The organism is Bradyrhizobium genosp. P, from assembly GCF_049949265.1.
Lineage (GTDB): Bacteria > Pseudomonadota > Alphaproteobacteria > Rhizobiales > Xanthobacteraceae > Bradyrhizobium.
Map to the genome: position 1 here is coordinate 1,520,906 of NZ_CP188195.1, position 57,242 is coordinate 1,578,147.

Annotated in this window: 51 protein-coding genes and 4 pseudogenes (2 of these 55 running past the window's edge); 44 read left to right on the forward strand and 11 right to left on the reverse strand. The window is 60.3% G+C overall.

Annotated elements, in window-relative coordinates; genetic code table 11:
- On the reverse strand, window positions 1–141 hold the start of the coding sequence (locus ACP2YO_RS07335; protein ID WP_426440266.1) for a transposase. The gene continues 1,212 nt to the left of window position 1, outside the view; 141 of the gene's 1,353 nt are visible here — the first part of the coding sequence; the start codon lies at window positions 139–141; its stop codon lies beyond the left edge, outside the window.
- Between the two features lie 182 nt (window positions 142–323).
- On the opposite strand from ACP2YO_RS07335, the gene ACP2YO_RS07340 reads away from it, so the two are divergent.
- The 4 genes and pseudogenes from ACP2YO_RS07340 to ACP2YO_RS07355 form a co-directional block, all read left to right on the forward strand.
- Window positions 324–839: a MarR family winged helix-turn-helix transcriptional regulator gene (locus ACP2YO_RS07340; RefSeq protein WP_426440267.1), complete on the forward strand. Its 516-nt coding sequence runs from the start codon at window positions 324–326 to the stop codon at window positions 837–839.
- 92 nt (window positions 840–931) lie between these two features.
- Window positions 932–2,584: a DHA2 family efflux MFS transporter permease subunit gene (locus tag ACP2YO_RS07345; RefSeq protein ID WP_426440268.1), complete on the forward strand. Its 1,653-nt coding sequence runs from the start codon at window positions 932–934 to the stop codon at window positions 2,582–2,584.
- 50 nt (window positions 2,585–2,634) lie between these two features.
- Window positions 2,635–2,841: a hypothetical protein gene (locus ACP2YO_RS07350; protein WP_426440269.1), complete on the forward strand. Its 207-nt coding sequence runs from the start codon at window positions 2,635–2,637 to the stop codon at window positions 2,839–2,841.
- 678 nt (window positions 2,842–3,519) lie between these two features.
- A pseudogene (locus ACP2YO_RS07355) lies at window positions 3,520–3,937 on the forward strand (transposase); the annotation flags it as partial.
- Window positions 3,938–3,960: 23 nt separating this feature from the next.
- Here the strand turns inward: ACP2YO_RS07355 and ACP2YO_RS07360 are convergent.
- Together ACP2YO_RS07360 and ACP2YO_RS07365 are read right to left on the reverse strand one after the other, a co-directional pair.
- Window positions 3,961–4,749, reverse strand: a complete 789-nt coding sequence (locus tag ACP2YO_RS07360; protein WP_426440270.1) for an alpha/beta fold hydrolase — start codon at window positions 4,747–4,749, stop codon at window positions 3,961–3,963.
- Window positions 4,750–4,940: 191 nt separating this feature from the next.
- Entirely contained in the window at window positions 4,941–5,588 is a 648-nt protein-coding gene (locus ACP2YO_RS07365) for a carbonic anhydrase (protein ID WP_426440271.1), read from the reverse strand.
- A 495-nt stretch (window positions 5,589–6,083) separates the two neighbouring features.
- Between ACP2YO_RS07365 and ACP2YO_RS07370 the strand changes: the two genes are divergently transcribed.
- From ACP2YO_RS07370 to fahA, 4 genes and pseudogenes are all read left to right on the forward strand, one after another.
- The gene (locus ACP2YO_RS07370) at window positions 6,084–6,683 is read left to right on the forward strand and encodes a winged helix-turn-helix transcriptional regulator (protein ID WP_426440272.1); all 600 of its coding nucleotides are present in this window, start codon (window positions 6,084–6,086) and stop codon (window positions 6,681–6,683) included.
- 351 nt (window positions 6,684–7,034) lie between these two features.
- Window positions 7,035–7,352 (forward strand): DUF485 domain-containing protein, encoded by a 318-nt coding sequence (locus ACP2YO_RS07375; protein ID WP_426440273.1) that lies wholly within the window; start codon window positions 7,035–7,037, stop codon window positions 7,350–7,352.
- Window positions 7,349–9,044: pseudogene (actP, locus tag ACP2YO_RS07380) on the forward strand (cation/acetate symporter ActP). Before ACP2YO_RS07375 ends, actP begins: the two are co-directional and overlap by 4 nt.
- Before the next feature lie 91 nt (window positions 9,045–9,135).
- The gene (gene fahA / locus ACP2YO_RS07385; RefSeq protein WP_426440274.1) at window positions 9,136–10,485 is read left to right on the forward strand and encodes a fumarylacetoacetase; all 1,350 of its coding nucleotides are present in this window, start codon (window positions 9,136–9,138) and stop codon (window positions 10,483–10,485) included.
- 172 nt (window positions 10,486–10,657) lie between these two features.
- Here fahA and ACP2YO_RS07390 read toward each other — a convergent pair whose 3' ends face one another.
- Window positions 10,658–11,710: an AraC family transcriptional regulator gene (locus tag ACP2YO_RS07390; RefSeq protein WP_426440275.1), complete on the reverse strand. Its 1,053-nt coding sequence runs from the start codon at window positions 11,708–11,710 to the stop codon at window positions 10,658–10,660.
- 225 nt (window positions 11,711–11,935) lie between these two features.
- On the opposite strand from ACP2YO_RS07390, the gene ACP2YO_RS07395 reads away from it, so the two are divergent.
- The 6 genes from ACP2YO_RS07395 (at window position 11,936) to ACP2YO_RS07420 (ending at window position 17,584) form a co-directional block, all read left to right on the forward strand.
- Complete coding sequence (locus ACP2YO_RS07395; protein ID WP_426440276.1) at window positions 11,936–12,703, forward strand: enoyl-CoA hydratase/isomerase family protein; 768 nt, start codon at window positions 11,936–11,938, stop codon at window positions 12,701–12,703.
- A 32-nt stretch (window positions 12,704–12,735) separates the two neighbouring features.
- On the forward strand, window positions 12,736–13,917 hold the full coding sequence (locus ACP2YO_RS07400; RefSeq protein ID WP_426440277.1) for a CaiB/BaiF CoA transferase family protein: 1,182 nt from the start codon (window positions 12,736–12,738) through the stop codon (window positions 13,915–13,917).
- Window positions 13,918–14,094: 177 nt separating this feature from the next.
- Window positions 14,095–14,886: an enoyl-CoA hydratase/isomerase family protein gene (locus tag ACP2YO_RS07405; protein ID WP_426440278.1), complete on the forward strand. Its 792-nt coding sequence runs from the start codon at window positions 14,095–14,097 to the stop codon at window positions 14,884–14,886.
- Window positions 14,887–14,982: 96 nt separating this feature from the next.
- The gene (locus ACP2YO_RS07410; protein ID WP_426440279.1) at window positions 14,983–15,843 is read left to right on the forward strand and encodes a haloalkane dehalogenase; all 861 of its coding nucleotides are present in this window, start codon (window positions 14,983–14,985) and stop codon (window positions 15,841–15,843) included.
- A gap of 107 nt (window positions 15,844–15,950) precedes the next feature.
- Window positions 15,951–16,871 (forward strand): NAD(P)H-binding protein, encoded by a 921-nt coding sequence (locus ACP2YO_RS07415; protein WP_426443096.1) that lies wholly within the window; start codon window positions 15,951–15,953, stop codon window positions 16,869–16,871.
- Window positions 16,872–17,392: 521 nt separating this feature from the next.
- Window positions 17,393–17,584: a hypothetical protein gene (locus ACP2YO_RS07420; RefSeq protein WP_426440280.1), complete on the forward strand. Its 192-nt coding sequence runs from the start codon at window positions 17,393–17,395 to the stop codon at window positions 17,582–17,584.
- Between the two features lie 181 nt (window positions 17,585–17,765).
- On the opposite strand, the gene ACP2YO_RS07425 is transcribed toward ACP2YO_RS07420, so the two are convergent.
- The 6 genes and pseudogenes from ACP2YO_RS07425 to ACP2YO_RS07450 all read right to left on the reverse strand — a co-directional run bounded on the left by ACP2YO_RS07425 (window position 17,766) and on the right by ACP2YO_RS07450 (window position 23,060).
- Complete coding sequence (locus ACP2YO_RS07425) at window positions 17,766–18,701, reverse strand: cupin domain-containing protein (RefSeq protein WP_426440281.1); 936 nt, start codon at window positions 18,699–18,701, stop codon at window positions 17,766–17,768.
- A 601-nt stretch (window positions 18,702–19,302) separates the two neighbouring features.
- Window positions 19,303–19,785 (reverse strand): tautomerase family protein, encoded by a 483-nt coding sequence (locus tag ACP2YO_RS07430; protein WP_426440282.1) that lies wholly within the window; start codon window positions 19,783–19,785, stop codon window positions 19,303–19,305.
- Between the two features lie 50 nt (window positions 19,786–19,835).
- Window positions 19,836–21,282 (reverse strand): annotated as a pseudogene (locus ACP2YO_RS07435) (NAD-dependent succinate-semialdehyde dehydrogenase).
- Between the two features lie 324 nt (window positions 21,283–21,606).
- Window positions 21,607–21,864: an aldehyde dehydrogenase family protein gene (locus ACP2YO_RS07440; RefSeq protein ID WP_426440283.1), complete on the reverse strand. Its 258-nt coding sequence runs from the start codon at window positions 21,862–21,864 to the stop codon at window positions 21,607–21,609.
- Complete coding sequence (locus ACP2YO_RS07445; RefSeq protein WP_426440284.1) at window positions 21,861–22,061, reverse strand: aldehyde dehydrogenase family protein; 201 nt, start codon at window positions 22,059–22,061, stop codon at window positions 21,861–21,863. The genes ACP2YO_RS07440 and ACP2YO_RS07445 overlap by 4 nt, the downstream gene beginning before the upstream one ends.
- Window positions 22,062–22,277: 216 nt before the next feature.
- The gene (locus tag ACP2YO_RS07450) at window positions 22,278–23,060 is read right to left on the reverse strand and encodes an MEDS domain-containing protein (RefSeq protein ID WP_426440285.1); all 783 of its coding nucleotides are present in this window, start codon (window positions 23,058–23,060) and stop codon (window positions 22,278–22,280) included.
- A gap of 225 nt (window positions 23,061–23,285) precedes the next feature.
- Between ACP2YO_RS07450 and ACP2YO_RS07455 the strand changes: the two genes are divergently transcribed.
- From ACP2YO_RS07455 to ACP2YO_RS07545, 19 genes are all read left to right on the forward strand, one after another.
- Window positions 23,286–24,416 carry a cobalamin-independent methionine synthase II family protein gene (locus tag ACP2YO_RS07455; protein ID WP_426440286.1) on the forward strand — a complete coding sequence of 377 codons (1,131 nt, stop codon included), beginning with the start codon at window positions 23,286–23,288 and terminating at the stop codon, window positions 24,414–24,416.
- Between the two features lie 389 nt (window positions 24,417–24,805).
- Window positions 24,806–26,377: an FAD-dependent oxidoreductase gene (locus ACP2YO_RS07460; protein ID WP_426440287.1), complete on the forward strand. Its 1,572-nt coding sequence runs from the start codon at window positions 24,806–24,808 to the stop codon at window positions 26,375–26,377.
- Window positions 26,374–27,129 carry an SDR family NAD(P)-dependent oxidoreductase gene (locus ACP2YO_RS07465; RefSeq protein ID WP_426440288.1) on the forward strand — a complete coding sequence of 252 codons (756 nt, stop codon included), beginning with the start codon at window positions 26,374–26,376 and terminating at the stop codon, window positions 27,127–27,129. The genes ACP2YO_RS07460 and ACP2YO_RS07465 overlap by 4 nt, the downstream gene beginning before the upstream one ends.
- Before the next feature lie 50 nt (window positions 27,130–27,179).
- Complete coding sequence (locus ACP2YO_RS07470) at window positions 27,180–27,947, forward strand: SDR family NAD(P)-dependent oxidoreductase (RefSeq protein WP_426440289.1); 768 nt, start codon at window positions 27,180–27,182, stop codon at window positions 27,945–27,947.
- Window positions 27,944–28,933 carry a CoA transferase subunit A gene (locus ACP2YO_RS07475; protein WP_426440290.1) on the forward strand — a complete coding sequence of 330 codons (990 nt, stop codon included), beginning with the start codon at window positions 27,944–27,946 and terminating at the stop codon, window positions 28,931–28,933. Before ACP2YO_RS07470 ends, ACP2YO_RS07475 begins: the two co-directional genes overlap by 4 nt.
- Before the next feature lie 26 nt (window positions 28,934–28,959).
- Window positions 28,960–29,766, forward strand: a complete 807-nt coding sequence (locus ACP2YO_RS07480) for a CoA-transferase subunit beta (RefSeq protein WP_426443097.1) — start codon at window positions 28,960–28,962, stop codon at window positions 29,764–29,766.
- A gap of 65 nt (window positions 29,767–29,831) precedes the next feature.
- Window positions 29,832–30,689, forward strand: a complete 858-nt coding sequence (locus ACP2YO_RS07485; RefSeq protein WP_426440291.1) for a DUF7714 family protein — start codon at window positions 29,832–29,834, stop codon at window positions 30,687–30,689.
- Between the two features lie 22 nt (window positions 30,690–30,711).
- Entirely contained in the window at window positions 30,712–31,587 is an 876-nt protein-coding gene (locus ACP2YO_RS07490) for a phosphosulfolactate synthase (protein WP_426440292.1), read from the forward strand.
- A gap of 25 nt (window positions 31,588–31,612) precedes the next feature.
- Window positions 31,613–33,097, forward strand: coding sequence for an argininosuccinate lyase (locus ACP2YO_RS07495; protein ID WP_426440293.1), 1,485 nt, complete (start codon window positions 31,613–31,615; stop codon window positions 33,095–33,097).
- The gene (locus ACP2YO_RS07500; RefSeq protein WP_426440294.1) at window positions 33,094–34,449 is read left to right on the forward strand and encodes a class-II fumarase/aspartase family protein; all 1,356 of its coding nucleotides are present in this window, start codon (window positions 33,094–33,096) and stop codon (window positions 34,447–34,449) included. Before ACP2YO_RS07495 ends, ACP2YO_RS07500 begins: the two co-directional genes overlap by 4 nt.
- Before the next feature lie 148 nt (window positions 34,450–34,597).
- Complete coding sequence (locus ACP2YO_RS07505) at window positions 34,598–36,628, forward strand: acetate--CoA ligase family protein (protein WP_426440295.1); 2,031 nt, start codon at window positions 34,598–34,600, stop codon at window positions 36,626–36,628.
- Between the two features lie 73 nt (window positions 36,629–36,701).
- Complete coding sequence (locus ACP2YO_RS07510; protein ID WP_426440296.1) at window positions 36,702–38,087, forward strand: FAD-dependent oxidoreductase; 1,386 nt, start codon at window positions 36,702–36,704, stop codon at window positions 38,085–38,087.
- A 70-nt stretch (window positions 38,088–38,157) separates the two neighbouring features.
- Complete coding sequence (locus ACP2YO_RS07515; protein WP_426440297.1) at window positions 38,158–39,153, forward strand: ABC transporter substrate-binding protein; 996 nt, start codon at window positions 38,158–38,160, stop codon at window positions 39,151–39,153.
- 52 nt (window positions 39,154–39,205) lie between these two features.
- The gene (locus ACP2YO_RS07520) at window positions 39,206–40,189 is read left to right on the forward strand and encodes an ABC transporter permease (RefSeq protein ID WP_426440298.1); all 984 of its coding nucleotides are present in this window, start codon (window positions 39,206–39,208) and stop codon (window positions 40,187–40,189) included.
- Window positions 40,190–40,204: 15 nt separating this feature from the next.
- Entirely contained in the window at window positions 40,205–40,945 is a 741-nt protein-coding gene (locus tag ACP2YO_RS07525; protein WP_426440299.1) for an ABC transporter ATP-binding protein, read from the forward strand.
- 210 nt (window positions 40,946–41,155) lie between these two features.
- Window positions 41,156–42,409 carry a cytochrome P450 gene (locus tag ACP2YO_RS07530; protein WP_426440300.1) on the forward strand — a complete coding sequence of 418 codons (1,254 nt, stop codon included), beginning with the start codon at window positions 41,156–41,158 and terminating at the stop codon, window positions 42,407–42,409.
- Between the two features lie 832 nt (window positions 42,410–43,241).
- Entirely contained in the window at window positions 43,242–44,318 is a 1,077-nt protein-coding gene (locus tag ACP2YO_RS07535; protein WP_426440301.1) for an NAD(P)-dependent alcohol dehydrogenase, read from the forward strand.
- Window positions 44,319–44,503: 185 nt separating this feature from the next.
- On the forward strand, window positions 44,504–44,698 hold the full coding sequence (locus tag ACP2YO_RS07540; RefSeq protein ID WP_426440302.1) for a helix-turn-helix domain-containing protein: 195 nt from the start codon (window positions 44,504–44,506) through the stop codon (window positions 44,696–44,698).
- An 849-nt stretch (window positions 44,699–45,547) separates the two neighbouring features.
- Window positions 45,548–45,847, forward strand: a complete 300-nt coding sequence (locus ACP2YO_RS07545; RefSeq protein ID WP_426440303.1) for a hypothetical protein — start codon at window positions 45,548–45,550, stop codon at window positions 45,845–45,847.
- Between the two features lie 227 nt (window positions 45,848–46,074).
- Here ACP2YO_RS07545 and ACP2YO_RS07550 read toward each other — a convergent pair.
- Window positions 46,075–46,259, reverse strand: a pseudogene (locus ACP2YO_RS07550) (FAD-binding protein); the annotation flags it as partial.
- Window positions 46,260–46,413: 154 nt separating this feature from the next.
- Here ACP2YO_RS07550 and ACP2YO_RS07555 point away from each other — a divergent pair.
- From ACP2YO_RS07555 to ACP2YO_RS07605, 11 genes are all read left to right on the forward strand, one after another.
- Window positions 46,414–46,734, forward strand: coding sequence for a helix-turn-helix domain-containing protein (locus ACP2YO_RS07555; RefSeq protein WP_426440304.1), 321 nt, complete (start codon window positions 46,414–46,416; stop codon window positions 46,732–46,734).
- On the forward strand, window positions 46,734–48,749 hold the full coding sequence (gene hyfB, locus ACP2YO_RS07560) for a hydrogenase 4 subunit B (RefSeq protein ID WP_426440305.1): 2,016 nt from the start codon (window positions 46,734–46,736) through the stop codon (window positions 48,747–48,749). Before ACP2YO_RS07555 ends, hyfB begins: the two co-directional genes overlap by 1 nt.
- Complete coding sequence (locus ACP2YO_RS07565; RefSeq protein ID WP_426440306.1) at window positions 48,740–49,696, forward strand: respiratory chain complex I subunit 1 family protein; 957 nt, start codon at window positions 48,740–48,742, stop codon at window positions 49,694–49,696. The genes hyfB and ACP2YO_RS07565 overlap by 10 nt, the downstream gene beginning before the upstream one ends.
- 5 nt (window positions 49,697–49,701) lie before the next feature.
- Complete coding sequence (locus ACP2YO_RS07570) at window positions 49,702–50,364, forward strand: hydrogenase-4 component E (protein ID WP_426443098.1); 663 nt, start codon at window positions 49,702–49,704, stop codon at window positions 50,362–50,364.
- On the forward strand, window positions 50,361–51,812 hold the full coding sequence (locus ACP2YO_RS07575) for a hydrogenase 4 subunit F (protein ID WP_426440307.1): 1,452 nt from the start codon (window positions 50,361–50,363) through the stop codon (window positions 51,810–51,812). Before ACP2YO_RS07570 ends, ACP2YO_RS07575 begins: the two co-directional genes overlap by 4 nt.
- A gap of 18 nt (window positions 51,813–51,830) precedes the next feature.
- The gene (locus ACP2YO_RS07580) at window positions 51,831–53,342 is read left to right on the forward strand and encodes an NADH-quinone oxidoreductase subunit C (RefSeq protein ID WP_426440308.1); all 1,512 of its coding nucleotides are present in this window, start codon (window positions 51,831–51,833) and stop codon (window positions 53,340–53,342) included.
- 12 nt (window positions 53,343–53,354) lie between these two features.
- A complete protein-coding gene (locus ACP2YO_RS07585; RefSeq protein WP_426440309.1) occupies window positions 53,355–53,888 on the forward strand; it encodes an NADH-quinone oxidoreductase subunit B family protein in 534 nt (177 codons plus the stop codon).
- An 86-nt stretch (window positions 53,889–53,974) separates the two neighbouring features.
- Complete coding sequence (locus ACP2YO_RS07590; protein WP_426440310.1) at window positions 53,975–54,391, forward strand: hypothetical protein; 417 nt, start codon at window positions 53,975–53,977, stop codon at window positions 54,389–54,391.
- A gap of 253 nt (window positions 54,392–54,644) precedes the next feature.
- Entirely contained in the window at window positions 54,645–55,400 is a 756-nt protein-coding gene (locus ACP2YO_RS07595) for a class I SAM-dependent methyltransferase (RefSeq protein ID WP_426440311.1), read from the forward strand.
- 21 nt (window positions 55,401–55,421) lie between these two features.
- Window positions 55,422–57,020 carry a phosphoenolpyruvate carboxykinase gene (locus tag ACP2YO_RS07600; protein ID WP_426440312.1) on the forward strand — a complete coding sequence of 533 codons (1,599 nt, stop codon included), beginning with the start codon at window positions 55,422–55,424 and terminating at the stop codon, window positions 57,018–57,020.
- Window positions 57,021–57,101: 81 nt separating this feature from the next.
- Window positions 57,102–57,242, forward strand: the 5' portion of a protein-coding gene (locus ACP2YO_RS07605) for a DUF983 domain-containing protein (protein WP_426440313.1). 129 nt of this gene lie beyond the right edge of the window; 141 of the gene's 270 nt are visible here — the first part of the coding sequence; its start codon is at window positions 57,102–57,104; its stop codon lies beyond the right edge, outside the window.

A 57,242-nucleotide genomic window follows, 5' to 3' on the forward strand; every position in this document is an offset into this window, starting at 1 on the left:
GAAAGGCGCCAGGTCCTGCCTGACCTGATCAAGGTCGACAAATCTATCGATCGACCGGAGCAAGTGGTCGCTGGGGATATGCCTTTCGAGCGAGAACTCATAGAACAACGCAGCCTGTTCGACTTGCCGATGCCCCATCATGATCTTCAGTCCTGCCAATTAGACAGACTGAATCACTTGTAAAGCGACGCCAGCGGTTGTGTGGCATGTCTCGCCCCTGGTTGGGGCGCACCGAAAGCAGACGACATTTTAGTGGCATATGCACCTATTAGGCTATATAGGTGTCCTAGGACTAGCCAAATCGTTTTGAGAGGAGAACCAAGGTGAAGCGGCGAAAATTCAAGCTTGTCGGACGCGGGAGGGCTTCGGAAGGCCCAAGCGCGATGAAGACCGCGCCCGGACAATGCAACGTGACGGCCCTTCGCAAGGCGTCGCGCCGGATATCGCAGCTCTACGATACCATCATGGCTCCCAGCGGCCTTCGTTCGACTCAACGCACGATCCTGGCTCAAATCCAGCGGCACGGCGCATCAACAATGGGCGACTTGGCCGAGGCGTTGGTGCTCGATAGATCGGCGTTGGCCCACAACCTAAAGCCGCTCGAGAGAGATGGACTCATTGAAATCGTAGTCGATAACGAGGATAGGCGGAGCAGGCGAGTCAAGATTACCAAGCGTGGTTTGGCAAAACTGAACGTATCGGTCGAAGGCTGGCAAACTGCTCAGCGGTGCTTCGAAACAGCAGTCGGTTCGAAGGAAGCGACCGCGCTGCGGTCGGTACTTGCCACGATTTCGTCGGCTGAGTTCGCGGAGAAGTTCGATCACGCATTGAGGAGTTGAGCGAGAAATCGCTTCAGCGGCGCTGGATTCGCGAAGCGTCCGATCAAATCGGGCCGACGTTGCAGACAGGACCAAGGGACAGGAAGACCACCATGGATGATCAAGCGCGAAACGCATCTAGTTCGGCCGCATCGAAGATCAACGTTAGCGATCCACCGGATCGCAAGGCCGCCCGATGGGTTAGCGGACGCAGGGCGCGGGTGCTTCTGTGCGCGTCAGGCGTGTCCTTCATGATCATGCTCGATTCCAACATCGTCGCAGTCTCCCTTTCGGCCATCGCGCGCGATTTGAACGCCGCCTTCGCGGATATCGAATGGGTCGTCAGCGCCTACGTGCTCACCTTCGCGGCATTGCTGATGTCAGCAGGGTCCCTGGCTGACCGATTTGGCCGACGCCGGCTCCTGATTGTTGGACTTTCCATCTTCACCTTGGCGTCGATGCTCTGTGGGGTCGCGCCAACGGCGCTCATCCTTAACGCGGCCCGCGCTCTTCAAGGAGTGGGAGCGGCGATGCAACTCAGTGCGGCGTTGGCCGTTCTCGGTCATGAATTCCGTGGCCCCGATAGGGCGAAAGCCTTCGGGTTCTGGGGTACCGTGATCGGAGTGGCGGTGGCAGTCGGCCCTGTCGTTGGCGGCTTGATCACGTCCGCTTTCGGCTGGCGCTGGGCGTTCCTGATCAACATTCCGGTGAGCATTGTTATGATCTGGCTCGCTGTGGCCGCCGTAGAGGAGTCTAACGATCCGGATGCCCGGAAACTAGACCTAGCCGGTATGGTGCTTTTCGGAGCCGGTCTTTTTCTGCTGGTTTGGGCTTTGATCGGGGCCAATGTAGATGGCTGGTTGAGCCGGACCACAATGACAAAGTTTGCAACCGCGGCGCTGCTCCTCGTGCTCTATGTCATGGCGGAACTCGTCCAGAAGCGTCCAATGGTCGATTTCGGGCTGTTCCGTAACCGTACATTCTTGGGGAGCAGCGTTGCGATGCTTGGCTTTGCGTCAGCTGCGCAGGTCATGATGACTTATTTGCCGCTCTATCTCCAGAACATTTTCGGCTTGAGCCCGGCGGCCGCAGGCCTTGCCATGTTGCCCTTTGCCCTTCCCTTGTTCCTCTTCCCCCGTGTCGCTGCCGCACTCGCGACCCGGATTTCTGGACGGGCGCTTCTGACAATCGGCCTTGCCATCGTGGCAATCGGCAACCTTGCGACTGCAATTGCCGTGGCGGCCGATCTGTCGATCGGGCTCGTGGCGATTGGCATGCTGCTCACCGGGTGCGGCGCTGGATTGCTGAATGGCGAAACTACGAAGGTGTCAATGAGCGTGATTCCGCCGGAGCGGGGCGGGATGGCGTCGGGTATCGGCGGCACGCTTCGCTTTGTCGGCCTAGTGACGGGCTTGACCGGCCTCGGCGCGGTTCTCACTGCGCAAACCGAGCATCACTTCGTGGCTGCGACGTCCGCGTCGGGTTTGCTGCCAATGCACGAGGGCAGCCCTTCGGTGGTGGTTTCGCGAATCATCGCAGGCGACATTGCGGGCGTTGTCGCAGGAATGCCGGAGGCCGCCGCAGCGAGGATGCTCGAGGTGGGACGCATGAGCTTCGGCGCGGGCTTTTCCGTGGTCCTCCTGGTAGCATCGAGCATCGCCACGCTTGCGGCATTACTGACCTTCGCTCTCGTCAGCGCAACCGAAACCGCTCCCACACCTATCGCATCGTCTGAGCAGCCAGCACTGCCCGAAATCCTCGACTGACCAGCAGAGCCTTGCTGCAAACGCCACCTTCGCAGAGACAGGAGGTTCACATGAGTGAGACGCCTCAGGCGACGCCGTCCGAGAATTGGTGGTCTCGTTTTTGGCGCCGGCTGCGTGAGTTCGAGGAAGCTATGGATACGAGTGCGGTGGAAGTCCTGCATCGCCGAATCAGCGTGCTCGAAAGAGAGGTAGCGGAAATCAACGCCAACCGGTCGGAAGCGGGAGCAATCCACGTGGAAGGCGACCGTGTTGGCTAGATAGTGTCGGCTTTCTTCGCCTTGCGGAGTTTGTACGCACCAATGGTTTTCTTGGTCTCGGTGATAATGGCTTCCGAGAGCTGAGCGTCGAGGTGAGGAATAAGGAGCCGTGGGGCATGGAATGCCACGACATCCCGAGCGCCGTGATGGGGGAAGAGCTAGGGAGGCATTTGCTTTGCTGCGGCAGTCCAGGGCCCACGAGGCTGATCGGACTGCTTCGATGGAAACGGTCAACTTCGAAGATTAGCTTGTATGCCGGGCAGTCCCGCGGGGCGCCATGATGCCGTTCATCGTCTGTAACATGCCCAATGCCGCCCCCTGCATCTCTGTCGAAGACGCTATCAGAAATGCCGTTCGGACCACTTGTCTCGGTGTCGATGGTGTGCATATCGAGCCAACTAAGGGAGTGATGCAGATGCTGCATGGCATCGCAACGGTGCCTGGCTTGCCGACCGGCGCGAACAAAAATTCGATCCCGGCATCCGAAAAACGTTTTCTGAATGATCGCTATCCTTTCGTCGGACATCGGCGGCGCCTCGTCCTCCAATCCCCGGATCACGGTGCAGAAACCCCGGTTCGCTCGGCCAACTGTTTCAAAAACCAGTCCAGAATGCCACGTGTAGCTCTAATTTGCCCGCCCGCGAGTCTCGGTGATGGAGCAGAATGGCTCGGCAATACTACAAGCGCAACGGCACCACGACCTTATTCGCGGCGCTCAACATGCTGGACGGCAAGATTGTCGGCACCTATATGCCTCGGCATCGGCACCGAGAGTTCCTGCGCTTTCTCAAGCTGATTGATTATCAGACCGCGCCCGGCCTCGATCTCCATCTGGTCGTTGACAACTATGCCACCCATAAGACACCAGCCGAAAAGCGTTGGCTCAAAGGCACACCCACGCTTCCATTTGCGCTTCAAGCTGACCTCGGCCTCCTGGCTCAACATGGTCGGGCGCTTCTTTGCCGAGATCACCCGAAACCGCATCCGCCGCAGCGCCTTCGAGCGCGTCGCCGAGCCCTTCATCTGTACCAAATCCGCAGGTGAAATCCTCGAAAAAGTCGCCCGCGCGGAACAAGCGTTAGAGTCACATCACTAGCTAGAGAGTTGTGGCGCACACCCTCAGGACCATCGGCTCGCAAGCATGATGCGAGCAGTGTCGGCGGCCTCGTCGATCTGCGGCCAGTGCCCCGCTTCGAGCGCATGAATGGCGCCGTTCTTGGCCTGCGATTTCAGGTATTCGGCGACGCTGAGATGAAGATAGGGGTCGACCTTCCCCCAGATGAGCAAGAGAGGCAAGTCAGAGCGCCTGAAATCCGAGAGTCGGGCCGTATTAGCTGCCATTTCATCGAACAGTTGGTAGGTCATCTGCGCGAAGGCAGGACCGGCGCTCGGCCGTTGCGTAAAGTTCTTGTCCACAATCGGTCCAAGGAACTCGTCGTAGCGAGCCTTTTGGGTCTCGAGCATGCCGACCTGCATTTGGCCGCGCTGGAAGTTGAGCAGCCAGGCAAACTGCTGCGGGCTTGCCAGGAAGTGGCGGGTGAGCGCCTTCAGATTCTTGTTGGCGAAGAGTTCAATGAATTCGGGAACCCGGAGGCCGGGCGATTGGTCGTAGAACGCGTTCATCAAACAAATGCCCGCCGCACGCGTCGGATGCCTCAGCGCAAAATTGACAGCGGCGGGCCCGCCGGCGTCGTGGCCGACAGGGATGATCTTCTCAAGCCCCAACGCGTCCGCGACCGCTTCCAGGTCACCGAGTTGCTGTTCGAAGGTGTATACGGCGCCCTCCGGCTTGTCTGAGGCGCCGAAGCCGAGGAAATCGAACGCGATGGTTCTGCGACCGGCCCCCGCCAGATGCGGAATGAGGTCGTCGTAGATGTGCGAGTTGTCCGGAAATCCATGCAGCAGCACGAAAGCTGGACCGTTGCCTCGAAAGTCCCTGACATAAAGGCTTCCGCCGGCGTGCTGAACCCGGTGCTCGGTGAAAGCCCGAAGGGTCGCGCCGTGGGATTCTGTCATGATCTCATTCCTCTGGTAGTTGATTGGGTTGACGGCCGGGCCTTACCTCCAGCCGACTGGCGTCCGCGAGTATCCGACGAGGCTTATTGCCTCCAAGCGGCTCCGCGAGGTGCGGCGGGATCCCCGAGACTTTCTTCGACCAGATGGAGTTCGCCGGTCTGGATATCGTACAGATAGCCGTAGACGTTCACGTGCTTTGGAGTGCCGCGCGAGTTTCTGATGCTGCGCACGTCGCGATGCAGCGACTGCGTGAAGTTTTCGAGGCAGATGTCGTCCGGATCCCAGAGGTCGGTGATGTCCTGTTCGAACTCGTCCTTGAAGGTCCGGAGGAATCCTTCCGGCGTGAAGTGCGTACCCCCGCAGTCGGTATGGTGCACCACCACGACGTTGTCGATATCGAAGAGATGGCATGCGACGCTGACCGAGCGTTGCACGCTCCCGGATGCGCGGCCCCCTGCGACGACGATGGGAAAGATCGTCGTGTTCGAGCCGATCCGCTTCTTCCCGTCGTCGTCGACGAACTCGAAGACCTCGCCGGGATAGATTTGGCCCGGCAAGGCCTTTGCGACCGCCGGCGGTATGCCTCCCGTCACACGCGGATCGAAGCAGTGCACGACGACCGTTTTGAGATTTGGGATCACCCTTCTGAAGTCCGACCGGACCTTTAGCTCATCGAAGCCCGGTTGTCGGCTTATGATCGCTTTGTCGAACGCTTCTATGGACTGGCTCATGAGAACTCCTCTTCTGGGGTGAACGTGTTGGCTGCAGCCGTCCGGACGGCCCGTCGATGCTTCCGGGGGCGGACGTCCGCGGCCGGTCAAGGTAAAGGCGACAGACGCACGGAGCAGTCGGCGAAGATCTTGCAAAGGCCTCCCCGCACTGCGGATGGTCGGCAATTGCCGGTCTGAAGGAAGAGGGGCCTCGGACCCTGCCGCCATCCTGCCAGGCAGCGTCAAATACGCGTTCAACTAACTCGCCCCCGAACGCGTCAGCGAGCAGTCGTAGCAGATCTGTTTCCATGCGGACGCCTATGAGCCTCGAATGTGCCCCAGATGACTTTCGTAGGTGCATCCTAAGACAGTTATAGTTCATTCAATAGACTTGATCTGCTTGGGTCACTAGATCGTGATAGCACGTAGAGTAAGTCTCTTTCGAATTAGAAAGTCTATTGAACAGACTACGAATTTGGGATGTGATCTGGGTCCACTGGAGAAAGGAAGGCCGTGATGGCGTTGGGGACCGACTATGAATCGCAGGATTGTCCCGTCGCGCGCGTGCTCGAACTGCTTGGGGAGCGCTGGACCTTCCTCATCGTGAGGGATTGCTTCACCGGTATTAGTCGGTTCGGCGATTTCATCGACCGGCTCGGGCTTCCGAGGGGCGTGCTGACGGTGCGTTTGGCGAAGCTGGTCGCGGCCGGCGTTCTTCGCAAAAAGAAATATGCGCCACGGCAATACGACTACGTCTTGACGGAGCGGGGGACGACGCTGTGGCCGATCCTGTTTTCGATGGCGGCCTGGGGCGACACGCAGTTGGCTCCAGCCGGCGGACGGCGGCGACTATTTTCGCACGAGGCCTGCGGTGCCCGGCTGTCGGCGGATGGGGCTTGTCCCAGGTGCAAGATGGCGGTCGCGCCCGCCGACGTTGTGATCAGCAACGGTCCAGGGGCCGAGCTGCATCTTCGCAGAGATCCGGTGACGCGGGCTCTCGATGCGCCGCATCGGATGCTGACTCCGCTCGTGATCGGTGGCCGGACACCTGCTCCGCATTCGGACGATCCTGACGAACGATCCCGCGATCGAAAGCGGACCGCGCAGCGGCGTTGAAGCGCCGTCGGACGCCGGAATTCACCAGCATGCAACCGCGGCGCCGCTTGTTTGTTAGCGGGCGTTTGATGGTTTCCTGGAGGAAAGCGGCGCGCGCGGACCGACGAGCGCGTGTGATAGTGGATGACGCAGGCAATGGCATGAAATGACCTGCACTTTGGCAGAAAACAACGTTGTGCGACCCACCTCGGCATTTGATGCTTCGGACCGGGAAACGAACGTCTAAGGGCCTGGTTTTCGAGCGTGAGGAAATCCTCCGAAGTTCTTCGGTCGCATCGTCTTGCTGCAGCTGAGTTGGCAGAGAGGAGTGCAGCCGCGAGAATGAAATCAGGCTTCCTATGGGAGGACCGAATGCTGGAGCTTAAGCCCGACCGGACGCGGGAGATTCTTGACAATCCGGCGTTCAGGCAGTTGGCCTCGGCGCGCGCCAGGCTTCGTTGGAGCCTTTCGATCGTGGCGCTGATCATGTTCTTCGGCTTCATCGCGTTGATCTCTACTGCCCAAGGTGCGCTCGGCGCGACTGTCGCGGGAAGCCCCATGCCGCTCGGGTTTCTACTGGCGCTCTTCATGATCGTGCTGGTCGTCATCCTGACCGGCCTCTACGTCCAGCGGTCCAATTCGCGCTTCGATGAACTCGCCCGCGCCCTGAATCGGGAGTTTGGCCAATGAGGCTTTGGTATCTCTTGGCCGTGGCCCTCGCCGCATCTCCGCTTACCGCGTCGGCGCAGACGGTTGCCGCGACGGCCCCCCGCGGTCCGGACTGGATCGCCATCGGCATGTTCATGGTGATCGTCGTCGCAACGCTCGTCATTACCTATCGCTCAGCGGGCAGCACGAAATCGAAGGCGGATTTCTACACCGCGGGCCACGCGATCACGCCGCTGCAGAATGGCCTTGCGATTGCTGGCGACTTCCTGTCGGCGGCAGCGTTCCTCGGAATCTCGGCGCTGGTCTATGCCAACGGATTCGACGGGCTTCTGTACGCGCTCGGCTTCCTCACCGGTTGGCCGATCGTCCTGTTCCTGATGTCGGAACGCATGCGCAACCTCGGCAGCTATACCTTTGCCGATGCAGCCGCGTTTCGCCTCGATCGGACTCCAGTCCGGCTGGTCGCGGCGACCGGAAGCCTCGTCGTCGTGCTGTTCTATCTGGTTGCGCAGATGATCGGGGCCGGCAAGGTCATCGAGTTGCTGTTCGGGGTCAACTATTTGTTTGCGGTGGTTGGTGTCAGCATCCTGATGATCCTCTATGTCACCGTCGGCGGCATGCAGGCGACGACCTGGGTTCAGATCACCAAGGCAGCCTTGCTGCTGTGCGGCGGAACGCTGCTGGCGTTGGCCGTGCTCTGGCACTTCGATTTTAGCTTCGGCGAGCTGTTCGCCGCCGCCAGCAAGATTCATCCGAAGGGAACCGCGATCCTCGCACCCGGCGGACTGTTCGCCGAACCGGTCTCCGCCATATCGCTGGGGCTTGCACTGGTGTTCGGAACGGCCGGCCTTCCCCACATCCTGATGCGCTTCTTCACGGTGAAGGATGCCGCCAGCGCGCGCAAATCCGTGTTCTATGCCACCAGCTGCGTTGCCTATTTCTGTCTTGTCATTCCCATACTCGGATTTGGCGCAGTGGCGATCCTGATGTCGGATTCGAGCTATTTCCATGTCGGTACATCGGGACAATTCAACAAGATCACCGATCTGATCGGCGGACCGAACATGGCGTCGATCCATCTTGCCCATGCGATGGGGGGGCCGATCATGCTCGGCTTCATTTCGGCATTGGCCTTTGCGACGATTCTCGCGGTGGTCGCCGGATTGACGCTCGCCGGCGCTTCCGCCGTCAGCCACGACATCTATGGCCAGGTGATCGCGAGCGGACGCGCGTCGGAGGCGCGCGAAGTGTGGATTTCGAAAATCGCCGCTGTCGCAATCGGCATCGTTGCGGTGCTTCTCGCCTACGCATTTGAAAATCAGAACGTGGCGTTCATGGCGGGCCTTGCACTGTCGGTAGCTGCAAGTTGCAACTTCCCGGTGCTTGCGATGGCGATCTTCTGGCGCGGCACTACCACGCGCGGCGCGGTGGCCGGGGGCCTTGCCGGCCTCGTTGCTTCCGTTGTCCTGGTCGTGCTCAGCAAGACCGTCTGGGTTGCCGTGTTCAATTTCAAAAGCGGCGCCATTTCCCTACGAAAATCCCGCGCTGTTCTCGATGCCGCTCGCCTTCCTCCTCACCTGGCTGTTCTCGGTGACGGATCAAAGCGCACGCGCCATGCGTGAGCGCAAGGCATTCGATGCGCAGTTCGTCCAATCTGAGATCGGCACGGCGCCCACGACGGAGAACCGAACTTTGGCGCCCGCAACACCCTGACTGGGAAGGGGTGAGCGACGTCAACACAAACCTCAGGAGGAGAGAGGCCGGCACCTGTGCCGTCCACTCTTAAGCGATCGGACACATCATGATGGAAACACGCACTCTCGACGAGACCCACGACCCGGCAAGACGCAGCTTTGTGGAAGCCGCCAATCGCACGGATACGGATTTCCCGATCCAGAATCTGCCGCTCGGCGTATTCAGCAGCAAGGCCGACCCGAAACTTCGGATTGGCGTGGCGATCGGTGACCGGGTTTTGGACCTGAAGAAAGCGAGCGGCGCCAGCGAGCGTTTCACGCAACCGACGCACGATGCCTTGCAGCAGACGTCGCTCAATTCGCTGTTTGCGCTCGGTCCCGCCGCGATGCGCGACCTCCGCCGCACGGTCGCCGACATGCTCGACCAGGGCAGCTCCGGCAATCAGGTCCGGCGGCATGCGTCGGATCTGCTGACGCCCATGGTCGCATGCAGCCTCCATCTTCCGACGAAAGTGTCGAACTACACCGACTTTTATGCCGGCATCTATCACGCTCGCACCGCCGGCGCGTTGTTGATGCCGGAAAATCCACTGCCAGAGAATTACAAATGGGTGCCCATTGCCTATCACGGCCGGGCCTCGTCGGTGCAAGTCGGGTATGGCGCGGTTCGGCGGCCGCTCGGGCAGCGTCCGCCGACGGCCGCCGGCGCAGCGCCGAGTTTCGGCCGGTGCGAGCGGTTGGATTTCGAGCTCGAAATGGGCTTCTACCTCGGCGGCGGCAACCGGCTCGGCAAGCCCATTCCGATTGCCGATGCGTCGCAGGAGATCGCCGGCTTCTCCCTCTTGAACGACTGGTCGGCACGCGACATTCAGCGCTGGGAGATGTTTCCGCTCGGCCCCTTCCTGAGCAAAAGCTTTGCAACCTCAGTTGCGCCCTGGGTGGTTACCGCGGATGCGCTCGCGCCCTTCCGCGTCGCGGCGCTGCCACGCCCGGACGGCGATCCGCGTCCGCTCGATTATCTCTTCGATGCCACGGACCAGGCGAATGGCGGGCTCGACGTCCATCTCCAGGTGTTGCTGTCGACCGAGAAGATGCGTGGCGCGAACGAGCCTGCTATCGAAATCCTCACCTCGAACGCGAAATACCTCTACTGGACGCCCGCGCAGATGGTTGCCCATCATACCATCAATGGCTGCAACCTGCAGCCGGGCGATCTGATCGGCACCGGCACGATTTCCGGACCAAGTCCTGCAGAACTCAGCAGCATGCTGGAGTTTACCAGTGCCGGGTCGAAGCCGGTTGCACTTGCGAACGGAGAGCGGCGTGGCTTTTTGGAAGATGGCGACGAAATTACGTTCCGCGGCCGGTGTAGCCGGCAGGGATACGCCACCATCGGGTTCGGATCGTGCGTTGGTAGAATCGAGGCCGCCGAAATCTCAAGTGCGGCAAGAACTCCTTGACATCATTTATGGAGCGTTCAATGGACTGCCGTGGTTCCCTTGTTCACGCGCATCTTGTTTCGCCTGGGCTTGATCAGGATGAAGTGCGATATGGACAGCTTCTGACACTTTTGACGGCCATGTCGGTGCAGCTGGCTTTGTACCTGCTCATGTCGTTGGCGCAGACGTCCTCCTAGCTGCTCCGCTCCGGACGACGGAAATCGGAGGGCGAGCGGTTAGTCCACTTCTTAAACGCCTTTCGAAAGCTGGTTGCGTCGGCAAAACCGATGCGTTCGGCGATCTGGTCGATCCCCATATGAGTATTCTCGAGAAGCTCGGTCGCGAGTGATTGTCGCATCCCGTCGGCGATGGATTGATAGGACAGTCCCTCCTGGGCCAATCTCCGGTGGAAGGTGCGCAAGGAGAGGCCGAGTTCAGAGGCGATCCCCGCTGCGGCCGGAAATCGGTTCGGGCTGTTGAGGCATGCGGTGCGTATCCTTCGAACGAGCTCGGATTCGCCGGGAAGCTCGGTCAACACTGCATCGCATACCTGCTGGCAGATTTTCGCCGTGATCGGGTTGGCGTTTGGGCAGGGCATATCGAGGATTTTGGCATCGAAGTGCCACTCCAAGCGATCGGCGTCGAACTCGATCGGACAGTTGAACATGCGCTCGTAGTTGCGCCAATGAATCGGGGCTGGGAACGGAAAGATCATTCGCCTGCTCGGGAAGGGCGATTCCAGGACACGACTGAACAGCGCGGTCATCGAGCTCCGCCAGAATTCCGCGGCGAACGGCAACAAATCGCCGAGAGTGTCGAGGCCGTGGCTGCGCAGGATCGCCGTCGTTCTTTCGATCCGGAAGCTGATCTGCCGGACCGCGGGACCCGCCATGGTGACATGATCGAGCGAGAACAAGAGCGAATCACCGAAGGTGCGACTGGAAACCAACGCGTAGCCGTAGATGCCGTAGTCGCTGATGCGCTGCCGGGCTCCGGCCAACAGACCGATATCGGGTCGCCTGGCGAGCCGCTGGGCGTTCCGGTAGATGGCGAGCCGCTGCCGGTGCGAGATGCGGGCATGCACGTCTTCGAGCTGCGCAGCGTCGATGCCGGTTCGCGCGAACAGGTCACGCACCGAAATCCCTTCCGCCGCGAGCTCACCGGCGAGCGCACCCAGCCCCACGAGGTTCTGCGTCGGCGCGTCGGGATCGCCTAGGATCGGTGTCACGAGCTTGATTGGTTTCATGGATCCTCCCTGCGTGCCTGGCACGAATTGACGTATTTGAACCGGCTGTTTTCGCCGTTTGGCAGTTATTGACATCATAAGTGGCAGAGCTTGACGTTGTCACGCATCTTATGATGGACAACATTCAAAAGATACCAACCGGCTGGCAAAGAGGAAGTGTCTATCGGCCGGCACGAAACGCCCAATAGAGGGCGGCCGGTCGTTTTTGACGAAACGAGGGATGACATGACAACCGTTACGCACGAGATCGACGGCAAGGTCGGCGTGGTCACGCTCGCGAAGCCGCCGCACAATTTGCTTGATGACCAGCTTATCAATGATCTCGTTGCCGCCTATCACGCCGTGGTGGCGGACGGCTGCCGTGCGATCCTGCTGCGGAGCGCGATGCGGCATTTCTGCGCGGGCGCCGAAATGGCGTCCTGGGGGACGGGTACGACGATCCACACCAGCCAGCCGAGGGTCGAGGCCATGCTGCGGGATCTCGAAGAAGTGCCAGTGCCGACGGTTGCGGCCATCAACGGTGGCGCGCTCGGCGGTGGCCTCGAGATCGCGCTGACGTGCGATATGATCATCGCGGCCGACACCGCATTTCTCGGCCAGGTCGAAGTCGCGGTCGGCCTTTTGCCTGTACTCGGGGGCACGCAGCGCCTCGCGCAGCGGGCAGGCGTCGCGCGCGCGAAAGAGATCGCGATGCTCGGCCGTCGCCATACGCCCGAGGCGTTTGAGCGCTGGGGCATCATCAACCAGGTCGTGCCCGAATCCGAACTCGGCTCGGCGTCAATGACCTGGGCGCGTCAGCTCGCCGCCGGTCCGACGCAGGTCATCAAAGGCATCAAGCTGCAGGCCAATCTCGAGGCCCGTGGCGGCATTGCGGCCGCCGACGCCCGCCAGGTCGAGATCAACGACATGATCTGGAAAGCAAAGGACCGGCAGCGCGGCGCCGACGCCTTCTTTGCCGCCGGGCCTGCGACAGCCGCCTTTCAGGGAGATTGATCGTGTCCGCAGCGCCGCTTGAAGGATTGCGGGTGGTCGATTTCACCCGCGTGCTCGCAGGTCCCCATTGCACCAAGGCACTTCGCGACCTCGGCGCCGACGTGACCAAGATCGAGCCGCCCGCCGGCGATTTGGGACGGGTCGGGCTGCCGTTTGTCAACGGCATCGGCCTTTATTACGTGCAGCAGAATGCTGGAAAGAGGAACCTCAGCCTCGACCTGAACTATGCGGAAGCGCGTGAGATCGTGCAGCAGCTCTGCCAAGGTGCCGATGTCATCGTTGAGAATTTTCGCCCCGGTACGCTCGCGCGTTTCGGCTTCGGTTATGACGACGTCAAGGCGTTCAACCCCGGGATCATCTATGTTTCCTTGAGCGGATATGGACAGGCCACCTCCTGGAGGAATCGGCCCGCCTTTGCGCCGACCGTTCAGGCCGAGACCGGTCTGACCGCGATCGTCCAGGAGCATTTCGGCGAAGCGCTGTCTGAACCACGCGGCGACTCGTCCAGTCATGCGGATATCTATACGGGATTAGAGGGCGTCATCGCCGTGCTCGCGGCCTTGCACCACCGCAATCGCACCGGCGAGGGTCAGCACGTCGATGTTTCCATGGCCGCCACTATGCTGTCGGTGAATGAGCGCGCCGGCGCGATGCTGTCGGAAATCGACACCGACGGCGAGCCGATCGCGCTGTCGGCCAACGAATCTCACATTTACGAAATGGCCGACGGCTCCCGGTTGACCATTGCCGCAAGCCCGATCTATTCGCCAATGTTCACGCGCTATTGCGCGATGATGCGGCGGAGCGACCTTCTCGCCGATCCGCGCTATGCGACAGCCAAGCTGCGTCGGCAGAATCTGCCCTCGCTCCTGGCCGAAGTCCGGGCTTGGCTCGCGACGTTCGACAATCTCGAGCAGTTGCAGGCGCAGGTGAGCGAAGCGGGGCTTGCCGTCGGCCGGGTGCGAACCGTTAACGAGTTCGCGAATTCCGACTGGGTCAAGGAGTGGAACGCGGTCGTCGAGGTTGACGATCGGAGCAGCGGCACGGTGCGCATGCCCGGCAACCCCTGGATCTTTAGCCGGTCGGAGCTGCCCCCTGCCGGCGCACCAGCCTACCAAGGCGAACACAATGAGGAAATCCTGAAAGGGCTGCAGGTCCCTGAGCATAAGATCCGAGACCTGGAAAAGCGTAACATCATTCTGAGCCGGCGGTAGCAACCAAAGCATCATCTCGAACGGGTGTTGCCATGTCGCCATTCCAACCCTTCCGGCGCGCGCCATAACAGGAAGCTCACGGTGCAGCTAACCCTGAAAGGCAAGATCCACCGGGCCGCGTGACGCAAGAAAAACGGCGGGCTCAATTCAGCGGAAAATGACAGGTAAAGGAATGCCATGACCTACCAAACCCTCCTTTTCGGCATCGAGCAGGGCGTCGCGCGCATCACGATCAATCGACCGACGCAGTTGAACGCGATCGACGTGCTGACGGCAAAGGAGCTCGCGCTCGCTGCCAAGCAATGCCGTGCCGATTCAGCCGTGCGATGTGTTGTGCTTTCCGGCGCTGGCGACCGTGCGTTCTGCGCCGGAGGTGACGTGGCGGGCTTCGCATCGGATCTGGAGCGGGTCGACAGCCTGCTCGCGGAGATGACTGCGCATGTCGAGGAAGCGATCTCGGTGCTCGTGCGGATGCGGGCACCAGTCGTGGCCGGAGTGAACGGCATAGTAGCTGGCGCTGGCCTCGGCCTGATGGCGGCTGCCGATCTCGCCGTGGCCTCCCAGACGGCAAAGTTCACGAGCGCCTACACGAAGATAGGGCTCCCTCCCGATGGAAGCACGACCTGGTTTCTGCCCCGTCTGATCGGTCACCGCCGGACGAAGGAGCTGTTCCTATTGAATCGCGTATTGGCCGCGGACGAAGCGATGGCTTGGGGATTGGTCAATCGGGTGGTTGCGCCCGAGGAGTTAGCAGCGACGGTCGATCAAATTGCTCAGCAGCTCGCCCGCGGCCCGACGCTCGCATTCGCCTCCGTCAAACGGCTCTTGCTTTCGAGCGGTGACGCCATCCTCGAGCAACAGATGAAGGATGAAGCAGCCTCGATCGTCCAAATGTCCCGGTCGCGTGACGGCCTCGCGGGCGTCAAGGCGTTCAAGGACAAGGTCGAGCCGAGCTTCATCGGGAGCTAGGCACGCCACCACGACTCAATACTCGAAGAAGATCCTGTGAGGAGACAAAAATTGCCCATATCGATCGAAAAATTCGGGAAACAGAAGGTCGCCGAAGTGAACGGCAAGCGGATGGCCTACATCGACGAAGGCGCGGGCAGCGCCATCGTCTTTCAGCATGGGAATCCGACGTCGTCCTATCTGTGGCGCAACGTGATGCGGCACTGCGCCGGCTCGGGACGTCTGATTGCCTGCGACCTGATCGGCATGGGCGGGTCCGACAAGCTGTCAAATTCCGGCCCTGACCGCTACGGGTACCAGGAGCAGCAGGAGTTTCTGTTCGGGTTATGGGACAAGCTGGATCTCGGAAACGACGTGATCCTCGTCATACACGACTGGGGCTCCGCCCTGGGCTTCGATTGGGCTCGTCAGAATCCAAAGCGGGTTAAGGGAATTGTCTACATGGAGGCCATCGTCAAGCCGTTGACCTGGCAAGATTGGCCCGAGAATGCACGCAAGGTCTTCCAGGGCTTCCGCGGCGAGCGCGGCGAGGAAATGGTTCTTGAGAACAACATTTTCGTCGAGCGAGTGCTGCCAAGCTCGGTATTGCGCGGCCTGACTGAGGACGAGATGGCGGTGTATCGCGCCCCCTTTACGACGCCGGGTGAAGACCGGCGCCCCACGCTGAGCTGGCCGCGTCAACTGCCGATCGACGGCGAGCCGGGAAGCGTCGTTGCCATCGTCGACGACTATGGTCGGTGGCTGGCCGAGAGTCCGATCCCCAAGCTGTTTATCAATGCTGAACCGGGCTCGATCCTGACCGGCTCGGCCCGCGACTTCTGCCGGACCTGGCGAAATCAAAAGGAGATCACTGTCAAGGGTAGTCACTTCATCCAGGAGGACAGTCCCGATGAAATCGGCCGCGCCGTTGCCGATTTCGCGCGATCGGTCCGGGACGGAACATTCGCAGGCGACTGACAACTTCCGGGCCGATTGCTTGGTATTTCTCGCTCCACCAAAGGTGGAGACAAGAACATTCGGGCATGCGTCCCTCCGGGGCGGGCGTTGACGCGCGGCTGTTCTTCATGTCGCGGCGGAGATCCCCCTCGCATAGCACGCAGACGTTTTTGGTAATTGGCGCGACCGGCAAAACCGGTCGCCATACAGTGCAACTCCTTCTTGAAAGAGGTCACGCGGTCCGTGCGATGGTACACAAGCAGGATGAACGCTCGGAGGCGCTTCGGCGCATGGGCGCGGAGGTCACGATTGGTGAACTCCTGGAGCACGACGACGTAATCCGGGCGGCAGCCGGCACCAGCGCCGCCTATTTTTGTTATCCGGTTAGTCCGGGACTCATTCCGGCAACGGCATATTTCGCGGACGCGGCCAAGCGGGCAGCGCTCAAGGTCGTTGTCAACATGTCGCAGATTTCAGCGCGGGAAGATTCCAAAAGCCACGCCGCGCGCGACCACTGGATCGCCGAACGCCTTTTCGACTGGTCTGGCGTTCCGACCGTCCACATCCGTCCGACATTCTTCTCGGAATGGCTTTTGTTCCCGTTCGTGCGCTCGACCATTGTCGAGAACGGCATCATCGATCTCCCATATGGCAACGGGCGTCATGCTCCAATTGCTGGGGAGGACCAGGCACGGGTTATCGCGACTATCCTGGCAGCGCCAGCCGCTCATGTCGGGAAGACCTATCCTCTCTGCGGACCAACTGAGCTGGATCAGGCTGGAATCGCCGCAGCGATCAGCGAGGTTCTGGGCCGAAAGATCAGCTACCGGCCGTTGACAATTCCCCAATATCGGGAGCGTCTCGAAAAGACGGGCTTGTCTGAGTTCATGATCCAGCATTTCTGCGCAGTTGCTCTCGACTATCAGAACGGCCTTTTCTCGGGTGAAGACAAGTTCATCGCCGAACTGACCGGCAAGCCGCCGATGACCGTACAGGATTTCCTGACTTCGCACCGAGAAGTCTTCAGGACGACGAGCGCTGTAGGCTGACGCACGTCATGATACCGATAGGCTCGTCCGCTCTCGCCGCAATTATTCATAGGTTACTCGGTCAAGAGTCGACGATGCGATTCTAAGCCGGGACTGCGGCGACGTTGGCGTCCGATGTTTCACGCCAGCCTGCCAATAGCCGTTGTCGCCGACGGGCGACGGGTCTGCCGCCGTTGGGCGGATCGTACGGCTCCCCGTGATCGTTCGCTGCTTCCGCCGCGACGCCGACCTGTCCGGGCACACTTTGAGGAATGTTTTTTGCGACCAATATATTTCGGGTGGATGCTGCAGCTTATATGCCAGGGCATATCGGCAGGTTTTCACCACGAGCTCCTCCCTAAGCCTTGCGGCCGGATGTTCCCGCTAGACTAGCGTCGTTGGGATGGCCGGCGCGCTGCCCAGTCACGAGTGTTTTATACCCTCGTTACCGCCTGAAGAGCTTCAAAGTTGGCGCTGAGGTCCTATGTCGAATGGAATGATGACCGTAATCTAACAGCGTCTAACCAAGATTTGGAGCAAATATGGGCGAGGTTGTTCAATTCATCCCGAAGTCTGAGCGCGAGCGAGTGCGCCTAATTCGAGAAGCCCGCGCGATATATGACAGCATCTTCCCGCCTGCCGGTCCGGTCAGCGAGCAGCAGGACAAGGTACCGGCAAGTCATGCGGTCAGCGGCGCCAATGCCTATCGCGGCGACGGGGTCTTCCAGTCGTGATCAGGATCATCGCCTCGCTCAGCAATCTCGCCTCCGGCAAATTGCCACGAGCAGACCGTCACCACCTCGCGCTTCGGATCAGTTGAGAACGCCGGCGGGGCCGGATGCGATCGCAAGCGCAGAGAGGCGCCGCAACATGTCCGAGCACGCATTCCTGAAGAGGCAGCGTAGATTGATCGAACTACCGAAGAGCGTTTAGCAGCGCGTCATGCCCGCTTGAGGACGGACGATGGCCCGGACTCTCAGCCCTTCCAGCGGGCGTCGTTGCGATTGATCCCTCGGGGCGCGTTGCGGCTGGCTGACGGTTAGCCGGCCGCGGTGCGAGCAGCATGGCTTTGGCCAAGGCCATGCGCCACTCTATCAGATATTGCATCGGGGGCACTCCGACCTTCTGGCCGAAGCGCTCGCTGAAGGCCGAGCGGGATAGACCCGCCACCTTGGCCATTTCCTCCACCGACCATGCGTGAGCCACGTCACCATGGAGGCGCCTCAGGGCGCGGGCGAGAAGCGGATCAGCGAGCCCCACGAGGAGGCCGGGTCGTCCGATGGCGTCGACGCTTTCGGTGCGGAACCGCAGCGCCTCCACGAGCAGAACCTCGACAAGGCGATCGACAACGAGATCGCGGCCTGGTCGCTCGGCAAGCGCCTCCTCGACGATCGAATCTATCGTGCGTTTAAGCCGTCCCGCCGCGGGATCGGAGGCTTGGATATGGATAAGGGTTGGCAGCAGATCGCCGAGCAGGCTGCGGTTGACGGAGTCCAATTCGAAATAACCACCGAGCTGCTTGAACTCAGGTTCGAGATCGGGATCGCCGTACCGCACCTCGCCGGCCTGACAAGCCAGCGCCTCTTGCGCGTTGAGCGAAATGACTTCGCAGGCGAGGTCGCTGGCAATCGTGAAGGCCCGGCCGGCTGGCATGAGGACGAAATCGCCTGTGGCGAGACGCAAGGTTTCATGGCCGTCGACTGTCAGCCAGCATTCGCCGGCCAGCACGAGTCCAAAGCCGGCGTAAGCCACTCGCGAACGACGCATGGACCAGCGGCCGGCCCCGTGCATAACCTTGGTTTCGACCGCGCGCGGGCGCAGCAAGGTAATCACATCGGCAAGCGGTTCCATATTCAGGACGATCTATAATGCGTTAACGGACACATCACAGGCCGTGGGAATTGGCATGCGCTAGGTCTTTTCACCGCAATGGTTCCATCAGGAGACTTCATGCGCAAGATCGCTATCATTTCAGGCGACAGTTTCAATGGGACATGACCGCGTCTTCCACGCTCGATTACCGGCTAAATGCGTAGGTTGGAAGGCAAGGTTGCACTCATCACGAGCGCTGGAGGGCTGGGATCGATCGCACAGCGCTTTGTCGATGAGGGCGGGTCAGTCGGCGTTGCTAATGTCTCGGAGTATCCTGCAACGGATCTTGCTGCAAAGCTCTGTGATGGTTCGGATCGGGTTGCATTTCGATTGCGGAAATCCCGAGTCGATTGAAGCTGGCGTCGAAGAAACCCTGCGCCAGTTCGGAAGATCGACACCCCCTCAACAACGCCGCGGCCAACGGTCCATGAGATCCTTGCTCAGGACCGCACCGCCGTCGACACTTCCATCGAGATCTAGGATCAGACGATGAATGTCAACGGCCGCGGGATGATGCTCGGATGTAAATATGCCGTACCGCATATGATCGCACATTTCGCATCAGTTGAGAGCGAGCACTTCAGGAGTCGGCAAGGCCAGCGTTCCAAATATGCCCATTGGCCGGGATCGTCTCTTGATAGGAGTAAGGGCTTGCCTTGTTTTCCTTGATCCAACGCTTCTCAGCAACGGATTCGAAGGGGGGCGGAATCTCTCCCTGAAGCGACCAGAGATCAGCGGGAAGTTCATCCACGGTGACCTCCCAGTCGAAGCCCCGCTCCCTGACCCACGGCGCGATCAAACTATCGATGGTGTGGATCCACCAGCTCCTGACCACGGCGCCATTGGCCGTTCGAGCCATCTGGTCGACCTTGAAACGAACAAACTTCGGGTGCGACTTGCCGCCAACGAAATAATTCTTCGCAGTCACCTCTTCGAAAATCATGACGACGTAGAAGGCCGGGATCGGAACCGTGCCGTACGCTTCGGTGATCTTCTCCGCTAACTTCGCTTTGTCCGCGTCCGAGTATGCTCCGACCGGAGTGTAAACCTTCCATAACGGCATTATGTTTCCTCCGCTTGATGTTGGCTAACCCCGCATCTTCCGGGCAGGCGTCAGCTCGATTGAACCGGTCCCCATGGCGGGGAACCGGCCGGCACTATGGTGACTAGCTTGCGATTGACGAACTCACCGAAGCCCAATTCCGAAAGCTCGCGGCCATAGCCCGAGCGCTTGACGCCGCCGAACGGCAGCTCGGCGGTCGTCCAGGCTGGCTGGTTCACGAAAACCATGCCGCTCTCGATCCGATCGGCGACCGCGCGGCCCCGCGCCGTATCGCCGGCGAAGACCGAACGGGCTGGCGTTGGCGAGGGCGATCGCCTCCTCCTCCGTGTCGACCACAAAAAGGGACGCCACGGGCCCGAACAACTCCTGCGAATAAACCGGGTTGTCGGGCGTGATGTCCTTCAGGACCGTCGCCTGCAAATAGAAGCCCGGCCGGTCCACCCGTTCGCCGCCGACCACGACGGTGGCGCCGCCCTTCTTGGCCGCGCTAATCTGGTCGAGCAGGAGGTTCAGCGCCCGTTCCGAGGACACCGGCCCGAGCCCCGTGTCTTCCGCGGTCGGCTCACCGACCTTGAGGCCTGCCATGCCGCTCACAAAGGCGTCCTGGAACGCCTGTCCTCGTGCCTGGCCGACCACGATGATGCGCTTGGACGACACGCAGCTCTGGCCGGTGTTGAACATCCGGCCGAAGATGGCGCTCTCGACAGCGGACCCCAGCGGCGCATCCTCGAGGACGATGAGCGGGTCGCTGCCGCCCAGCTCGGCGACCACCTTTTTCAGATTGCGTCCTGCCCGCTCGGCCACCGCGGCGCCAGCGCGCTCGCTGCCGGTGATGGTCACGCCGACGATGCGGGGGTCGTCGATCAGGCGTCCGACTTGCTCGATGCTGGCGAAGAGGTTGGTGTAGACGCCCGCGGGCGCGCCGGCGTCCTGCATCAGCCGCTCGAACGCCAGCGCGCACTGTGGCACGGTCTTGGCGTGCTTGAGTAGCACGACATTGCCCGCGGCCAGTTGCGGGCCGACGACACGCGCCACCTGGTAGTAGGGGAAGTTCCACGGCTCGATCGCCAGGATCACCCCAATCGGGCGGGTCTCGAGCACGCTGTCGGGGAAGCCGGCGAAGGTCTGCGGCTTTAGGAATTCCTCGGCGCAGCTGCCGTAGTAGTCGAGGATCGCCGCGGAGAGCTCGACTTCCGCCCGCGCCGTCCCCAAGAGTTTGCCCATCTCCAGGGTGACGTAGCCGGCGTACTCGTCCGCTCGCTCCCGCAGCAGCGCCGCCGCCTTCGAAAGAATCTGGGTGCGCTCCGCGACAGGGCGATCGCGCCAATTCGTCTGATAGGCGCATCGGGCGGCGGCGACGGCTGCTTCTAGCGCCGTCTCGGAGATATCGTCGAAGGTCTTCAAACGCACCCCCGACGCCGGATTGACAGTTCCGTAGGCCACGCATTCCTCCGTTGTCTTGAGCGAACCACAACGGTTCTTGCTAGTCTGCCACATAGTGGAGCTTAGGCATTCGCGTCTCCGTCAACCATGTCGAACTCTGCCAATCTAGGCGTTCGACTGTGCCAAGGAACGGGGTCTCTCCGCTGCCTCGCGGCAAGCCCTTCAGAGCGTGGTCTAGACTGCGGGCGAGAATCGAACTTCGGCCGAGCAACGCCGATCAAGCTCCGATCAAGCCGTTGCGATTTCCCTCTTTTGATCGGGGGCCGTCGCTCCACGGCGGACTTAGCAGGCACGGCCGTTCCTGCAATAACGAGCCAGCGGTGTCCGGCCGCCATCGTAGACCGGACACCGCTGGATACGGCCGGCAGGACGTTTGCTTCAGATCATGATAGTCCTTGCCTCAAGAAACTCTTCGATGCCGTAGGCGCCATATTCGCGCCCGATACCGGAATGCTTGAACCCTCCGAACGGCGTGATCGGGTCATAACCGCCGTTGATTGAAACCCGGCCGGCCTCGATCTGCGATGCGAGGCGCCGTGCCCGTCCCGGATTCGACGAGAAAACGTATGCGGCCAAGCCGTATTCCGTGTCGTTGGCGATCTCGATCGCATGTTCGTCGTCGCGGTAATAAATCACCGACAGAACCGGGCCGAGATTTCCTCGCGCGCGATCGTCATGTCATTGGTGACATCGGCAAACACCGTCGGGCGCACGAAGTGACCGTTCGACAGCCCCTCCGGGCGGCCAGGTCCGCCAGCGAGCAACCGGGCGCCTTCGTCGATGCCACGGCGTATGTGGGATTGGACACGCTCCCACTGCCGCTCACTCGCCATCGGACCGATCACAGACTTGGGGTCGCGGGGATCGCCGGTTCATGTTGCATGCTGCCACAGACCGCTGGCGCGATCGGACATGCTCGTGTCAGGCGTCGGCGCGCACCTTGCGCAAAAGCGTCGGCGGACAGCCCGTCCATTTGACGAAGGCCTTGCGGAAACTGGTGGCTCGGAGAACTCGAAACCAGGGCCATGGTGCGGCAACAGGATGGGAGATCAACGAAAGAAACCTTGACGCACCTCCTCGTCAAGATGAACGAGCGGATGCGAGCAGCATGCCTGCAGCACCCCTTCGCCATTAAAGCGGGTGATGTCATATTGACAGACGATGGTCACGTCGGGATTGTCGTCGAGAACCTTATTCAGCCGCCGCTCATAGGTGTGGATTTCCTCGCGCCCGAGAATATTGGAGAAGAACCAGTCCATCTCGCCTGTGATCAAGTGTTTGCTAAACCCGTCCGCGCGCAGGCGCATCATGATCAGCCGTATGAAGGAGATCATGAAGTCGGCGGAAAAGACACCCTGCCGCAGATATGATTCCTGTGCGGAGACCAGGCGCAACAGGCCACGGTTGATTGCATCCTGAGGATCGATGCCCTCGTTATGGACACATTCAATGAGGCGATCTCGAGTCGATGCGTGATAGAGATAGGTGGTCGGCAAATTGGCCCGATAGTGATCCAGGAAATAGGTACGAAACGCTTCCCATTGCTCGCTTGGATTACGAAAATAGAGGCAGACATGTTTGTGGCAGCCGCCCTGACTCGCGTGCTGCACCGCATCGGTGGCTGAAACGCCGGGCGCAGCAACCGTCCCACCGATAGTGCGCCGCAATAGGAACTCCTCGAGCATTTTCTGATCGAAGCGGCGCGCCCCACGCATACCAATACGATGGCAGGACAACTGCCCATCCTTGGTCCAGCGACGCAATGAGGTCTTGCTGACGCCCAGATATTGCGCCGCTTCCTCCAGCGTTAACAGTCGTTTGGCGTCGCTCATCATTCCTGCTCGTCGATCGAAGAAGTCCCACGCCGCAGCGCAATGTAGCGGACCGTTCCTATGCAAATTCGCAGAGTCGCGCAACCCAGGATGATCAGGTCTGGGTAAGTAAGGATGCATCAGGATTGTACAACTAAGAATCCAGTTGACACATTATGGATAAGATAGATATGTTTTGGATAAGACAAAGCAAGGGCCAATGAGCCCAACCGAGGGAGGACGTAAATGAAAATCCGAGACCAAGAGATTCTCGTTCCGACCAGCATGGTCGGGAATTACCCGAACCCACGTTGGTGGGACGCATCGTGGGGACGCCATTTCACCGGCAATCAGGAGCCGCCCGACTCAATGAACCGGGAGGCCCTCGAAGATGCCATCGGGGCCATTGCGCGGGATCAGGAGATCGCGGGACTGGACATCATCTCGGATGGAAGGGTTCACGGCGACAACTATGCCGACGCGGCAGTTTATTATTACCTGCGTCGCCTCGGCTACGATCTGAAGGGAGGCCATCTCGGCTTCCCGATCTATAGCCGCCTCCATGCGGGCACCCTCGAGCAGGCGGTCAAACGCCACGGCGCGTTGATGGTCGAGCAAGCCAAAGCTCTGCGACGCGCTACTCGCAAGCCGACCAAGATCCAGTACACCGGCGTCCAGGTGCTGGCACAATGTACCAACGATCTGCACTACAGCAACAGCCGCGACCGCGCGCTCGCGATCGCCAGGGCTATCAATCAGGACGTGCTGGAGATCGACGCGTTGGGCATTGATTTCATCCAGTTCGACGAGTTCACCTGGCCCTATTTCTTCGAAGACTGGGGAATCGAAGCCTTTAACGTCGCTGTCGAGGGCGTGAAGAACGCCAAGGTCGTCGTCCATGTTTGCTGGGGCAATTGGGGTGGCACGCCTGCGTACTACCCCGACGACACCGCGAAGGCAGGTGAGATCTTCGACCTGACCAAGCGGAAGGCCAATGCTTCGGCGCCGTCCGCCACACGCTCGGTGGTGCCGAAGGCTTATGAAGCGCATATCAACGTGCTGAACCTTGAGAGCTGTGGCCGACGGGACGACGATCTCTCCGGCCTCGATACTTTCAAGGAATTCCCTTTACCCAACAACGTGGACTTCTGGGCCGGCGTGATCGACGTCAAGAGCACGATCACCGAGACGGCCGATCAGGTTGCGGACCGCATCCGTAAGCTGTCGCGCGTCATTCCGATCGACCGGCTTGGAGTGACGACGGATTGTGGGCTGATTCTCCTGCAGCGCTACATCGCCCAGGACAAACTGCACGCCATGGTCGAGGGCGCAAATATCGTCCGCGACGAGCACGCGAAGACCAAAAAGGTCGCCTGACCAAGCCATCTGTCTAGCAACGATACGGTGCTGCCCGGGAGGTTATCCTCGCTGTCCCGGGCGGCGAAGGGAAAGCCATGCCCGTCTACTCTCTGCAATGCCCGGATTGCGACCATCAGTTCAAGGGGATGGTCATGGCCCAGACCGAGCCGCCGCGCGAGTGGGTGTGCTCGAAGTGCAGTGGCCGGCGCGTCGGCATGGCGCCCGGAACGAAACCGGCCCCGCACCCCTGGGATGCAGGCCCTGATCAGAACCAAACAGGTCGTCGTATGCGGCTTGGTCATCCCCTGTCTTGTCCGTGCTGCCTCTGAAACGGCTGTCGATCGGAGACAGGCGCGAAAGCTTTCTACGACGTCGAATTGCGATCAACGGGACCAGAGGAAAATGATATGAGCGACGCGGCTGTAATGGATGTCCGGGACAACCACTGGAACATCGAAGAGTGGAGTCACAAAATCGAGGAAGTCTACGATGCGCCGAACGCCCCAGCGTTGTTCAACATCGACGAAAGTGACAAGCGCGAGTACGACGCAATCTACCTCGGAGGCGGCGCAAGTGGTCGCTTTGGTTCGGCCTACCTGCGCGCCATGGGCGGACGCCAACTAATCATTGAGGCTTGGCCGTTTCTCGGCGGATCCTGCCCGCATAACGCCTGCGTGCCCCACCATCTGTTTTCGGACTGTGCGGCCGAGTTGATGCTCCAGCGCACGTTCGGCGGAACGCTTTGGTTTCCGAAGATGGACGGCGTGCGCACATCCATCAAAGACGTCGTCGATCTGTTCAGGCAAGGGCGCACCGGCCCGCACGCCATCATGAACTACCAAAGCAAGGAACAGCTCGATCTTGAGTATGTCCTGAACGCCAAAGGGAAAATCATCGACGCGCACACCGTCGAGGTGGCGGGAAGGCGCTTCAAGGCCAAGAACCTCATCCTCGCGACAGGCACCCGTCCGCAGGTGGTGGATGTGCCGGGCAATGACCTCAAGGGCGTCTACACAAATGTGAATCTCGTTGAGACGCTGGATTACGAACCCTCCGAGACAGTCGTCGTGATCGGTGGCAGCAAGACGGCTGTCGAGTACGGTTGCTTCTTCAATGCCACCGGCCGACGGACGATCATGATCGTCAGGTCGGAATGCCTGAAGCTGATCCCAGACCTCGAAACGCGAGGTTACGTCCTGGACCGGATGAAGGAGCAGGGGATCGAGATATGGGAAGACTCCCAACTCCAAGGCATCGAAGCCGACCGGAACGGAAAGGTTAGTGGCGTTACGATCGACACGCCCAATGGCGTCGAGAAGATCGCCACGAACTTCGTTTTCATGGGGCTCGGTGAAATCCCAAACTCCGAAATGGCTGTCGAAGCGTTGGGTGTCAAGGTCGGAAACAAGAACGAAATTCTTGTCAATTCTCGTCTGCAGACGTCGGTACCGAACGTTTACGCCGTTGGTGACCTGATCGGAGCACCGATGGAGATGTTCAAGGCGCGCAAAAGTGGAGTCTATGCGGCGCGCAACGTGATGGGGGTCGAGGCCCATTACGAGCCGAATGATTTTCCTGATTTTCTGCATACCCATTACGAAGTAAGTTGGCTGGGCCTCGGCGAGGAAGAGGCTCGAAAGAAATTCAAGAACGTCATCATCATCAAGATGCCGCCGGACAACCCGAACGGCCTCAACATCGGCTTGCCGGCAGGCGACCGCGTGATGTTGTACGTGATGGCGAAGCCTCACATGTCTGGCTTTCAGAAATTAGTCATCGACGGCGACACTCGCCGCGTCTTGGGCGCCCATCACGTCGGCTACGGGGCAAAGGACGCGTTCCAGTATTTGAACGTTCTCGTCAAGAAGGGTCTGACGGTCGATGATTTGGGGGAGATGGATGAATTGTTCCTCAATCCCACCCATTTCATCCAGCTGTCGCGCCTGCGCGCGGGTAAGAAACATCTGGTCGGGCTATGAGCCCGCGCATTGTTGTCGTTACCGGAGCGGCCTCTGGTAACGGGCTGGCTATTACGTCGAGGCTTCTGTCGCGGGGCGATTCCGTTGTCGCCTTCGACGTCTCGGCGCAGGCCCTGGCAAATTGCGAGGCTGAGTATTGGGCCGATCATCGCGATGCCGTGCTGACGACGGTTGGCGATGTTTCGAACGAGGCTGATGTTGGATGCCTGATCGATCTCGCCTTGAAAGAGCGTGGACGGGTGGACGTGCTGATCAACAACGCAGGCATCACGGGCGGCTATTCCGCCACGGATGTACACACGACGCCGCTATCGGAATTCGACGAGGTGATGGCGGTAAATGTGCGCGGTGTGTTTCTGGGTTGTCATGCGGTCCTGCCCCACATGCTTGAACGACGGGCCGGCGTGATCGTCAACGTCGCCTCTGTGGCCGGCTTCGTAGCGTTCCCGAAGCGGGCTGCCTACACGACGTCCAAGGGTGCCGTAATGCAACTGACGCGATCAATCGCTGTGGACTATGCCCATGCCGGGATCCGCTGCAACGCCTTGTGTCCCGGGATGATCGAGACGCCGATGACGAAGTGGCGGCTCGATCAACCTGATCTGCGCGCGCAAGTGTTGGCACGCATCCCTCAGAACGAGATCGGAACGACGGACGACGTCGCAGCCGCCGCGGAGTTTCTGCTGAGTGACAGCGCTCGCTACATGAACGGTTCGGCGCTGGTGATGGACGGCGGATATCTGGCGATCTAACGGCGCGACGCGTCCGACAAACAAGTCAAGACTTCGGAGGAAGCAACACAATGTCGAATCGCTTGATGAACGAAGTCATCGCCATTACCGGCGGCGGCGCCGGTATCGGGCTCGCTATAGCCAGCGCGGCGTTACGCGAGGGGGCAAAGGTTGCGCTGATCGACCTCGACGGAGGTCTGGCGGAGCGCTCCGCGGCGATGCTCAGCACCGGGGGTGCGGTGGCGAGGGGTTTTGGGGCTGACGTCACCAAGGCGAGCGACATCGCCGCGGCCATCGTCGCCGCCGAACGGACCGTCGGCTCTCTGACGGGGCTCGTCAATAACGCCGGTATCGCCGGCTTCGGCTCAGTTCATGAGGCCGATGTAGCGGCCTGGGACCGGATCATGGCGGTCAACGTGACGGGGACCTTTCTGACCTCCAAGGCCGCGCTCGCCGGCATGCTGGAACGACGCAAGGGCACGATCGTCAACTTCGGCTCCGTCGCCGGGCTCGTCGGCATTCCGACCATGGCGGCGTACTGCGCAGCCAAGGGCGCAATCGTCAATCTGACGCGCCAGATGGCGGCGGATTACTCAGGCAGGGGCATTCGGGTCAATGCCGTCTGTCCCGGCACCGTCGCCTCGACAGGTATGGGCCAGCAGTTGCTCGGCAGCGACACCAGTCCAGAGGTCCAGGCGCGTCGGCTGTCGAAATATCCAATGGGGCGCTTCGGCACCCCCGAGGACATCGCGGAAGCGGTGATCTTTCTCTTGAGCCATCAAGCGGGCTTTGTGACCGGCGCGGCCTTTTCCGTGGACGGCGGGATGACTGCCATATGAGCAATGCACACATGATAGCGACGAATGGAAAGCCGAGGTCGGGTGGGGTCTGGACGAACGCGGACAAACGGAGTGGTCTGGAAGACGTCGCCGGCGCAGTGAAAGACGGTCACGTGGTCGCGGTCGGTGGCGGCTTGTCCTCCCGCGTGCCGATGGCCATTTTGCGCTCCCTGCTGCGTCGAAACGTACGCGACCTGACAGTTGTCGGCTCGGCGCATGGAATCGATATCGACTTGCTGTGCGGCGCCGGTGCGGTGTCGGTCACCAGCGAGAGCTATGTCGGATTCGAGCAGGACTTTGGAATCGCTCCGAATTACCGGCGTGCCTGCGAGGCGGGAGAAGTCCGCATCGACGACAGTTGCTGCTACACGGTGGTCCAGCAACTGCGTGCTGCCGTGGCGGGCCTGCCTTTCATGCCGATGCGCTCGGCGCGGGGCACCAGCTTTCCAGGCCTTCATCCCGAATACAAGACAATGACTTGCCCCTACACGGGCGAGGAACTGCTGCTTGTGCCGGCGCTAATTCCGGATGTTGCGATCCTGCATGCCCAATACGGTGACGCGCAGGGAAATCTGCGCATCGAGGGTCCGCCGGTTCTCGATCCTTTGTTCGCCAAGGCGTCACGCGTGGTCATCGCTTCGGTCGAAGAGATCGTGCCGACCGAGCGCTTGGTCGAACTCGGCGGCATTACCATCCCCTACTTTTATGTCACTGCCGTCGCCGAAGTGCGGATGGGGGCGCACCCGACGGCCTGCTATCCGTTCTACGCTTACGACAGGCCGCACACGGCAGCTTATTACACTGCCGCTCGGAGCGGCGCCCAGCGCTTCAACACCGACTATCTTGAGCCCTTCGTCTTCGGCTGCACGGATCACGCCTCCTATCTGCGACGCATCGGCGGCGATGAAACAAGCCGGCGTCTTGCCACCTGGTCGGCAGGAACGGAGGCCTGGATGTCGCTTTATCGCGAGGAGGCGATGGCATGATCCGGGATTGCAGCTTGGGCGAGTTGATGATCGCCGCCATCGCCCGAACCGTCGAAGACGGGACGTTGGCGTTCCACGGCTATGGCTCGCCGCTGGTCCAACTCGCCTTGCATGTCGCTAAACGCACCCATGCGCCAAACCTGGTGCTGGTCGCCGGCGCTACCTACGGCATTAACCCCGAACCGCCCTTTCTCAGCCCGACTTCCAATGATTGGGTGATGGATCGCGGCGCCGCGCTTTCGCTCGATATCGAGGAACTGTTCGACCTCGCCGCCGCCGGTCGAATGCAGCGGATGTTCCTCTCCGGGTTGCAGATCGATAAATGGGGAAATTGCAACGTTACCAGTCTGGGCACGAACCGGCTTGCCATGAAGTTGCCCGGCGGCGGCGGCGGTTGCAATCTGTCCTGCGACGTCGATCAAGTGACGCTTTGGACGACGGGCCATCGTTCGGCGCTCGACGCAGAAGGTCGCCGGCGTTTCCGCCTGGTCGAACAATGCGACTTCGTCACCAGCCTCGGCCATTGCGGAGTGGACGGTCGCGGCCGGAAGGCGCTTGGCCATCGTGGCAAGGGTCCGCAGTGGATCGTGACGGATCTCGGTGTGTTTGATTTCGACGCCGAGGGCCATGCGCGGCTGCGGGCGGTTTATCCGGACATCTCGATCGACGAGGTTCGCGACAACACGGGCTTCGGACTCCGCCTGGCCGAGAAGGTGGAATGCGTGCCGCTGCCGGATCGCGAGACGATCGCCCTGATCCGCCGGCTCGATCCGCTTCATGTCCACGAGCATGAGGTCCGTGCCGAAGATCGCGATCGTAGGTTCGCAGCATGATGGCACACCCACAGCCGACATCCCACGAGCCCGCCGCGCGGTTGCTTCGCGACCGAAGTAACGTCGTGGAGCTTCCCTACCGCGGCGTCAGCATCCAGCCCTATGACGGCGAAATGACCGAGGCGGCGATCATGGCTCGCTTGCTGGGCCGAGAGGCCTATCGCCGAACCAATGTGATCGTGCTGCGCGGGGCGGACGGCGCTTATGCGCTGGTTGCTATCGGGCCACGCGACCGGGGTCCGCTGTTCGCCCCCATCGATCACGTAGAAGTTCTCGCGCTGCCGGACCGCTGCCGCTTCGTAGTCGATCCTGAGACTGACTGCGCCAACCCGACGGCGCTGGCGAGATTGGCTGAGCGGAGCGGTGTTGACCCCGACGGCACCCTGATCTGCCAAGGCAAATACGACCATGTTAATTTCATTCATCATCCGGACCCGTTGGTTATCCGCGTGATCGAGGTAAGCCCACCCGAGCCGCCAAAGCTGTTCCACCTTATCGAGCACGTGTTGACCTACGCCGATCTGCCGCCAATCAAGCTCGAGCTGGAGCGCATCGAACTCAAGGATTTGGCAGCGAAGGCCCATCCGAATGCGTTTCTGGTGCCATGCCGGTCCGGTGGCCTCGACGACCTCGGCGCACCTGTCCACTTTCTCGACGAGCGACCCGCCGTTCGCGAGGACTGGATGCTCATCGGCTGCGAGCGCAGCCTGCAGTTCCATCGGCATTATTACGGCGATGAGCCGCCGCGCATCGAAATGTGCCCACGTGCCATCGCCGGCAAGTGCAATGTCCTGACGATCTTGAAGTGCTGCCTGCTGGAGTTCGGGATTGAACGCGACGACAACGTGATGGTCGTGCCTTGGGGATCGGATCTCGCAATGGTCGAGCAGGCATTGAAGGAGATCGTCGGCCATGCATGCTAGGTCGGAGCGCCCTTGGCTCGGCGTGCTGGGCCTGGATGCCGCCATCGATCGGCGGCTGCAGCGGCCGCGGCAGCGCGGCATTACCATGGTCATCGACACCGGGCTCGGCCAGATCGCAACCGCCGACATCCTGGAGATCGCAGCGCCGCACGTCGACCACTGGAAGTTCGCCTTCGGCACCTCGGCGCTGATGCCCGTGCAGGTGCTACGCCGTAAGCTTGAACTTCTCGCCGCGCACGGCCTGCTCACCTATCCGGGAGGCACGTTGCTGGAAGCGGCCATCGTGCAGCAGCACTGCCGGGTTTATATGCGGCGCGCACGCGAGCTTGGCTTTCGCGCCGTGGAAATTTCGGACGGAACGATCGATCTGCCGGCGGATCGTCGCCGCCGAGTCATCGATTGTGCACGCGACGCCGGGCTTGTCGCCATCACCGAGGTCGGCAAGAAGGATCCGACACGCCAGCCCGAGGCGGGCGAATTGGCCGAGCAAGCGCTCAAGGATCTTGAGTGGGGTGCAGAGTGGGTGATCGTTGAGGCGCGCGAGTCGGGCCGCGGAATCGGCATCTACGACGACGCCGGCGCGCTGAAGGGCGGGTTTTTGGAAGAGATCGCGGGCCTGCTCGGCGATTGCACCGATCGCCTGATCTGGGAGGCGCCACAGAAGGACCAGCAGGCAGCGTTGGTACGGCGTTTCGGTGCAAACGTCAGCCTGGGCAACGTGACGGCTCGCGAAGCGCTCGCACTAGAGGCCCTGCGCTCGGGGCTCCGTTACGAGACGCTGTCGCGGATTGCGGCGTGCGAGCGAGCGACCGGACAGTGGGACCCGGCCGTTCCGGAAGCTTTGGATGGGCCGTCCGCGGACGCGGTCGCGCAACCCGAGGTCTCCAGCCATGGTTGAGCCTTGCCGTGGATCGGCGGATGCGGTGCTCGAAATCGGCAGCCGATTGGTCGAAGCGCCATCCGAGCGGCTAGTGGCGAGCGCCTTCGCGGAGGAGGTCTCCGGACAGGGCGAGCTTTTCAGGCATCTCGGCTTCGTCGACCTTGCCCACTGCATCACCTTGGCCGAGCAAGGCGTCATTCCGCGTGAACCGGCCCGCTTGCTCGTCGCGGCCATCATTGAGTTGCAGCAGGACAGTTCCACCTTCACAGCGCGAGCGGCCTATGGCGATCTCTACACAAACCGCGAGGCTCACCTCGCCCTGGCAACGCCTGCGGTAAGCTGGTTCGGCGCCTCGCGCGCACGTCGCGAAGCGCTAACGACCGCCTATCACCTGCTGCTGCGCGAGAGTCTGACCCGGCTCGGCGTCGCACTCGTCGAGTTCGGTCGCTCGATTCTCGCCGTCGCCGAGACCCACGCCGAAAGCGTGATGCCCGACTACACCTACCTGCAGATGGCTCAACCGACGAGCTTCGGCCACTACTTGTCTGGGTTTGCTTGGCCGGCGATCCGCGATCTACAGCGGCTGGAAGCCCTTTACGACCGCGTCAACCTCTGTCCAGCCGGATGCGGCAGCATGAACGGCTCGGTCGCCTTCCAGGATCGCGCCGCGCTTGCCCGGCGGCTCGGCTGCGCCGCTCCGCTCGCCCATGCGCGCGATGCGATGTGGCAGGCGGATCTAGCGATCGAGGCGATGGGGCTCACCGTCTCGGCTGTCGTCGGGCTCGATCGCATGGCAGAGGACCTAATGATCTTCGCCACCGCGGAGTTCGGATTCGTCCGGCTGTCCGATCGGCACGGTCGTGCAAGCAAGATCATGCCGCAGAAGCGCAATCCCTTCGCACTCGCCTTTGTGCGTGGCCTCGCGAACCGATTGATTGGCGAACAGGCTGGCGTGTCGGCGAGTGGGCGTATGCCGACAGGGCAGATGGACTGCCGCATGCTGCCTTATGCGGTAGTGCCGGCGGCGCTGCGCTCGGCCGCACAAGCCGCATCACTGATGGCCGAGGTTATCACTGAACTGACTTTCGACAAGGACCGTGCCCGGGCAGCGCTCGATGACGGCACCACCTCCGCCAGCGATCTCGCCGAGCGCCTGTGTCTTAACCTCGGTCTCGACTTTCGAAGCGTCCACGGCGTGGTGGCTCGACTCATCGGTCGCTTGGAAGCCGAAGGGCGCGTCCTGGCCAGCCTGACCGACACAGAATTGCAGAAGGCCTGTCGGGAGGCCGGTGCCGAGCGGCCATTGCCCGATGGGCTTCTCCGGTCGGCGCTCGATCCGGTCTCCTGCCTGCGGGCACGCGGTGACATCGGGTGTGCCGCGCCGCGCGAGGTGGTGCGCCAGATAGGCGAATTGGCCGGTGCTTTCCGGCAGCATGAGGAGCGGCTTGGGGCGGCCGAGCAACGCTATATCATGGCCGAGCAGCGCCTCATGGCGGAGGCGCTTGCATTCGCGGAGGGAACGGCATGACCGGCTGGTCCTTCGGCTCGCAGATCTATGCCGGCGCCTGGTCGACGCCGGCGCTCCGAGTGCTCTTCGACGATTTGCCGCGCACCCGCTGCTGGCTCAACATATTGGCGACGCTGGCCGAGGTGCAAGGCGAGTTCGCGGTAATCCCGGCGGCAAACGCGACGGCAGTCGCCAAGGCCTGCCGCGCCGTGGTGCTGGACGAGTCCTTCTTCGCCGACGTGCGGGCCGGCTACGAGGCGACCGGGCATTCGACGGCGGGACTTATTCAAGCTGTGCGCAGTCGATCTTCAGAGGCGGCCGGCGAGTGGTTTCACTTCGGCGCCACGGTACAGGATGTCACTGACAGCTGGCTGATGCTGGCGCTTGACCAGGCCCGCGAGCTTCTCCTCGTCGATCTCGATCAGGCGATAGCTGCCGCGACGCGGCTCTGCCGTGAGCATCGGGACACCATCATGCCGGGTCGCACCCATGGGCGGCAGGGGCTGCCTATCACCTTCGGTTTCAAGGTCTCCGGATGGCTGGCCGAGATGCGCCGGCACCGGGAGCGCTTCGGCGAAGCAGCGGCCCGGATGGGCATTGGACAGCTAAGCGGCGGCGTTGGCAGCCTGTCAGCGCTCGGGCCACGCGGCCTCGAGGTGCAGCAGGCCTTCTGCGAAAGACTTGGGCTTCGCCAGCCGGTGACGTCCTGGACGGCTAGTCGCGATGTGATCGTCGAATGGGCGCACCTCCTGGTTCTCGTCGCTGGAACGGCCGATCGCATCGGCCACGAGATCTACTGCCTACAGCGCGACGAGATCGGTGAGGTGAGCGAAGGCGCGAACGGTGAGCAGATCGGCAGCATCACCATGCCGCACAAGCGCAATCCGGAACTCTCCGAGCATCTTGGCACGCTGTCGCGAGTCGTCCGCGCCAACGCTATCGCGTTGGCTGAGAGTCTCCCGCATGCGCACGAGCGTGATGGCCGCGCATGGAAGGTCGAGTGGCACGCGGTGCCGGAGCTCACGATGGCCGCCGGAAAGGCACTGAACCTGCTGGCTCAACTGCTCGATCGCCTGGATGTCCATGGTGACCGCATGCGCCGCAACCTCGAAGTTTCCCACGGCCAAATGGGATCCGAGGCGGTGATGCTTTCGCTCGCAGCGAAGGTGGGCAAGCAGACCGCTCACTGCTTGGTGCACCGGGTCGCAAGCGAAGCGGCGAGCCGCAACCAATCGTTTCATGCAGCGCTTGCGGAAGATTCGGCCATCGCGGCCGCGCTGTCGCCGGTGGAGATCGAGCGACTACTCAGTGACGCATTTCAGACAGCTCAGTGCGGGGCGCTGGTCGACCGCGTGCTCGGGAAGGATAACTGAGGGATGAGGATGCATGACTAGTTTGGACGAGATCACCTCAAGCAGAATTACGTCCGAAAAGATCACTTGGGGCGAGGCGCTGTTTGCGCCGCGTCGCGTCGCGTTGATCGGCGCCTCCGCGACGCCGGGCAAACTCGGACATCTTTTCATGCAGAACCTGATCGCGCCGCAAACTGGCTTTCGGGGCGAGGTCGTCGCCGTGCACCCGAAGTTGACCGAGATACTCGACCGGCCAGCCTATGCGAATCTATCGGCAGTGCCGGGCGGTGTCGATCTGGCGGTGATCGTCGCTCCTCCCGGCGAGATTCCGGCGGTGATGGAAGACTGCGCCGCTGGCAAAGTGCCCGTGGCCATCATCATCACTGGGGGCTTTGCCGAGACCGGCGCGGCAGGCCGGGTGCTGGAGGAGCGCATCGTCGCCACGGCGCGGGCCGGCGATGTCCGGCTGATCGGCCCGAACTGTTTCGGCGTCATCAGCACCAGCGCGGGACTGAACGCCTCGCTCGGCATAGGCATGCCGGCGCGAGGCGGGATCGCCCTCTACACCCAGAGCGGCGCTTACGGGATGGCCGCCTTCACGCAGTCGCAGGAAGATCTGATCGGCTTCTCCCGGGTGGTCGCCTGCGGCAACAAGGCGGACCTCGACGAAACCGACATCCTGCGAGCTTTCGGGGAAGATCCGGAGACGCGGGTCATCGCGATGCTGCTCGAATCGATCGGCGACGGCCGGCGTTTCTTCGAGGCAGCGCGCGAGATCGCGCGGTGCAAGCCGATCGTCGTCCTGAAAACCGGGCGGGGCGAAGCTGGTCGCCGCGCCGCGGCCAGCCATACGGCCGCGCTCGCCAGTGACACGGTGATCACCTTGAGCGCGCTGCGGCAGGCCGGGATCCGCGTGGTCGACGATGGTCTGACGCTGCTCGACGTCGCGGCCGCGCTCGATCGACAGCCGCCGCTGGTCGGCCACCGGATCGCCATCATCTCCAATTCCGGTGGGACAGGCGTCGAAATCTCTGACCTCCTGGAGTCGCGCGGGCTTCAGGTTCCGAAACTCTCGGAGCCACTCCAGGCCGCCATTCGCCCGGTGCTGCCCGCCTACGGATCGGCCGCCAATCCCATCGACGTCACGACCGAGTGGCGACGTTTTCCCGAGATGTACGGATCAAGCCTTGCGGCGCTGATCGACAGCGACGAGGTAGACGCCGTCGTGCCGGTGCTGCTGCAGCGCTCGGCTTTGATGAGCGAAGTGACCGATCGCGTTATCGCCGAGGTCGCCGCCGCCCGCGCGCGAGGCGCGCAGAAGCCCGTCCACGTCTGCTGGGTTGGATCGGAGGCTGCGGAAAATAATCGGCGGCGGTTGCTCGCCGCCGGCATTCCTTGCCACTTTTGGCCGGCGCGGACGGCACAGGTCCTCGCCCTGTCGGCTGCCGTCGGCGGCAGCGAGCCACGAGTTGCAGCCGCGCGCCGCATCGCTCGTCCGCAGATCGGTGTCGATGGAGGCTGGCTATCCTCCGATCTTGCCTTCGCCCTGATTGCCGACGCTGGCCTTCCGGTTACGCCGTGGCGGATCGCGGGCTCGCGTGCGGAAGCCATCGCTGCCGCGGAAACGCTCGGCTTTCCGGTCGTACTCAAGGCAGAACGGGAAGGCTTGATTCACAAGTCGGACAGCGGCGGCGTGCGCCTCGGCCTCGTTAGGGCAGTCGCCGTGGGCGAGGCCTACGATGACGTCGCCAACCGGCTGGGAGCAACAACGGTACTCGTGCAACGGCAAGCGCGGCCAGGTGTCGAGCTCGTGCTCGGGGCTCGCCGCGACGCCACCTTCGGCCCCGTGGTCATGGCCGGCCTCGGGGGCATTTGGGTGGAGACACTCGGGGACGTGGCGCTCCGACTAGCTCCTTTCGACGAAGAGGAAGCGCTGGCCATGCTTGACGAACTGAAAGGCCGCGCCCTGCTCAGCGGAAGCCGCGGCCGGCCAGCCATCGATCGCGCCGTTCTCGCCAGCCTGATCGCCCGACTATCCGACTGGATCGCTGGCGCCCCGTGGCTGGAGGAGTTGGATGCCAATCCGGTGATTGCCAATGCCGATGGTTTCGTCGTCGTCGACGTGCGGATGCGCGTCTCCGCCCAATCTCACGATCAAGCGCAGTCACGAAGCGGGACCGGAGGGCGAACTCCGTCATGACCGCAGTCGCCATAACCCGCAAGCCGGCCCAGACGCGCCCGCACCGGGCAATCCGATGCTGAGGAGACGTTGTATGTCCGACCGATTGATTATTGTCGGCGGGGTGGCGGCGGGGGCAAAGGCAGCCGCGACCGCCCACCGCAGGAATCCCGCCGCGAACATCTTGGTGCTGCAGGAGGAGGCCGATATTTCGTACTCGTCTTGTGGCCTGCCCTATCACCTCGCTGCACCGGAAGACATCCCGCGCCGAAAGTTGATCGCCAGAACGGCAGAGGCCTTCAGGGCCGACGGGATCGATATGCGAACCCGCCATCACGTCGAAGAAATCGATGCGAAGCGGGCGATAGTGACCATTCGCGATCTCAACTCGGCACGAACTTACGCCGAATCCTACGACAAGCTGCTGATTGCGACCGGGGCACAGGCGTCTTCGTTGAAAGCAGCCGTTTCGCCGACCGCGCCGCCCATTGTTCAACTTCGGACGCTGGCGGACGCCGACCATCTGTCGAAGCGTCTGACCGGCATCCGAAAGCTGGTCATCCTGGGCGGAGGCTATATCGGGCTGGAGATGGCCGAGACGGCCAAAAAGCTCGGGCTGGATGTCGCTCTCGTCGAGATGGCGCCACACGTGATCCCAGGCTTCGATGAAGGGGTTGCACAGGTGGTCGAGGCGGAATTGCGCAAGCACGGCGTTGAGCTCTTCAGTGGAGCGCGGGTCGTCGAACTCGATGGCGGGCTTGTGGTGTTGGACAACGGGACCTCTATCCCAGCCGATCTGGTCCTGGCGGCCACCGGCGTACGTCCGTCGACCGCACTTGCGACATCGGCGGGAGTGGATCTCGGTGCGACCGGCGCCATTGCCGTATCGCCGCAGATGGAAACGAACGTCGAGCATGTCTACGCCGCTGGAGACTGCGTAGAAGCACGCCATGTTTTGACGAATCGCCCGGTGTGGATGCCGCTTGGCGACGTCGCCAACCGCCAGGGTCGAGTCGCCGGGATCAACATGGCAGGCGGGCAGGCGACCTTTCCGGGAGTGTTGGGAACGGCCATTTTCCGGGTGTTCGAGCTTGGCGTTGCAAGAACCGGCCTCGGGCTTGCCGAGGCGTCGGCAGCCGGCTTTCTCCCTGTCTGTGAAACAATCCAGGCGCCCAGCCGGGCGCGCTACATCCGCGAGTCGAAGACGCTCCAGCTTCATCTAACGGTCGACCAGCGTTCCGGAAAACTTCTCGGTTGCCAAGCGGTCGGCGAGGACGCAGTCGACAAGACCATCGATATCCTTGCCACGGCCATTTGGGGAAATCTGACAGCGGCTGATCTATTCGACCTGGACCTGGCATATGCGCCGCCGTTCTCTCCAGTCCTTGCGCCGGTGCAGGCAGCTGGAGAGGTTTTGAACAAGGCGATCTCGGCAATTCGGCAATCGGGAGGTGCGCCAATGTTGAGCGGCGTGCTTTGAACTTTTGGAGCGGCGACGCCTCGAAGCAAGCGAGTCGAAATCGTAAGCTGAATGGAGAGGGAAGTTTTCAATGAGAACGATCGGTAGCCGTCGCTTGATTTGCCTGGCATTCGCATTACTGGGCCTGGTTTCAACGACTCTTACGTCCGCCTATGCGGAGGTGAGGGAGCCGCTGAAACTCAATGTGGGTTTCAACATTGGTTCGCTCAATCGCGAAGTATTTCTGGAGACCGGCTTGCGCATGGGCTTCTTCAAGAAATGCGGTTTGGAAATTGAAGCGAAGGGATATGCGGTCGGAGGACTGATCATTCAGGATTTGGTCGGAGGTCATCTCGATGTCGGGCTGGCCGGAATTTCTCCTTCACTCGCCGGCGTCGCCCAGGGCGGAGATATCGTAATCGTTTCTTCCCAGGCAAAAAACGACGCGCCCCTGGTCGTGCAGCAATCGATCAAATCGTTGAAAGATCTTGACGGAAAGAATGTCGGAACCCCCGGCGTGTCCAGCATTCAAGAAACCCTGCTGAACTACCTGGAGAAGAAGAACGGATTCAAGACCAAGCATGTTTATGGCCCACCGACGAAATTGATCAATGACATGGAGAATCGGGAGATCGACGCCATCGTGGCCTGGGAGCCCGTGGCCGCTCAAGCTGTGGCGAAACTAAATGCAAAATACCTCCTCGACACGGTCGTCGACGGGGCTGAGGCTTCGATGGTGACAGTTTCCGGCAAGTTGCTGCGCGAACATCCGGATGCCGTGAAAAACCTGTTGGTGGCGACGAATGAAACGAAAGATTACATCAAGGCTCATATCGACGAAGTGATGCAGGTCGCCGCCGAAAAGACCGGCATTCCCGCGGATGTAATCAAGGATGGGGTTACGCGCTCGCAATTGTACATCGCTCCACTGACCATCAACATGGAGAGCGTTCGCCTGATCGTGGAGTCTGATATTTCGGGCGGCAAACTCCACAACGTCGATCGGGCGGGGATGGAGAAATTCATAGAGAAAGCGATCGACGAGAGTTATCTGAAAAAGGCGGTCGCCGAGACCTGCTCTCCCTAACTCGAGTGAACCTTATCCAAGTTTCAACGAAGGTTAGTGGAACGAGTATCCGATGAACATCCCGTCAAGTCTGGATCACGCGCAACAGATCGTCGAATTGCGGAGCATCGACCTGACGTCAGCGGACCCTCTCCCGTCTGAAGACTCAGATTCCGTCGAAGTTCGCAACGCCCCGCGTGACGGTCCGCACCCGAGCAGGCTCTATCGGCGAGCGCTCCAATTGGTCGGCAACTTGCGCCTAACGAATGGATCGTTCGGCTACCTGGATGGAATTCGTTACGTGCTTCCCGGATTGTCTCAAATACTTCTGCTGTTGGCTCTGTGGCAATCGGTCAAGCTCATGACCGATTCCGTTCTATTTCCGTCGCCGGCAGATGTTCTCGCGGCATTCTGGCAGCTAGTTACGGCGGGCGACGTTCAGGGCAATACCTTGGAGTGGAATCTCTGGGTTAGCCTGGTCAGAGTGATGCGCGGTTTCCTGTGGGCACTGATTACGGGAATTCCTCTCGGGATTTTTCTGGGCTTGTCGGCTCGGACCTACGGATGGCTGAAGGTCATCGTTGAGCCAGCCCGCTTCGTTCCGCCTCTAGCCTGGGTTCCGGTGGCAACCATCTTTCTCAGCGGTAGCGCGAGATACACATTCATCATTTGGCTGGGCACGTTTTTTCCGGTTTTGCTCGCATCAATGGCGGGAGTGCATAACGTTGAACGCTCGCTCTGGGAGGTTGGAGAGACCTTGGGGGGCAAACGCTGGCAGCTGGTATGGAAGATCGTGTTGCCTTCGAGTGCTCCCACGATCGCGGCAGGAGCGCGACTCGGACTTGGTATAGGTTGGGCATGCATCGTCGCCGCAGAGATGATCGGCGGTGCGTCGGTCGGAATCGGAAGCATGATCTACAATTACGGTGAATTGATCAGGGTCGACGCCGTAGTGGTGGGAATCATCGCGATTGGATTTCTCGGATATTTTTTGAATGAAATCTTCCTCGCGTTGGAAACCTATTTGTTTCCTTGGCAAAAGAACATCAAGCTTTGATCGAGGGAGAGTTTTATGTCCAAGCTCGAGTACGAAAATGTAAGCAAACAGTTCCTTACGACAAGAGGGGAAACTGTTGTCGCACTTGAGGATTTCAGCCTGAGCGTGGAGGCAGGCGAATTCGTTTGTCTGTTGGGTAAGAGCGGCTGCGGAAAAACCACTGTTCTGCGCATGACGGCCGGGTTGGATTCATCGACGAGCGGGTCGATCACTCTTAATGGAAGGGCAATTAACGATCCAGATCCCAAGGTGGGAATCGTGTTCCAGGAAGACAGGCTGTTTCCTTGGCGGACCATCCGAAAGAATGTGGAGTTCGGCCCGGAATTGGCAGGTCTGAACAGGCAGGGAAGGACGGAGAAGTCGCTTCACTATCTGGACATGGTCGGCCTTTCCGGATTTGCCAACGCCCATCCTCATGAACTGTCCGGTGGAATGAAGCAAAGAGCCGCCATAGCACGCGCTCTGGTCAATGAACCGGAGATATTGTTGATGGATGAACCATTCGGTGCCCTCGACGCTCAAACACGTTTGCAGATGCAGGAAGAACTGATGAAGATCTGCGCGAAAGAGCAACGAACGGTGGTTTTCGTCACGCATGGCGTGGACGAAGCGGTCTTTCTTGCCGACAAAGTCGTGGTGCTAACGCCGTCTCCGGGCCGGATAGAGGAGATAGTAGAGATCGATGTCCCCCGGCCACGAGATCGTACTGCTCCCGAAGTGATCCAATATACACGAAGGATCATGGCCCATTTCTAGCGGTGCAGAGACTCCTTTGACGCTCCATTTGTGGTTCGTGACGCATGGTTCGAGAGGTCAATTTCGCTATTGTCCGCATCATGGCCGCCAATGCAACTCCTTCCACGTGTCGGCCATGCTGCGGTTTTCGCATGGTCGAAAGCTGCTTTCCAATACGACTGTCTTCTTTGCACTGTCGGCGGTAGCTCCGCGAATCAAGGGAAAAAGAGGATGAGTGCTGTCACGCCGTTGGAGAAAAAGCCGGATGTCTATTCGATTCCGCTTTCCGAGTTCGATGTAAGCAACCCCGAACTCTTTCAGAATAATACGGTCGACGCATACTTTGCGCGTTTGCGTACCGAAGACCCGGTGCACTATTGCCCCGGGAGCAAGTTTGGATCGTATTGGTCGGTCACCAAATACAGAGACATCATAAGCGTTGAATCCAATCACAAGGTCTATTCATCGGAGGCCAGCCTTGGAGGCCCCACTCTCATCGACGGTCGCGAAAGTTTTCAACGCGATCGTTTCATGGCGATGGATCCGCCGAAGCATACTGAACAACGAAAGGTTGTGGCGCCGATCGTGGGACCGAGAAATCTCGCAACGATGGAAGGCGTCGTTCGAGAACGCGCCGGTACTATCCTTGATGGGCTTCCGATCAATGTAACATTCGATTGGGTCGACCGAGTATCGATTGAGCTAACGACGCAAATGCTCGCGACGCTGTTCGGGTTTCCGTGGGAGGACCGCAGAATGTTGGCGCGTTGGTCGAATGTAGCGATGGCTATTCCGGACTCCGGAATCGTCTCCTCCGAGGCTGCCAGGGAGGCGGAGATAATGCAATGCTATCGCTACTTCAAGGATCTTTGGGACGAACGCGCTAAAATGCCGGCGCAGAACGACTTCATATCTGCAATGGTGCATTCCGAGGCAATGCGAGACATGCCGATGAACGAGTTTATCGGAAACATTATTCTCTTGATCGTTGGTGGAAATGATACGACGCGAAACTCGATTTCCGGTGGCGTGTTGGCCCTTAACGAGAATCCGTCGGAGTACGACAAGCTTCGTCGGAATCACCAACTGATCGGCAGCATGGTTTCGGAGACCATACGATGGCAGACCCCGCTCTCCCATATGCGGCGAACCGCGGTGCAAGACACCGAGCTTGGCGGGAAAACGATCCAGAAAGGAGACAAGGTGGTGATGTGGTATCTGTCCGGCAATCGGGACGAAGAGGCGATCGAGAATGCGAACAAGTTTCTTATCGATCGAAAGGGCGCGAGGCACCATCTTTCCTTTGGCTTCGGAATCCATCGCTGCGTAGGAAATCGTCTTGCTGAAATGCAGCTTCGTGTTTTATGGGAAGAAATTTTGAAAAGGTTTCCCTCTATTGAGGTAGTGGGACGGCCAACGAGAACCTACTCGAACTTCATTCATGGGTTCGAGTCACTTCCTGTGCGAATACCAAAGAGAGTTTGAAGAAAGAAGCCGATTTGAGCTGTTCAACGCCGACTTCGATGATCTGACAGCACCTACTTCGAACTCAACGCATCGGACTTGCCGGATGGCAGCAAGTCGGCGCCATGGCTAAAGCCGCGACAAGCGGCCGGACTGCCCGCAAGTGGTGATCGCGCTGGTTGTCACGCCCGGGGGAATCAGTCTGATCTCCGACATTGCCGCTCGTCTCAATCTTTGCGCTACATTGCTGGATATCTTGCTTCATAACTAACCGCCACGGCTTGAGGGCAGGCTACCAGCGCAGCTGATGAAATTTATAAGTCGCGTTCGGGCAACGGCTTGTCAGCGTTACCCGGTTCGGTTGTCCGCCAGAGCCGCGGTCGCGGTGGGGCGGCTCGCTAGGCGGACGAGATTCCGTTCGGACGTGAATCGGACGCAAGCGTAGTTCGTCTACGTTCATCCCCGGCCGATATCGGGAGATAACATCGATGATGAGGCCTTCAAGGAGCCGTCGGCGCAATTTGCCGCAGAGATTTTCTCTTCGTACCGAAACGGAACGATCTTCAAGAGTCGCTGTTCAGATTATGCACAAATCAAGGCGCGTTGAATACATTAGGTCTTTGATCTTATCATGAATCACAGATTGGCACGCAGCTTGCTGTTAGTTTGCCCGACATTAGGTCAAACCACAGTGTAGGGAGAAGACGCGTGTGAAAAATTAAGCGGCGTCGAAGAAGCCATCGGCAAAAGCGGAGGATGGTGGGCTCGGGTCGCTCGTCGCCTAGCTCAGGGTTGAAGCGATTTCCTAGATTCTTCTAAAATAACAGTAAGCAAAAACAGAAGGTGAGGAACCATGAGCACGATGATGAAAGCCGCCATTTTTGTTGAAAAGGGGCGCATTGTTCTTGACGACAAGCTAATACCAAGCATCGGCCCGCAGGATGCTTTGATCCGCGTCACTACCACTACCATTTGCGGAACTGATGTTCATATTCTTAAAGGGGAGTACCCCGTAGCCAAAGGGCTAACTATTGGGCATGAACCGGTTGGTATTATAGAGAAATTGGGCTCTGCCGTAATGGGTTTCAAGGAAGGCCAGCGGGTGATCGCCGGCGCCATCACGCCGTCAGGTTGGAGCCACGCTTGTCTATGCGGCTGTGGCTCGCAGGACGGGGCTGGTACCAAACATGGCTGGAAAGCGATCGGTGGATGGAAGTTCGGCAACACAATCGATGGCTGTCAGGCGGAATTCGTGTGCGTCCCCGACGCCATGGCCAATCTTGCACCGGTCGATGGTGGAGTGAGTGATGAACAGGTTCTGATGTGCCCCGACATCATGTCCACCGGCTTTGCGGGAGCCCAAACCGGGGACATAAAAATTGGCGACACTGTTGCTGTTTTTGCGCAGGGTCCGATTGGACTGTGCGCGACCGCCGGTGCAAAGCTCATGGGTGCAACAACTGTCATAGGGGTCGATACAGTGCCTGCGCGGCTTGCCATGGCCAAACGTATGGGGGCCGACCATACCGTCGACTTCCGCAACGAAAATCCGGTCGAAACTATTATGCGGCTAACCGATGGTCGCGGAGTCGATGTCGCGATCGAGGCATTGGGCACGCAGTCCGCGTTCGAAGCAGCGCTGAGAGTGCTCAGACCAGGGGGAGTCTTGTCCAGCCTTGGCGTTTATTCTTCAGATCTCACGATCCCGTTGGACGCCTTCGCTGCGGGACTCGGCGACAAGTCTATCCGTACGTCGCTCTGTCCCGGCGGCAAGGAGCGGATGCGACGTATGTTGTCGGTGATCTCGTCCGGCCGTGTGGACCTCGGGGGGCTCGTCACCCATCGTTTCAAACTCGAACAGATCGAAGAAGCATATGATCTGTTCGCCAACCAGCGCGATGGTGTTCTGAAGGTGGCAATTTCGGTCTGATGTCAAGCCGGAATCCCTGGGGGCCAGCTACGGATGTTAGAAGCTTGGAGTGATTTGGTCGTTGAGGTTTCATGATGTCCGGCAAGTCGACTCTTTTGACCACGTCCGCGCAGGTGCAAAAATTCAAGGCTTTGGCGAAATAGCACGTGCGCGATGAGGCGGATCGGGCGTGAGGAATCCTTTGCATGCGCGATGGGTGGACGGGTGCGGAGATAGGGGCCGCCTTTGGCGTCGCCGACGTCACAGTCCGTCGGTGGCGACGGTGGTTTTGCGAGGGAAACGTCCAGGCTTTTGCGGTCTGTCCCCGCGCCGGTCCGCTGGCCGGAGCGGGGGAGACGGTGGCGGCGATTGCGGCGGCCTCGTTGGCCGATCCCGTGTAAGATCCGACCAACTGGACCCTGCCTCGTCTCGTCGAGGAGATCGGCAAGCGGGGGCGTGACCTTCTCCAAGTCGCGTCTGAGCGTCGTTCTAAAAAGTCGTCCGTGAAGAACCGCTAAGCGACCGACTTAGAATCGTATTTCTTTGATGCGGGCTGTTTTGAGATTGCAAGGTTTAGGGCTTTGGGCATCGGAACTTGCAAATTCGATTTCGGGATTTCCTCAAAGGGAGGAGCATGATTCCCTGTCCGCATCCGGGGGACGATGCGGCCGAGGAAGCATACGACGACGGGGTCGAGCGATCTGTTCCGAGCGCGGCTCGACCAGATCATCAATCTGAAACACGAACTGGTTCAGCTTGCCGGCAAGGTGGATGGGGACTGGATCGACAGTGAGATCGCGCCGCGCAGTCATGGCGGGGCTCCGTTTGGAGGAGGCGGCCATCTCCGGCGCCATCTCTCGTCCTTGAGTCAGAAGAGCCACGCGACGCTCCAATTCCTCGCGCGGAATGGCTTGTGTGTTGAGGCAGCCCCTTTGCTCATGCGGGTTGAGCAGACGAAGCGATCCGCACCGCGGGGGGGGGGCGCGCAGCAATGACAGGACATTAGCCCAGACCGCATCGAGAGGCAGCAGCGCGTGCGCCTCCGGAACGCAGCGACCATCGCGTCCTCCTCTGCGGTTAGAACTGTCGAACGCACGATCTTCGGACCATCAGCGCATCGTGAACAAAGGTCCGCTTGCGCCACTTGGAGACTGTCTTCTGATTAAGGCCGTGCTGCGCGGCTAGATCTCTGGGCGGAGCCTTCGATCGCCGTATCGCTGCTCGGATGGCGTGCGTGGTCGGGCGCTGCCGTGAAGTATCTGTACGCCGTGCTCCTTAACGATACGCATCGGTATCTCCGGACCGAGCGCCCATTTGATGAATTCCAACGCCGCCAACTTGTTCTTGGCATTCTTGGGAATGCCGAGCCCCCTGGCTGTTCGAGGCCGGATGGTCGTGGACGGGCCCCGGCGGGCATCCGCACCACGCGTGAGGTGTCCTTCACCTTGTTCTCCTCCGACAGCAGGATCGGCGTCACCCAGGCGCTGGAATGGATGAAGATGTTGGAGCGCCCGGTGAGCAGCGATTGCCGCGCCTGGTCTTCAGTGTAGGTCAGCACGCCGCGCCGCGCACTCTTCAGAAGGTTGGCGTAGAACTCGACGCCCCGGATCGTCTCCGGCGTGTTCAGCGTCGGCATAATATCAGCAGGCGGGTTCCTGAAGATGTTGCAGCCGGCGCCCTAGATATAAGGTGGCAGGAACCGGTGGAGCAGCTGGAAAGAGACAATGCCGTTGACGCCGTCGGTGCCGTTGATCTTACCGATCACCTGCTGCGCTCAGCGAAGGTTGGCTGCAATGCCGCCCTGGCGGCGACCGTATGGCTACGAGTCGGAAACACCTTTGCGATGCAGGCGGTCGTTAAACCAACCTCCACGGCGCCCTGAGTGGCTCGCAAACCAGCTCCTCCGGCACCGACCACATCAAATGTACGGTCGACAAATTCGTAAGCGCGCGTCGAACTCATGCTGTCCCTCGACGCACCGGGATTGGATGCCGACAATTCTCTTATCGCTTAGATTAGATGTTTTAAATATCACTAATTGACAATATAACATGATTAGTTAGGATGCAAGGATGACGTTCGGTCTTCATTTGGGTCCGGGTGGTGGGGCAATCCGATGATCACAGCGGCTCAACTGCGGGCGGCCAGGGTACTCCTCGGTATCGATCAGCGTCGGCTCGCAGAAATGTCCGGACTGTCGGCGCCGACCATCCAACGGATGGAGGCTAGTGAGGCAATGGTTCGTGGCAATGTCGATTCGCTGGTGAAGCTGATTACAGCGCTCGAGGCCGCCGGCATTGAGTTGATGGACGAGGGCGCTGTCAGTAGCGCCGATGGACGCGGGGTGCGGCTGAAACTCAATTCCAGATCAGCAAAAATCTATTTGAACAATCGGATAGAAAGCAAAGCGTCTAGCGGAACGAAGGCGCGCACGTAATGTCGGCTGTCGTTTTGCAAATGTTGTGTGTTGCCGGATTGCTTGGGTCGGCAGTTCTGGCGATTGTTGTGAGTCGCTCAAAGATGGCCACGGCCATCATCTACTGCGCGACGTTGGCAGCGTCTGCGATCGCGTTGATTGGGTCCATCCACTGGTTGCTTGGCGATACGGCGAACGCCACCGATCTGACCCTTCCGATCGGGTTGCCATGGCTTGGCTCCCATTTTCGCCTCGACTCACTGGCCTCGTTTTTCCTTGTTGTTGTTAATCTCGGAGGAGCCACGGCAAGCCTTTACGGCCTCGGCTACGGCCATCACGAGCCGGTGCCGCACCGTGTGCTTCCCTTTTTCCCCGCCTTTCTGGCCGGCATGAATCTCGTGGTGCTGGCGGATGATGCGTTTTCCTATCTGCTGTGCTGGGAATTCATGTCGCTGGTCTCTTGGGCGCTGGTGATGGCGCACCACCGTGAAGCGGGCAACGCAAGGGCCGGCTACGTGTACCTGGTGATGGCGAGCTTCGGCACGCTCGCACTGCTGCTGGCCTTCGGCCTGCTGGCGGGACCCGCGGGCGATTACGGATTTGCAGCCATTCGCACGGCTCAACATACGCCCTCCCTGGCCACGTTGGTGTTGATCCTGACGTTGCTCGGAGCCGGTTCGAAGGCCGGCCTGGTGCCGTTGCATGTCTGGCTGCCGCTCGCTCATCCAGCCGCTCCGAGCCACGTCTCGGCTCTGATGAGCGGCGTCATGACCAAGGTCGCGATCTACGGGTTCATTCGCGTCGTGTTCGACCTGCTCGGGCAACCGACCTGGTGGGCGAGCGTGATCGTACTCACCCTTGGCGGTATCACCGCGGTCATGGGGATCCTGTACGCGATGATGGAAAACGACCTGAAGCGGCTACTAGCCTACAGCACAATTGAAAATGTCGGCGTGATTTTTGCGAGCCTCGGCCTCGCGATGGCCTTCCAGGCCAACGGCCTAAAGTTAATGGCGGCACTCGGATTCACCGCGGCACTGTTTCATGTTCTGAACCACTCGCTCTTCAAGAGCTTGCTGTTCTTTGGGGCCGGGGCCGTCCTGACGTCGACGGGCGAGCGGGACATGGACAAATTGGGCGGCCTCATTCATCGCATGCCGTTCGCGAGCTTTGCCGTGTTGGTTGGTTGCGTCGCAATTTCGGCGCTTCCGCCGTTCAACGGCTTCGTTTCGGAATGGCTCATGTTCCAGACCGTGCTGCAAAGTCCGGATCTACCGCAGTGGGCGCTCAAGATCACGGTGCCTGCGGTCGGAGCTTTATTGGCTTTAGCGGCCGCGCTGGCAGCGGCGTGCTTCGTCAAGGTCTATGGCGTGACCTTTCTTGGACGGCCACGCAGCACGGCGGCGGAAACAGCTGACGAAGTGGACCGCTACTCACTTTCGGCAATGTTCATCCTCGCCGCATTATGCTTGCTGGCTGGAATCCTGCCGGGGTTCGTGATCGATGCGCTTTCGCCGATCACGGTTCAGATCCTCGGCGGCCGCATGCCGATCCAGGCCAACGAAGCCTGGCTTTCGATCGTCCCGATTGCAGAGAGCCGCAGTTCATACAACGGATTACTCGTGATGGTATTCATCACGATATCCGCCTCGCTCGCCGTCTATTTCATTCATCGCTTTGCCTCTCATGCGCTGCGGCGCGGACCGGCCTGGGGCTGCGGTTTTTCCGATCCGACACCCGCGGCCCAATATTCCAGCGGAAGCTTCGCTCAGCCTATTCGCCGCGTGTTTGGTACGCTCGTGTTCCGTGCCCGCGATCATGTCGACATGCCGGCCCCCGGAGATATCAGGTCGGCGCGCCTGCGAATCGAATTGCACGATCTGATCTGGGAGCGAATGTATGAGCCGATAGCAGGCGTGGTTGGCTTCTCTGCCGATAAACTCAATCGCCTGCAGTTCCTGACCATACGACGGTATCTCAGCCTGGTCTTTGCCACCCTCGTTACGCTCCTTCTGGTCCTCGCGATATGGTCGTGATGTCGGACGTTCTTGTGCAAGGCCTGCAGATGCTTCTGGTGCTGCTACTGGCGCCACTGCTGACCGGCTTTGTGCGCAAGATGAAAGCCCGCTTGGTGCGTCGCCAGGGAGCGTCGATCTTTCAACCGTACCGGGACCTCCTGCGATTGCTACGCAAGGAAGTGGTACTGGCGGACAACGCCTCCTGGCTGTTCCGCGTGACGCCTTATGTGACCTTTGCAGCGATCTGGGTTGCGGCCGCCCTGGTGCCGACCTTCGCCACCGGCCTGCTGTTCAACTGGACCGCCGATCTGATTGCCATCGTCGCGCTACTGGGAAGCGCACGGTTCTTTCTCGCGCTCGCGGGGATGGACGTCGGCACCAGTTTCGGCGGCATCGGCTCGAGCCGCGAAGTCATGATCGCGGCACTGGCCGAGCCGGCGATGCTTCTGATCTTCTTCTGCATGGCGCTCGTTGCCGGCTCGACCCAGCTTTCGACGGTGGCAAATGTCATGGCCTCGTCCTATGTGGGCTTGCGGGTATCGCTGGGAATGGCGCTCATCGCGCTGATCATGGTGGCGCTCGCCGAGAACGCGCGAATCCCGGTTGACAACCCGGCCACGCATCTCGAGCTCACCATGGTGCATGAGGCGATGGTTCTTGAATATTCCGGGCGCCATCTCGCAATGATCGAATTCGGCGCGTTTCTCAAGCTCTTGCTCTATATCTCGCTGATCGCTTGCGTGTTCCTGCCCTGGAAGATCGCCGTGTTCGGCACCGGGCCGCTGTCTTACGCCATCGGCGCCGGTGCCTACGTCGTCAAGCTCGCGGTTGCCGGCTTTTTCCTGGCGTTGTTCGAGACCGCCACGGCAAAGATGAGGGTTTTCCGCGTTCCGCAATTTCTTGGCGCGGCGCTCATGCTGGGCTTGCTCGGCACGCTGCTGCTGTTCGTGTCGAGGAGCTTCTGATGCAGATGCACAGCCTGTTCTTCGACGTCTCGCACACGCTCGCCGGCGGGCTCGTCCTCATCAGCTTCATGATGCTGTACCAGGACCGGCTTTATTCACTGCTCAACGTCTTTGCGCTTCACGCCCTGGTGCTGGCGCTTTCCGTCGCTTGGCAGGCCTACATCCAGAACGCGCCTCATCTGTACGTGACTGCGGCAATCGCGCTGGTCTTCAAGGCGATCGTCATCCCGGTGGCGCTGCACCGCATCGTCCAGCAACTCGGGATTCACCGCGACATCGAGTCGGCCGTGGGGATCGGCCCGACGATGCTGGCCGGGATGGGGCTGGTTGCCCTCTCCATGGTGCTGATGCTGCGGGTTACCGCGGAGGCCGACCCCTTGGCCCGCGAGGATCTCGCCTTCGCCCTGTCGGTCGTGTTGCTAGGACTCCTGGTCATGGTGACGCGCCGCAATGCGGTTAGCCAGGTCGTTGGGTTCATGTCGCTCGAGAACGGATTGGTGCTGGCGGCCACCGGCGCCAAAGGCATGCCGCTGGTCGTCGAGATCAGCGTGGCTTTTTCGATCCTGATCGCCTTCATCGTCATCGGCATCTTCCTGTTCCGGATCCGCGAACGCTTCGATTCCGTGGATATCTCGGCCCTCGACGACTTCCGGGGTGAGCGCCGATGAGCGTCTACGCCTTCGATGCTGTGGCGGCTGTCCTTTTGATTCCGATCGGCTCGGCCGCGTTGATGGCCGTGCTGCCCGGCTATCGTCTAACGGCGCGATTGAATGTTGTTGCGAGTCTCGCGACATTTCTTTCGGCGCTTTCACTGTTCGTGATCGAACGTCCGCAGCCGGGGCCGTATGTGCAGATCGACGATCTCAACATCGTCTTCATCGTGCTCAATACCTTCGTAGGCTTCACAACCAGTATCTTCAGCGCGAGCTACATCGCACACGAACTCGAAACCGGCCGATTGACGCCCGTCTATCTGCGTTTCTACCACGCCATGTATCAGACCATGATGTTCGGCATGAACCTCGCTTTCATGTCAAACAATATCGGTCTGATGTGGGTCGCGGTGGAAGTGGCGACCCTGACGACGGTGCTAATGGTCGGCATCTATCGCACCCACGCCGCTTTGGAAGCGGCATGGAAGTATTTCATCCTGGGCAGTGTCGGAATAGCGTTCGCGCTGTTCGGCACGATCCTGGTCTATATGGCGGCGCGTCCGGTCGTGGGTGAGGGCCAGGACGGCATGGTCTGGACGGTGTTGCTCGAACGCGCGGGCAGTTTCGATCCAGCGCTTCTCAACGTAGCCTTTGTGTTCCTGTTTCTCGGATATGGGACAAAAGTCGGCCTCGCGCCGCTGCATGCCTGGCTGCCCGACGCGCACGCCGAAGGTCCTACGCCAATATCCGCGGTATTGTCTGGGCTGCTGCTGAACGTCGCGCTCTATGCGCTCTTGCGATTCAAGATGTTGCTTGCCGCCAATCCAGCAGCGATTGCGCCCGGTCCCCTGATGGCGACGATGGGCCTGCTCTCCCTGGTCTTCGCGGCGTTCATGCTCTATGGCCGGCGCGACATTAAACGCCTGTTCGCCTACTCTTCGATCGAACACATGGGCATCATCGTCTTTGCGTTTGGAATGGGCGGCCCGCTCGCCAATTTTGCCGGTCTGTTGCATATGGTGATGCACAGCCTGACCAAGTCGGCGATCTTCTACGCGGTCGGCCATATTTCGCAGATCAAGGGCACGCAGAGGATCGCCAATATCCGCGGCTTGACGGTGACGCATCCGGCACTCGGCTGGGGTCTTGTGATGGGCGTCGCCGCAATCGTAGGTTTGCCGCCTCTTGGCATTTTCATGAGTGAGTTTCTCGTCGTGAGTTCGACTTTTGCGCGCCAGCCGCTGTTGGCGATCGTGCTGGTCTTCGGACTGCTGTTGGCGTTCGGCGCATTGACGTTGCGCCTGACCAGCGTCGCGTTCGGCGAGCCGCGCGGCAGCAAGAAGCCGGCGGACGCTTCTTATGTACCGATGTTTGCGCATCTCTCCCTGGTTCTCGGCGCGGGGGTCTATCTTCCCGCTCCGCTCGTGGTCTGGTTCCAGCACGTGGCCCGCCTGCTTGGATAGTCTGGAGATAAACGGAATATGCCGTCGCTGATCGATCTGACGCTGGAGGGCCGCAAGATTGGGCTACACCACCCGTGGCCGCGTACCGTGGTCGACACGCCAGTGTGGGAATTTGCAGCCAGTGAACTCGCCCATGGACGTTGGAGCCTGCTTGGTCTTTGGGGCGAACCGTCAACGGTGCACATGGCAATCATGGATCGGGATACGGCTGACATCGCGATAGTCAGCCTCGATTGCCCGGACCGCAACTATCCTTCGGTCGGCAAGCACCATCCGCCGGCGCTTCGACTGGAGCGCACCACCCATGATCTGTTCGGACTATCCGCCAAGGGCTTGCCCGATATCCGCCCCTGGCTGGATCACAACCGTTGGGGCTTACGCTTCCCATTAGGGAATCGCATTGCCGCGCTGTCGAAGGCGCCCCCTTATCCCTTCCTGCCGGTAGAGGGTGACAGCCTGCATCAGATCGCTGTCGGCCCGGTGCATGCGGGCATCATCGAACCCGGACATTTTCGGTTTACGGCGAGCGGTGAGACTGTGATCCGGCTGGAACAGCGGCTTGGATATACCCACAAGGGTATTGAGGGTCTCATGACCGGAGCCAATCTTGAACGGGCTGTGCAGCTCGCCGGACGCGTGTCGGGCGACAGCACGGTCGCCTATGCCTTTGCATTTTCGCGAGCGGCCGAAGCCGCCTTACAACTTGTCGTGCCGGATCGCGCGGTTTGGCTGCGGGCGCTGCTTGCTGAACTTGAACGGCTTGCCAACCATCTCGGCGACATCGGCGCAATCTGCAACGACGCCTCCTTCGCACTGATGCACGCTCTTTGCAGCGTGTTGCGAGAGAGCATTCTGCGCGCATCCAATACCGCATTCGGTCATCGCTTGATGCGGGATATTATCGTGCCCGGTGGCGTGACCCGTGACATCGACGATAAAGGGATGGAGGCCATCCAGGCGACGCTGGATACCATCCGCCAGCGGTTTCCAGCTTTGGTCGAGCTCTACGACAATACGGCATCGCTGCAGGACCGTACGGTCGATACCGGCGTGCTTAAGCCTGCATTGGCCAAGCAGTATGCCGCTGGAGGCTATATCGGCCGCGCCTCCGGCCGCTCCTTCGATGCGCGCCGGACCTTGGCCTATCCACCTTACGATAGCCTGCACTTTGACGTGCCTGTCCTGAATGACGGGGATGTCAACGCACGCGTCTGGATCCGCGTTCGCGAGGTTGAACAGAGTCTTCTGCTGATCGACCAAATATTGGACGGGCTTCCCGATGGCCCGCTGGGAACTCATGCTGGGCATCGGCGGGAGGCGCGGGAAGGCATGGCGATCGTCGAGGGATTTCGCGGCGACGTCCTGGTTTGGCTCCGCCTACAGGATGGCCGCGTCGAACGATGTCACATGCGCGACCCGTCGTGGTTTCAATGGCCGCTTCTTGAAGCTGCAATCGAGGGCAATATCGTTGCGGATTTTCCGCTCTGCAACAAATCGTTCAACTGCTCTTATTCGGGCCAAGACGTCTAAGGAAAGCACAAGATGCGCAAGCTGCTTTTTGAAAGTCTGTTTCGCCGGCCATTCACGGAGCAGGCGCCGTCTTCGAACGACGCCGCGGTAACAGAACTCGCAGCAGCTGTTGGCCGCGCTGCGCGGCGGCGTCTCGGCCGAAGTCTATCGATACGCGAAGTCGACGCTGGATCTTGCAATGGATGCGAACTCGAGATCCACGCGCTTAACAACGCCTACTACGATGCGGAGCGCTTCGGCCTCCGGTTCGTGGCTTCGCCGCGCCACGCAGACGTAATAATGGTGACCGGGCCCGTGACCAGGAACATGCGCGAAGCGCTGGAGCGCACCTATGATGCGGTTCCCAATCCGAAATGGGTTGTCGCAGTCGGCGATTGCGCCCGGGACGGTGGATGTTTTGCCGGCAGCTATGCGGTGGTTGGAGGGGTCTCGCAAGTCGTTCCGGTCGATCTCCATATTCCGGGTTGTCCGCCATCGCCCGTTACGATCTTGCAGGGGCTTCTCGCCTTGCTCGATCGAACGGCCAAAAGCGCAGCTTCCACTTGAGGCTCCGAGGACGTCTCCGGCTTTTCCAGGCCGGCTTGGTGGCAGGATGCGCTCAGATCGCAATAGACTTTGCGACGACATCGTTGGTGATCCTTTTTGCTCAGTATCGAGATGATAATGCTATCGCGTCCGGCCGCGACCCTGCGCTCTCGGTGATCTCGTTACTGCCATTGATCTACGTTGTGTTAGCCGCAGGAATAGCGCTGACAAAGCACCGCTATGTCACATTGACGAGCGCGCGAATCCGCTACGCATCGCGCCTTGTGTCACCTTCCGATCCTGATCGGCTGAGCGGAACGCTCGCCATCTGCTTCTTTTTTGCGTCGATCGGATGCGCATCGTTTGCGCTGCAGCCGCCTCCCGCCATCCTAATAGCCATGAACTGGCATCTCGGGTCCCAAGCGGCTGCGCCCTTGTTGTGGCCGGCACTGATGAGCGTCTGCGTGGCCAGTTTCGGAGCAAACGCCCATGCTGCGGTCGATGCGTATCCCTTTGACAGCTAATTGGCGGTGGCAAAGCCTTTGCTTTGGCTCCACGCTATCTCCGGATCTCTCAACGCCCCCGCGTTACTTTTCGTTCCCGAAACAACGGGATGGGGTCTAAACGCCGATAGGAACGGCGCTTCCATCGCTGAACGCCGGACCCGCACAGTTCGTGATCCCGGAGATGCGACTCGACTCAACTCTGATCGTTAGCTATACGGATATAGAAGATCGTTACTGATGTCAGGTACATCATATTTAACGAGAACATGCTTTGAAGATCCTCGGCAGATACACGGGCAAGCTGGGCGAAATCGAGATCTGGGAAAGCAAACAGACGGGCGACCGCCTGTATCGCGAAGGCGAGCTTTTCCAGAGTGAAAGCTCGGCGTCTGGTGAAAGCCGCTTTCCATACGTGAAGATGATGGAAGTGTTTTTAAGCGACGCGAAGAGTGTCCTCCTTCTAGGATGCGGCGGAGGCAATCTGGCGACGATGCTGGCACGCCAAGGCAAGAGCGTGACCATCGTCGACCACGACCCAGTCAGCTTCGACCTCGCGCGACGCTTTTTCGGTTTGCCGGGACAAATTCCCTGCGTTGTCTCAGATTTTAGAGAATATCTTTTGGCCGAGACGCGAAGTTTCGACGGTATCGCGATCGATGTCGGCGGACCCGGATTTTGTTTCGAGGAACAATTCGATCCAGCAACCTGCCATTCGATCACGGCGCTGCTCAAACCTGGCGGGCGTGCGGTTCTGAACATGCTTGTCGCGACCGATTTCGACGCGGCGCCTGACTTGATCGGCGGCGATCTGTCCGAAGGTCACATGACTTCATGGATATTCGATCAACCGGGATGTCTAAACCGAAATGTCCTCATCGCCTGCCTGCCTAGGCAGCGTCAGGCCGCTAATCGGCGCTACATGGCGAAGTTTTCTCAAACCGTCGGCTGTGGTTGGGCGCCGCGGCGCCCACGTCGACCTTCGCACGACAGTAGAGCTGTCGTTGTTGACATCGCATGCGCGTCCTGATCCGCGCCAGGGAGAAACGAGATGTTGGAACAAGGCACACGCAACCCGGAATTCGGGGCAGACAAATTCGGGTTCAGAGATCTCAAAGGGTTGAACTGGAACTTCATCGAACCCGAACTTTACGAATGCGCCCTCAAGGACGGTGAAGCGCAGGTCACCTCCGGCGGCGCGCTGTGCGCCGAAACCGGCGTGCATACCGGCCGCAGCCCAAAGGACAAATATATTGTCTGCGACGACCAGACGGAGCAAACCATCTGGTGGGAAAACAATGGCAAGATGACCCCAGCGCAATTTGCGCGGCTGTATCAGGACTTCATTGCTCACTCCGCCGGCAAGACCTTGTATGCCCAGGATCTACGCGCCGGTGCCGATCCGGAACTCGGAATGCGGACGCGCGTCTTTACGACGCTTGCTTGGCACTCCCTTTTCATTCGGACACTGTTGATTAGGCCCAATCGGAGCGAACTCGCGACATTCGTACCGGAGCTCACGATCTATTCCTGCCCAAGCTTCAAGGCGGATCCCAAGCGTCATGGCGTTCGCAGCGATACGGTGATCGCGATCGATTTGTCGCGGAAGATCGTCTTGATAGGAGGAAGTTCGTACGCCGGCGAGATCAAGAAGGCCGTGTTTACGACATTGAATTACTTTCTTCCTGCTCAAAGCGTCATGCCGATGCATTGTTCCGCAAATGTCGGCCCGCGGGATGATGCGGCCATCTTCTTCGGTTTGTCTGGAACCGGGAAAACAACTCTGTCAGCCGATCCGGGACGCACACTGATCGGTGACGACGAGCACGGTTGGAGCTCTAAGGGCATCTTCAATTTCGAGGGCGGCTGTTATGCGAAGGCGATCAGGCTGAGTGCTGAAGCCGAGCCAGCCATATATGCGACCACTCAGCGCTTTGGAACGATCCTTGAGAACGTTGCTTTCGATCCGATAACGCGCGTCTGCGATTTCGACGATGGCTCGAAGACGGAGAATACGCGTGCCGCGTATCCGATGCACTTCATCCCCAATGCGTCAAAAACCGGACGCGCCGGACATCCGAAGAATCTTGTCATGTTGACTGCGGACGCTTTCGGCGTGATGCCTCCCATTGCCAAGTTGACCGCGGCGGAAGCCATGTTTCACTTCCTGTCGGGGTATACCGCCAAGGTCGCTGGAACGGAAAAGGGTGTGGTTGAGCCTGAGGCTACCTTCTCGACGTGCTTTGGTGCGCCATTCATGCCCCGGCACCCCGCGATCTACGGCGATCTGCTGCGTGCGTTCATTGCAGAGCACAACGTAACGTGCTGGCTGGTGAACACCGGTTGGACCGGGGGAGGATACGGTGTCGGGCAACGGATGCCCATCAAGGTGACCCGTACTCTGCTGACGGCCGCACTCGACGGCACGCTCAACGACGGCGAATTCTACACGGACAAGAATTTTGGCTTTCAGGTACCTGTATCGGTCAAGGGCGTTGACAGCCGTATCTTGAAGCCCCGGGAGACGTGGAACGACGAGGAGGCGTATGATGCAGCTGCGAGCAAGCTTGTGCGGATGTTCCAGGATAATTTTGCTAAGTTCAGAGGTGTCGTCCAGGCGGACGTCGTGGCAGTGGCGATGTCGGCGTAGGTCCTAACGGGCCGAACAAACGCCTGAGCCGATCAGGGCTCGGGTTCGCTAACCGATCGCCCTCAAATCGGGATAACTCGGATGTCCGCAAGCGATTTACATTTTCCCGTACGCATCTGGCGGGCAATCGCTCGGGCCATAGCCGGAAAGTGTCCCGTGTGCGGTCGGGGGAAGCTCTTCCGGAGTTATCTGCATAAGGTGGAAAACCGCGCTTCCTGCGGC

What these genes read in the sequence shown, in the direction of transcription:
- ACP2YO_RS07345 (WP_426440268.1), top strand. Translation starts at nt 932, where the DNA reads ATGGATGATCAAGCGCGAAACGCATCTAGTTCGGCCGCATCGAAGATC.
- ACP2YO_RS07350 (WP_426440269.1), top strand. Translation starts at nt 2,635, where the DNA reads ATGAGTGAGACGCCTCAGGCGACGCCGTCCGAGAATTGGTGGTCTCGT.
- ACP2YO_RS07365 (WP_426440271.1), bottom strand. Translation starts at nt 5,588, where the DNA reads ATGAGCCAGTCCATAGAAGCGTTCGACAAAGCGATCATAAGCCGACAA.
- ACP2YO_RS07370 (WP_426440272.1), top strand. Translation starts at nt 6,084, where the DNA reads ATGGCGTTGGGGACCGACTATGAATCGCAGGATTGTCCCGTCGCGCGC.
- ACP2YO_RS07375 (WP_426440273.1), top strand. Translation starts at nt 7,035, where the DNA reads ATGCTGGAGCTTAAGCCCGACCGGACGCGGGAGATTCTTGACAATCCG.
- fahA (WP_426440274.1), top strand. Translation starts at nt 9,136, where the DNA reads ATGGAAACACGCACTCTCGACGAGACCCACGACCCGGCAAGACGCAGC.
- ACP2YO_RS07390 (WP_426440275.1), bottom strand. Translation starts at nt 11,710, where the DNA reads ATGAAACCAATCAAGCTCGTGACACCGATCCTAGGCGATCCCGACGCG.
- ACP2YO_RS07395 (WP_426440276.1), top strand. Translation starts at nt 11,936, where the DNA reads ATGACAACCGTTACGCACGAGATCGACGGCAAGGTCGGCGTGGTCACG.
- ACP2YO_RS07405 (WP_426440278.1), top strand. Translation starts at nt 14,095, where the DNA reads ATGACCTACCAAACCCTCCTTTTCGGCATCGAGCAGGGCGTCGCGCGC.
- ACP2YO_RS07415 (WP_426443096.1), top strand. Translation starts at nt 15,951, where the DNA reads ATGTCGCGGCGGAGATCCCCCTCGCATAGCACGCAGACGTTTTTGGTA.
- ACP2YO_RS07420 (WP_426440280.1), top strand. Translation starts at nt 17,393, where the DNA reads ATGGGCGAGGTTGTTCAATTCATCCCGAAGTCTGAGCGCGAGCGAGTG.
- ACP2YO_RS07425 (WP_426440281.1), bottom strand. Translation starts at nt 18,701, where the DNA reads ATGGAACCGCTTGCCGATGTGATTACCTTGCTGCGCCCGCGCGCGGTC.
- ACP2YO_RS07430 (WP_426440282.1), bottom strand. Translation starts at nt 19,785, where the DNA reads ATGCCGTTATGGAAGGTTTACACTCCGGTCGGAGCATACTCGGACGCG.
- ACP2YO_RS07445 (WP_426440284.1), bottom strand. Translation starts at nt 22,061, where the DNA reads ATGGCGAGTGAGCGGCAGTGGGAGCGTGTCCAATCCCACATACGCCGT.
- ACP2YO_RS07450 (WP_426440285.1), bottom strand. Translation starts at nt 23,060, where the DNA reads ATGAGCGACGCCAAACGACTGTTAACGCTGGAGGAAGCGGCGCAATAT.
- ACP2YO_RS07455 (WP_426440286.1), top strand. Translation starts at nt 23,286, where the DNA reads ATGAAAATCCGAGACCAAGAGATTCTCGTTCCGACCAGCATGGTCGGG.
- ACP2YO_RS07460 (WP_426440287.1), top strand. Translation starts at nt 24,806, where the DNA reads ATGAGCGACGCGGCTGTAATGGATGTCCGGGACAACCACTGGAACATC.
- ACP2YO_RS07465 (WP_426440288.1), top strand. Translation starts at nt 26,374, where the DNA reads ATGAGCCCGCGCATTGTTGTCGTTACCGGAGCGGCCTCTGGTAACGGG.
- ACP2YO_RS07470 (WP_426440289.1), top strand. Translation starts at nt 27,180, where the DNA reads ATGTCGAATCGCTTGATGAACGAAGTCATCGCCATTACCGGCGGCGGC.
- ACP2YO_RS07475 (WP_426440290.1), top strand. Translation starts at nt 27,944, where the DNA reads ATGAGCAATGCACACATGATAGCGACGAATGGAAAGCCGAGGTCGGGT.
- ACP2YO_RS07480 (WP_426443097.1), top strand. Translation starts at nt 28,960, where the DNA reads ATGATCGCCGCCATCGCCCGAACCGTCGAAGACGGGACGTTGGCGTTC.
- ACP2YO_RS07500 (WP_426440294.1), top strand. Translation starts at nt 33,094, where the DNA reads ATGACCGGCTGGTCCTTCGGCTCGCAGATCTATGCCGGCGCCTGGTCG.
- ACP2YO_RS07505 (WP_426440295.1), top strand. Translation starts at nt 34,598, where the DNA reads ATGCAGAACCTGATCGCGCCGCAAACTGGCTTTCGGGGCGAGGTCGTC.
- ACP2YO_RS07510 (WP_426440296.1), top strand. Translation starts at nt 36,702, where the DNA reads ATGTCCGACCGATTGATTATTGTCGGCGGGGTGGCGGCGGGGGCAAAG.
- ACP2YO_RS07515 (WP_426440297.1), top strand. Translation starts at nt 38,158, where the DNA reads ATGAGAACGATCGGTAGCCGTCGCTTGATTTGCCTGGCATTCGCATTA.
- ACP2YO_RS07520 (WP_426440298.1), top strand. Translation starts at nt 39,206, where the DNA reads ATGAACATCCCGTCAAGTCTGGATCACGCGCAACAGATCGTCGAATTG.
- ACP2YO_RS07525 (WP_426440299.1), top strand. Translation starts at nt 40,205, where the DNA reads ATGTCCAAGCTCGAGTACGAAAATGTAAGCAAACAGTTCCTTACGACA.
- ACP2YO_RS07530 (WP_426440300.1), top strand. Translation starts at nt 41,156, where the DNA reads ATGAGTGCTGTCACGCCGTTGGAGAAAAAGCCGGATGTCTATTCGATT.
- ACP2YO_RS07535 (WP_426440301.1), top strand. Translation starts at nt 43,242, where the DNA reads ATGAGCACGATGATGAAAGCCGCCATTTTTGTTGAAAAGGGGCGCATT.
- ACP2YO_RS07540 (WP_426440302.1), top strand. Translation starts at nt 44,504, where the DNA reads ATGCGCGATGGGTGGACGGGTGCGGAGATAGGGGCCGCCTTTGGCGTC.
- ACP2YO_RS07555 (WP_426440304.1), top strand. Translation starts at nt 46,414, where the DNA reads ATGATCACAGCGGCTCAACTGCGGGCGGCCAGGGTACTCCTCGGTATC.
- hyfB (WP_426440305.1), top strand. Translation starts at nt 46,734, where the DNA reads ATGTCGGCTGTCGTTTTGCAAATGTTGTGTGTTGCCGGATTGCTTGGG.
- ACP2YO_RS07565 (WP_426440306.1), top strand. Translation starts at nt 48,740, where the DNA reads ATGGTCGTGATGTCGGACGTTCTTGTGCAAGGCCTGCAGATGCTTCTG.
- ACP2YO_RS07570 (WP_426443098.1), top strand. Translation starts at nt 49,702, where the DNA reads ATGCACAGCCTGTTCTTCGACGTCTCGCACACGCTCGCCGGCGGGCTC.
- ACP2YO_RS07575 (WP_426440307.1), top strand. Translation starts at nt 50,361, where the DNA reads ATGAGCGTCTACGCCTTCGATGCTGTGGCGGCTGTCCTTTTGATTCCG.
- ACP2YO_RS07580 (WP_426440308.1), top strand. Translation starts at nt 51,831, where the DNA reads ATGCCGTCGCTGATCGATCTGACGCTGGAGGGCCGCAAGATTGGGCTA.
- ACP2YO_RS07585 (WP_426440309.1), top strand. Translation starts at nt 53,355, where the DNA reads ATGCGCAAGCTGCTTTTTGAAAGTCTGTTTCGCCGGCCATTCACGGAG.
- ACP2YO_RS07600 (WP_426440312.1), top strand. Translation starts at nt 55,422, where the DNA reads ATGTTGGAACAAGGCACACGCAACCCGGAATTCGGGGCAGACAAATTC.